This is a genomic window from Polaromonas sp. P1_G1 (assembly GCF_056405595.1).
Genome location: NZ_JBFUBU010000020.1, coordinates 1 through 56,482, shown reverse-complemented (window position 1 = coordinate 56,482; position 56,482 = coordinate 1). Strand labels below are relative to the sequence as shown.

At 65.1% G+C, this 56,482-nt stretch carries 51 protein-coding genes (1 of these 51 cut by a window edge); 17 read left to right on the top strand and 34 right to left on the bottom strand.

Features of this window, described 5'->3' with window-relative positions; genetic code table 11:
• Together AC1D1Y_RS12205 and AC1D1Y_RS12200 are read right to left on the bottom strand one after the other, a co-directional pair.
• On the bottom strand, positions 1-184 hold the 5' portion of the coding sequence (locus AC1D1Y_RS12205; protein WP_477682579.1) for a hypothetical protein. It extends 44 nt beyond the left edge of the window; 184 of the gene's 228 nt are visible here — the first part of the coding sequence; it begins with the start codon at positions 182-184; its stop codon lies beyond the left edge, outside the window.
• Between the two features lie 788 nt (positions 185-972).
• Positions 973-1,149, bottom strand: a complete 177-nt coding sequence (locus AC1D1Y_RS12200) for a hypothetical protein (RefSeq protein WP_477654808.1) — start codon at positions 1,147-1,149, stop codon at positions 973-975.
• 312 nt (positions 1,150-1,461) lie between these two features.
• On the opposite strand from AC1D1Y_RS12200, the gene AC1D1Y_RS12195 reads away from it, so the two are divergent.
• Together AC1D1Y_RS12195 and AC1D1Y_RS12190 are read left to right on the top strand one after the other, a co-directional pair.
• The gene (locus tag AC1D1Y_RS12195) at positions 1,462-1,797 is read left to right on the top strand and encodes an ElaB/YgaM/YqjD family protein (protein WP_477654809.1); all 336 of its coding nucleotides are present in this window, start codon (positions 1,462-1,464) and stop codon (positions 1,795-1,797) included.
• A 185-nt stretch (positions 1,798-1,982) separates the two neighbouring features.
• A complete protein-coding gene (locus tag AC1D1Y_RS12190; protein WP_477682578.1) occupies positions 1,983-2,918 on the top strand; it encodes a DUF808 domain-containing protein in 936 nt (311 codons plus the stop codon).
• Positions 2,919-3,261: 343 nt separating this feature from the next.
• On the opposite strand, the gene AC1D1Y_RS12185 is transcribed toward AC1D1Y_RS12190, so the two are convergent.
• The gene (locus AC1D1Y_RS12185; protein ID WP_477682577.1) at positions 3,262-4,233 is read right to left on the bottom strand and encodes a LysR family transcriptional regulator; all 972 of its coding nucleotides are present in this window, start codon (positions 4,231-4,233) and stop codon (positions 3,262-3,264) included.
• Between the two features lie 480 nt (positions 4,234-4,713).
• Between AC1D1Y_RS12185 and AC1D1Y_RS12180 the strand changes: the two genes are divergently transcribed.
• From AC1D1Y_RS12180 to AC1D1Y_RS12145, 8 genes are all read left to right on the top strand, one after another.
• A complete protein-coding gene (locus AC1D1Y_RS12180; RefSeq protein ID WP_477682576.1) occupies positions 4,714-5,586 on the top strand; it encodes an alpha/beta hydrolase in 873 nt (290 codons plus the stop codon).
• A 247-nt stretch (positions 5,587-5,833) separates the two neighbouring features.
• The gene (locus AC1D1Y_RS12175) at positions 5,834-7,063 is read left to right on the top strand and encodes an efflux RND transporter periplasmic adaptor subunit (protein WP_477682575.1); all 1,230 of its coding nucleotides are present in this window, start codon (positions 5,834-5,836) and stop codon (positions 7,061-7,063) included.
• A gap of 33 nt (positions 7,064-7,096) precedes the next feature.
• A complete protein-coding gene (locus AC1D1Y_RS12170) occupies positions 7,097-10,330 on the top strand; it encodes an efflux RND transporter permease subunit (protein WP_477682574.1) in 3,234 nt (1,077 codons plus the stop codon).
• Between the two features lie 28 nt (positions 10,331-10,358).
• Complete coding sequence (locus tag AC1D1Y_RS12165; protein ID WP_477682573.1) at positions 10,359-11,765, top strand: efflux transporter outer membrane subunit; 1,407 nt, start codon at positions 10,359-10,361, stop codon at positions 11,763-11,765.
• Between the two features lie 339 nt (positions 11,766-12,104).
• Complete coding sequence (locus tag AC1D1Y_RS12160) at positions 12,105-13,370, top strand: methyltransferase (RefSeq protein ID WP_477682572.1); 1,266 nt, start codon at positions 12,105-12,107, stop codon at positions 13,368-13,370.
• Positions 13,371-13,394: 24 nt separating this feature from the next.
• Entirely contained in the window at positions 13,395-14,411 is a 1,017-nt protein-coding gene (locus AC1D1Y_RS12155; RefSeq protein WP_477682571.1) for a tRNA dihydrouridine synthase, read from the top strand.
• A 113-nt stretch (positions 14,412-14,524) separates the two neighbouring features.
• Entirely contained in the window at positions 14,525-14,938 is a 414-nt protein-coding gene (locus tag AC1D1Y_RS12150) for an RcnB family protein (protein WP_477682570.1), read from the top strand.
• A 105-nt stretch (positions 14,939-15,043) separates the two neighbouring features.
• On the top strand, positions 15,044-15,898 hold the full coding sequence (locus AC1D1Y_RS12145) for a PA4780 family RIO1-like protein kinase (protein WP_477682569.1): 855 nt from the start codon (positions 15,044-15,046) through the stop codon (positions 15,896-15,898).
• Positions 15,899-15,906: 8 nt separating this feature from the next.
• Here AC1D1Y_RS12145 and AC1D1Y_RS12140 read toward each other — a convergent pair whose 3' ends face one another.
• Positions 15,907-17,109 carry a multidrug effflux MFS transporter gene (locus AC1D1Y_RS12140; protein WP_477682568.1) on the bottom strand — a complete coding sequence of 401 codons (1,203 nt, stop codon included), beginning with the start codon at positions 17,107-17,109 and terminating at the stop codon, positions 15,907-15,909.
• Between the two features lie 282 nt (positions 17,110-17,391).
• Between AC1D1Y_RS12140 and AC1D1Y_RS12135 the strand changes: the two genes are divergently transcribed.
• A complete protein-coding gene (locus tag AC1D1Y_RS12135; protein ID WP_477682567.1) occupies positions 17,392-19,815 on the top strand; it encodes a cellulase family glycosylhydrolase in 2,424 nt (807 codons plus the stop codon).
• A gap of 380 nt (positions 19,816-20,195) precedes the next feature.
• On the opposite strand, the gene AC1D1Y_RS12130 is transcribed toward AC1D1Y_RS12135, so the two are convergent.
• The 10 genes from AC1D1Y_RS12130 to AC1D1Y_RS12085 all read right to left on the bottom strand — a co-directional run bounded on the left by AC1D1Y_RS12130 (position 20,196) and on the right by AC1D1Y_RS12085 (position 31,416).
• Positions 20,196-21,803, bottom strand: coding sequence for a gamma-glutamyltransferase family protein (locus AC1D1Y_RS12130; protein ID WP_477682566.1), 1,608 nt, complete (start codon positions 21,801-21,803; stop codon positions 20,196-20,198).
• 42 nt (positions 21,804-21,845) lie between these two features.
• Positions 21,846-22,718, bottom strand: a complete 873-nt coding sequence (locus AC1D1Y_RS12125; RefSeq protein WP_477682565.1) for an ABC transporter permease — start codon at positions 22,716-22,718, stop codon at positions 21,846-21,848.
• A gap of 3 nt (positions 22,719-22,721) precedes the next feature.
• Positions 22,722-23,663, bottom strand: a complete 942-nt coding sequence (locus AC1D1Y_RS12120; protein ID WP_477682564.1) for an ABC transporter permease — start codon at positions 23,661-23,663, stop codon at positions 22,722-22,724.
• A gap of 21 nt (positions 23,664-23,684) precedes the next feature.
• On the bottom strand, positions 23,685-25,184 hold the full coding sequence (locus AC1D1Y_RS12115; protein ID WP_477682563.1) for an ABC transporter substrate-binding protein: 1,500 nt from the start codon (positions 25,182-25,184) through the stop codon (positions 23,685-23,687).
• Between the two features lie 97 nt (positions 25,185-25,281).
• Complete coding sequence (locus tag AC1D1Y_RS12110) at positions 25,282-26,337, bottom strand: ABC transporter ATP-binding protein (protein ID WP_477682562.1); 1,056 nt, start codon at positions 26,335-26,337, stop codon at positions 25,282-25,284.
• Complete coding sequence (locus AC1D1Y_RS12105; protein ID WP_477682561.1) at positions 26,334-27,362, bottom strand: ABC transporter ATP-binding protein; 1,029 nt, start codon at positions 27,360-27,362, stop codon at positions 26,334-26,336. The genes AC1D1Y_RS12110 and AC1D1Y_RS12105 overlap by 4 nt, the downstream gene beginning before the upstream one ends.
• Positions 27,359-28,078: a DUF1028 domain-containing protein gene (locus tag AC1D1Y_RS12100; RefSeq protein ID WP_477682560.1), complete on the bottom strand. Its 720-nt coding sequence runs from the start codon at positions 28,076-28,078 to the stop codon at positions 27,359-27,361. Before AC1D1Y_RS12100 ends, AC1D1Y_RS12105 begins: the two co-directional genes overlap by 4 nt.
• A 160-nt stretch (positions 28,079-28,238) precedes the next feature.
• Positions 28,239-29,198 (bottom strand): tripartite tricarboxylate transporter substrate binding protein, encoded by a 960-nt coding sequence (locus tag AC1D1Y_RS12095; protein WP_477682559.1) that lies wholly within the window; start codon positions 29,196-29,198, stop codon positions 28,239-28,241.
• Between the two features lie 47 nt (positions 29,199-29,245).
• Complete coding sequence (gene argE, locus AC1D1Y_RS12090) at positions 29,246-30,466, bottom strand: acetylornithine deacetylase (protein ID WP_477682558.1); 1,221 nt, start codon at positions 30,464-30,466, stop codon at positions 29,246-29,248.
• A 233-nt stretch (positions 30,467-30,699) separates the two neighbouring features.
• Entirely contained in the window at positions 30,700-31,416 is a 717-nt protein-coding gene (locus AC1D1Y_RS12085; protein WP_477682557.1) for a hypothetical protein, read from the bottom strand.
• Positions 31,417-31,655: 239 nt separating this feature from the next.
• Here AC1D1Y_RS12085 and AC1D1Y_RS12080 point away from each other — a divergent pair, with 239 nt between their 5' ends.
• Complete coding sequence (locus AC1D1Y_RS12080) at positions 31,656-32,165, top strand: DUF1993 domain-containing protein (RefSeq protein WP_477682556.1); 510 nt, start codon at positions 31,656-31,658, stop codon at positions 32,163-32,165.
• A gap of 63 nt (positions 32,166-32,228) precedes the next feature.
• On the opposite strand, the gene AC1D1Y_RS12075 is transcribed toward AC1D1Y_RS12080, so the two are convergent.
• The 7 genes from AC1D1Y_RS12075 to AC1D1Y_RS12045 form a co-directional block, all read right to left on the bottom strand.
• The gene (locus tag AC1D1Y_RS12075; RefSeq protein ID WP_477654834.1) at positions 32,229-32,627 is read right to left on the bottom strand and encodes a hypothetical protein; all 399 of its coding nucleotides are present in this window, start codon (positions 32,625-32,627) and stop codon (positions 32,229-32,231) included.
• 448 nt (positions 32,628-33,075) lie between these two features.
• Positions 33,076-34,122 (bottom strand): class I SAM-dependent methyltransferase, encoded by a 1,047-nt coding sequence (locus AC1D1Y_RS12070; protein ID WP_477682555.1) that lies wholly within the window; start codon positions 34,120-34,122, stop codon positions 33,076-33,078.
• 216 nt (positions 34,123-34,338) lie between these two features.
• Complete coding sequence (locus AC1D1Y_RS12065) at positions 34,339-34,803, bottom strand: DUF4864 domain-containing protein (RefSeq protein WP_477682554.1); 465 nt, start codon at positions 34,801-34,803, stop codon at positions 34,339-34,341.
• Positions 34,804-34,924: 121 nt separating this feature from the next.
• The gene (locus AC1D1Y_RS12060) at positions 34,925-35,797 is read right to left on the bottom strand and encodes a PhzF family phenazine biosynthesis protein (protein WP_477682553.1); all 873 of its coding nucleotides are present in this window, start codon (positions 35,795-35,797) and stop codon (positions 34,925-34,927) included.
• Between the two features lie 83 nt (positions 35,798-35,880).
• Positions 35,881-36,117, bottom strand: coding sequence for a hypothetical protein (locus AC1D1Y_RS12055; protein ID WP_436153857.1), 237 nt, complete (start codon positions 36,115-36,117; stop codon positions 35,881-35,883).
• An 89-nt stretch (positions 36,118-36,206) separates the two neighbouring features.
• On the bottom strand, positions 36,207-36,815 hold the full coding sequence (gene petA, locus AC1D1Y_RS12050) for a ubiquinol-cytochrome c reductase iron-sulfur subunit (protein WP_477682552.1): 609 nt from the start codon (positions 36,813-36,815) through the stop codon (positions 36,207-36,209).
• 34 nt (positions 36,816-36,849) lie between these two features.
• The gene (locus AC1D1Y_RS12045) at positions 36,850-37,311 is read right to left on the bottom strand and encodes a carboxypeptidase regulatory-like domain-containing protein (protein WP_477682551.1); all 462 of its coding nucleotides are present in this window, start codon (positions 37,309-37,311) and stop codon (positions 36,850-36,852) included.
• 225 nt (positions 37,312-37,536) lie between these two features.
• On the opposite strand from AC1D1Y_RS12045, the gene AC1D1Y_RS12040 reads away from it, so the two are divergent.
• Positions 37,537-38,199: an alpha/beta hydrolase gene (locus AC1D1Y_RS12040; RefSeq protein ID WP_477682550.1), complete on the top strand. Its 663-nt coding sequence runs from the start codon at positions 37,537-37,539 to the stop codon at positions 38,197-38,199.
• A 13-nt stretch (positions 38,200-38,212) separates the two neighbouring features.
• Here AC1D1Y_RS12040 and AC1D1Y_RS12035 read toward each other — a convergent pair whose 3' ends face one another.
• The 8 genes from AC1D1Y_RS12035 to AC1D1Y_RS12000 form a co-directional block, all read right to left on the bottom strand.
• A complete protein-coding gene (locus AC1D1Y_RS12035; protein WP_477682549.1) occupies positions 38,213-39,493 on the bottom strand; it encodes an MFS transporter in 1,281 nt (426 codons plus the stop codon).
• 90 nt (positions 39,494-39,583) lie between these two features.
• Positions 39,584-40,063: a type IV pilin protein gene (locus AC1D1Y_RS12030; protein WP_477682548.1), complete on the bottom strand. Its 480-nt coding sequence runs from the start codon at positions 40,061-40,063 to the stop codon at positions 39,584-39,586.
• A gap of 31 nt (positions 40,064-40,094) precedes the next feature.
• Positions 40,095-43,757, bottom strand: coding sequence for a pilus assembly protein (locus AC1D1Y_RS12025; protein ID WP_477682547.1), 3,663 nt, complete (start codon positions 43,755-43,757; stop codon positions 40,095-40,097).
• A 29-nt stretch (positions 43,758-43,786) separates the two neighbouring features.
• The gene (locus AC1D1Y_RS12020; RefSeq protein ID WP_477682546.1) at positions 43,787-44,326 is read right to left on the bottom strand and encodes a pilus assembly PilX family protein; all 540 of its coding nucleotides are present in this window, start codon (positions 44,324-44,326) and stop codon (positions 43,787-43,789) included.
• Positions 44,323-45,225, bottom strand: coding sequence for a PilW family protein (locus tag AC1D1Y_RS12015; RefSeq protein WP_477682545.1), 903 nt, complete (start codon positions 45,223-45,225; stop codon positions 44,323-44,325). The genes AC1D1Y_RS12020 and AC1D1Y_RS12015 overlap by 4 nt, the downstream gene beginning before the upstream one ends.
• Positions 45,222-45,812, bottom strand: a complete 591-nt coding sequence (pilV, locus tag AC1D1Y_RS12010; protein WP_477682544.1) for a type IV pilus modification protein PilV — start codon at positions 45,810-45,812, stop codon at positions 45,222-45,224. The genes AC1D1Y_RS12015 and pilV overlap by 4 nt, the downstream gene beginning before the upstream one ends.
• Entirely contained in the window at positions 45,800-46,498 is a 699-nt protein-coding gene (locus AC1D1Y_RS12005; protein WP_477682543.1) for a GspH/FimT family pseudopilin, read from the bottom strand. The genes pilV and AC1D1Y_RS12005 overlap by 13 nt, the downstream gene beginning before the upstream one ends.
• 307 nt (positions 46,499-46,805) lie before the next feature.
• A complete protein-coding gene (locus AC1D1Y_RS12000; RefSeq protein WP_477682542.1) occupies positions 46,806-47,570 on the bottom strand; it encodes a hypothetical protein in 765 nt (254 codons plus the stop codon).
• A 359-nt stretch (positions 47,571-47,929) separates the two neighbouring features.
• On the opposite strand from AC1D1Y_RS12000, the gene gshA reads away from it, so the two are divergent.
• Positions 47,930-49,501 (top strand): glutamate--cysteine ligase, encoded by a 1,572-nt coding sequence (gene gshA, locus AC1D1Y_RS11995; RefSeq protein WP_477682541.1) that lies wholly within the window; start codon positions 47,930-47,932, stop codon positions 49,499-49,501.
• Positions 49,502-49,517: 16 nt separating this feature from the next.
• Here gshA and AC1D1Y_RS11990 read toward each other — a convergent pair whose 3' ends face one another.
• From AC1D1Y_RS11990 to AC1D1Y_RS11980, 3 genes are all read right to left on the bottom strand, one after another.
• The gene (locus tag AC1D1Y_RS11990; RefSeq protein WP_477682540.1) at positions 49,518-50,420 is read right to left on the bottom strand and encodes an intradiol ring-cleavage dioxygenase; all 903 of its coding nucleotides are present in this window, start codon (positions 50,418-50,420) and stop codon (positions 49,518-49,520) included.
• A gap of 91 nt (positions 50,421-50,511) precedes the next feature.
• Positions 50,512-50,718 (bottom strand): oxidoreductase-like domain-containing protein, encoded by a 207-nt coding sequence (locus AC1D1Y_RS11985; protein WP_477682539.1) that lies wholly within the window; start codon positions 50,716-50,718, stop codon positions 50,512-50,514.
• 15 nt (positions 50,719-50,733) lie between these two features.
• Entirely contained in the window at positions 50,734-51,006 is a 273-nt protein-coding gene (locus AC1D1Y_RS11980; protein ID WP_477682538.1) for a hypothetical protein, read from the bottom strand.
• Positions 51,007-51,268: 262 nt separating this feature from the next.
• Between AC1D1Y_RS11980 and AC1D1Y_RS11975 the strand changes: the two genes are divergently transcribed.
• Positions 51,269-52,138 (top strand): MipA/OmpV family protein, encoded by an 870-nt coding sequence (locus AC1D1Y_RS11975; protein ID WP_477682537.1) that lies wholly within the window; start codon positions 51,269-51,271, stop codon positions 52,136-52,138.
• Between the two features lie 155 nt (positions 52,139-52,293).
• On the opposite strand, the gene AC1D1Y_RS11970 is transcribed toward AC1D1Y_RS11975, so the two are convergent.
• Both AC1D1Y_RS11970 and AC1D1Y_RS11965 read right to left on the bottom strand, forming a co-directional pair.
• Positions 52,294-53,724, bottom strand: a complete 1,431-nt coding sequence (locus AC1D1Y_RS11970; RefSeq protein ID WP_477682536.1) for an ATP-binding protein — start codon at positions 53,722-53,724, stop codon at positions 52,294-52,296.
• Positions 53,721-54,386: a response regulator transcription factor gene (locus tag AC1D1Y_RS11965; protein WP_477654856.1), complete on the bottom strand. Its 666-nt coding sequence runs from the start codon at positions 54,384-54,386 to the stop codon at positions 53,721-53,723. Before AC1D1Y_RS11965 ends, AC1D1Y_RS11970 begins: the two co-directional genes overlap by 4 nt.
• A 220-nt stretch (positions 54,387-54,606) precedes the next feature.
• Between AC1D1Y_RS11965 and ylqF the strand changes: the two genes are divergently transcribed.
• Complete coding sequence (ylqF, locus tag AC1D1Y_RS11960; RefSeq protein WP_477682535.1) at positions 54,607-55,575, top strand: ribosome biogenesis GTPase YlqF; 969 nt, start codon at positions 54,607-54,609, stop codon at positions 55,573-55,575.
• 116 nt (positions 55,576-55,691) lie between these two features.
• Positions 55,692-56,261, top strand: coding sequence for a hemerythrin domain-containing protein (locus AC1D1Y_RS11955; protein ID WP_477682534.1), 570 nt, complete (start codon positions 55,692-55,694; stop codon positions 56,259-56,261).
• Positions 56,262-56,482: the final 221 nt, after the last annotated feature.

The following is a 56,482-nucleotide window of genomic DNA, read 5'->3' as shown; positions in this document are numbered from 1 at the left end:
CGACCGTCACGATGCGCGGCGAGACCACCGAATGCGCGGATTGCAGCCCGGTCTGGAGCGTGAAGAAGCGGCCGCGCGAATGCGCGCACTGGTCCATGTGCGACGCCAGGTCGGCGGCGTCGGTGGAAACAAAATCGGTGTGAAGGGCCGACGGCCTGTCGGCCATGATCTCCAGGGTGGTCATGATTTTGCGCTCCGGGGTGGGGAGCACGGCGACGCGGGATGCCGCATCGCGCCGTGCTGTCTCCATCCTAGGGAGCGCGGCCCGGCGGCGCCATCGGAAGAGGCTGGAGTTGGTCTAGGACAAAGCCTACAGCAGGCGGTTTTTGAGCATTCTGCGGATGCGCCCTCTGCATGGGTTTGCTGGCCGGGGGTAGCCCGGCGGCTACTCACTTTTCTTTTGCTTCGCCAAAAGAAAAGTAAGCAAAAGAAAAGGCGACCCTGGTTGCTGCGTCCCTTCGCTGCGCTACGGGCAACCTGCGGTGCTCGGTTCAGGCGGGGTCTCGCTAAACTCGCCTTCGGCTCAAACAACGCGATCCCTGATCCGCCTGAACCTGCGCTCCTCGGCGCATCCACAAGGGGTGGGGAAGGAATACCAAWWCCAAATACYTGAAGAAACAAGGACTCGCCRWGGCGAGTCCTTGTTTGTCTTGGTTTGTTCTTTGGTATCTTTCTTCTGTTCCCGATTTCGAYTCCGCTCCCGCTTGCCCCGTCCTGGCTGGGCCGAGGAGCGCAGASRYARGCGGATCAGGGATCGCGCTTGTYTGAGCGAAGCGAGTTTGCGCGAGACCCCGCCGTAGTCGAGCACCGCAGGTTGCCCGTAGCGAAGCGTAGGGACCCAGACTGCGGGTCGCCTTTTCTTTGGTGACTTTCTTTTGGCGAAGCAAAAGAAAGTTACTGGCCGCCGGGCCACTCCCGGCCAGCAAGCCTTATCAAAGGGCAAGGGCGCGCAGGCCGGCGCAAGACCCGGCCTCAAGAAGGAACATTCACTACCCGCTCATCGTCCGGGATGAGGGGCGTCCCCTCATCAGGCTCCACCGGTAACTCCAGCGCATCGTCATCGTCCGGCGCCTCTTCGGGCGGGCCGTGCCGCGGCTGGCCGTTGTCGGCCGAGCCGGTTCTCAATGCGGGTCTGGCTATCCTGGGCATGATCTTCTCCTTGGCTCTGGTTGGGCGACGCCTCTAGACGCTTGGGGCGATGATGCGCGAACGGGCGGCGCGGCCCGCCAAGCCAAGCGGCTGTTTCTCTGTCAGTGCAAGCCGACAAGCCGTGCACTGCCGTAACACTCTGTTGTCCTACACCCGGCCTGTCTTCCGGCGCACAGCTTGTTGCCGTGCGCCTGCCTACAGTCGAAAGAGACGGCGACGGCCCGCGTGCATGGCCTGTCAATCAAGCAGTTCTCTCTTGGTTCTCTCTTGCGCCTTCTGCCTATTGTGTGGAATTTTTTTGAAAGAAGCATCATGGACAAAACCACAGCATCCTCCGCCAACGGCAATCCCATCCAGCGCGGCGTCGAGTCCGCCGGCGCGGCCCTCCACAGCGGCATCGACAAGGTGGCCGATCCGGCGCGCAGCGCGGTGGACCGTGCTTCCTCGGCGGCGCATCAAGGCGTCGACAAGCTGGCGGGCACCGCCAGCAATGTGGCCGACCGCTTTGCCGACCAGACGCGCCGCATCAGCGAAGCGCCGGCGCATGCGCTGGAAGTTTCGAAATCCTGGGTGCAGGAAAGGCCGCTGGAAGCCGTGGGTGCTGCCCTGGCGATTGGCTTTATCCTGGGGCGGCTGACCGCGCGCTGAGTCTCGCCTGCAACTGAAGCCAAGCCGCCTGCGGGCGGCTTTTCTTTTGCGTAGCGGAATTTGGGTAAGAACTTGGGTAAAGTGGGCGGCTCTTCCTCGGCGCGCCACAGCTACAACACCATGCGCCGGATGCCTCTGACACCCACTGCGGCTCATTGCCGCGGCCCTGACGAAAAAGAATACCTATGGCCAGCAGCCTGCTCGCACTGATTGACGACATCGCCACCGTGCTGGACGACGTGGCGCTGCTTTCCAAAGTCGCCGCCAAAAAGACCGCCGGTGTGCTGGGCGACGACCTGGCGCTCAATGCCCAGCAGGTTTCGGGCGTCAAGGCCGACCGCGAACTGCCGGTGGTCTGGGCCGTGGCCCGGGGCTCTTTCATCAACAAGGCCATCCTGGTGCCGGCGGCGCTAGCCATCAGCGCTTTCATACCCTGGGCGGTGACGCCGCTGCTGATGGTGGGCGGCGCCTTTCTCTGCTACGAGGGTTTTGAAAAACTCGCGCACAAATTCATGCACAGCGCGCACGAGCAGGCCGCCGAGCACGAGGCGCTCACGGCCGCGCTGTCCAATCCCGCGGTGGACCTGGTGGCGCTGGAAAAAGACAAGATCAAGGGCGCGGTGCGCACCGACTTCATCCTGTCGGCCGAGATCATCGCGATCACGCTGGGCACGGTGCAGGCCAGCCCTTTCATCACGCAGGTTGCGGTGCTTTGCGGTATCGCGCTGCTCATGACAGTGGGGGTGTACGGCCTGGTGGCCGGCATCGTCAAGCTCGACGACGGCGGGCTCTACTTGAACCAGCGCGCGGGCGAGGGCGCCTGGCCGCGCCTGCAGCGAAGCACGGGGCGGGCAATTTTGTGGGCCGCGCCCTGGCTCATGAAGGGGCTGTCGGTGGCTGGCACGGCCGCGATGTTCCTGGTGGGCGGGGGCATACTCACGCACGGTTTCGCGCCCCTGCACCACTTCATTGAATCGCTCACGCAGCAGGTGGCGGCCGGCGCGGGCGCTTTCCTGGCCGCGCTCACGCCGCTGTTGATGGACGCGGTGGTGGGCCTGGTGGCGGGCGCGCTGGCGCTGATGCTGGTCAGCCTGGCCAAGCGGCTGCGGCCGCGCGCTTAAGAAGCGTCCGACTTGCCCGGGCGGGCCGGTTTTTCCGGTGATTCGTTCTTGTGCTCCCGGGCTTCCCCGGTGGGCTGCTCGTCCGGCACGGGAAATGGCCAGCGCCCCTTTTGCTGGGGTGGCGAGGGCAGGGCGGCTTCCCGGGCCCGCTGCTCAAGTGCTCTGCGGCTTTCGGCATCGGGCGCAGGTGCTTTCAATCTTGGCATGGAGGCTCTTTCGCAAACAGGATGGCAGGATGAAGGACTGAAGGACGGCATCAGGCAGATGCCAACCTTAATCTTCTCGCACCGCACACCCTGTAGGCTGGCAGTGACGCCGCCTGTAGGAGATGCCGGGGACGCTGTTACTCGGCGAGCGCTTCGGCAGCGGGCTGGGCGCGCGTGATGCGTCCCGGCAGCGTGCTCTTGCGCTGGATCAGGTCGTGCTTGGCGAACAGCTCCGCGATCCAGTCGACAAAGACACGCACCTTGTTGCTCAGGTGGCGGTTCGGCGGGTAAACCACGTGGATGGGCTTGGCCTCGGAGCACCAGCCGTTGAACAGCGGCTCCAGCGCTCCGCTGCTGATGTGGTGCTGAACCAGGAAGGTCAAGGTCTGCAGCACGCCCAGGCCGGCCAGCGCCGCCGCCACGCCGGCATTCGAGTCATTGACCGAGAGCTGGTGGTGGCCCTCGACCTCTACCGCCTGCCCGTCCTTGTGCAGCGTGACGCTGTAGAGCTTGCCGTCGCGCGGTGAAACATAGCGGATCAGCCTGTGCCCGTGCGCCAGTTCCTGCGGGTGCTGGGGCACGCCGTGGCGTTTGAGGTAGGCCGGCGAGGCGCAGGACATCAAATAGAACTCGCCGATGCGGCGCGCCACCAGCGACTGGTCGGTGATCTCGCCGCCGCGGATCACGCAGTCCACGTTCTCGGCCAGGATGTCGATGGGCCGGTCGCTCACGCCGAGTTCCAGCTGGATGTCGGGGTAGCGCGCATAAAAATCCGGCAGGGCCGGGATCACCACCGCCATACCCAGGGAAGAAGGGATGTCGACCTTGAGCCGGCCGCGCGGGCTGGCCTTGGCGCGCGACATGCTCGATTCGAGTTCTTCCATCTCGCCCAGCAGGCGGCCGGCGCGTTCGTAATAAGCCGCCCCGTCGGCCGTGACCGTGACCTTGCGCGTGGTGCGGTTGAGCAGCTTGGTGTCCAGCGACTGCTCCAGCGTCTGGATCAGCCGCGTCACGGTCGGCTTGGGCATGCCCATCGAATCGGCGGCCTTGGTGAAAGTGCCGGCTTCCACGACCCGCACAAAAGCCTGCATTGCGGAAAACTTGTCCATGAGAAGTCCTGTCCTGTGTCCTGGTAAGGGGCTGTCAATGCACTTGAGGCGTCGCGGGCGGGTGGGCCTGCTGCCTCGTTCCCCGGCGGCGGGTGGCCGCTGGGGTCCTGGGGAAAGTCGGGGAGATCCGCGAACGGCGGCTTATGTGGGGGATGCGAGGGGCGATTGTGACCATCATGGCGGCTTCCTGCGGGCGGCCCCAAATAGCCCTTGGCGGTGTCCGGGTTTTCCCTTGCTTCTTTGACCTTGCCCCGGAGGCAAGGTCCACACTTCGCGCCCTGATGCACAAAAGCAGGCAATGAGGCAGGCAGGGGCTTGCGCGGCAATTTGCCCGGTAGCTGAGCATGTGCGGCCTGACCATCCCCCCGATTGTTGCATTGGTGAAATAAAGAATAAACAGAATGGCTATTTATTAAGTGATGCCCCGCGCGTATCTTCTGCTGCATTGCAACAAACCGGAGGCCCTACGCGGTCACGACGATGAAAAGCCAGCAGCCCGCCCTCACAGGCGCCGACAAAACCAGCCCCCCGTGGGTCGAGAAGCAGATCCAGCTAGCGCTGAAAAAGCCGCTGGATGTGCGTTTCTACGGCCGCCGCAGCGGCACGGACGTGTCGCCGCTGGTCGTGCACTTCCATGCTGGCGCCTTTGTGGGCGGCTCGCTGGAAGGCGGTTCCTGCGTTGCCGGGCTGCTGGCCGACGCCGGCGCGGTGGTGATGTCGCTGGACTATCCGCTGGCCCCGGAGCACCCGTTTCCGAGCGCCGTGGAAATGGGCTACGCCGCCCTGGAATGGGCTTTCAAGGCCCGCCACAAGCTGGCCGGCGCGGGTGCGCCGGTGTTTGTGGCCGGCGAGGAAGCCGGCGGCAATATCGCCGCGGCCGTGGCGCTGATGGCGCGCGACCTGCAGGAACCGGCCCTGGCCGGGCAAATCCTGCTGTCGCCCATGCTGGACCCTTGCCTGGCCACGGCTTCGCTGCGCGACGCCGAAGCCGGCCCGGTGGGCTGCACCTGGGCCGACGGCTGGCACAACTACCTGCCGCGCCTGGAAGACGCCAGCCATCCTTATGCCGCGCCCGGCTCGGCCTTTCGGCTGGCCGGCCTGCCGCCCACGCTGCTGATCACTGCGCAGGACGACCCGCTGCGCGACGAGACGCTGGCCTATGCCGCGCGCCTGCGCGCCGCCGGCCTGGTTGCGATCGACACGGTGCTGCCCGTTCCTACCGGCTGGCCTTGCAGCTACCTGGAACCGGCGAACCATAAGGAAGCCTGGGCGCCGCTGATCCATGAGCGCTTCGGCCGTTTCTTCGCCACCGCGCTGGATGCGCGGACCGCCGCGCACAGCGCGGTGTCCTGAGTTTTAGATGTTCAATTTTTTCTTTGAGGGAGTTCACCATGCCACTGATTCATCCAGGTACCGACAAGCGCCGCGCGGCAAAGCAGCGGCGGGTTGATAGCCCCTGCGGCGCACCGTGTTTGCGCGCCGCACGCTTGACCTCAACTTAGGTTGAGGTTCTACAGTCGTCGACTTACTTTCTTCACCTCATCCGTTTCCAGTTCATTAGTTCATCAGTTTCATAAATCCAATCATCGAGAGAATTGACATGCCATCCATACAACTGCATACCCCCAAACGCCGCCTGCTGGCCGTGGCCCTCGCCGTGCTCGCCGTGACCGGCATCGCCGCCGCCGTGTTCGGCGTCTCCAGCACCAGCGCCCAATCCGGTCCCGCCCAGCCTCAGGCCACACCCGTGTCGGTGGCCACCGTCGTGCAGAGCGACGTGTCCGCCTGGGACGAGTTCTCGGGCCGGCTGGAGGCGGTCGAACGCGTGGACATCCGCTCGCGCGTGGCCGGCACCATCCAGTCCGTGCACTTTCGTGAAGGCGCGCTCGTGAAGAAGGGCGACCTGCTGCTGACCATAGACCCGGCGCCGTACGCCGCCGACGTGGAACGTGCCGATGCGCAGGTCGCGGCCGCCCAGGCCCGGGTCACCCAGGCCAAAGGCGAGCAGGAGCGCTCGCAGCGCCTGTGGAGCGAGCAGGCCATCTCCAAGCGTGAGTTCGACGAGCGCACCAACGGCAAGGGCGAAGCCGACGCCAACCTGCGCGCAGCGCATGCGGCCCTGCAGACGGCCCAGTTGAGCCTGGGCTACACCCAGGTGCGCGCGCCGGTCTCCGGCCGCGTCGGCAAGCTCGAAGTGACGGTGGGCAACCTGGTTGCCGCCGGCCCCGGCGCGCCGGTGCTGACCACGCTGGTGTCGGTGAGCCCCATCTACGCGAGCTTCGATGCTGACGAGCAGGTCGTGGCCAAGGCCCTGAAAGACGTGGGCGGCAACGGCGGCCCCGCCAGCCGCAGCCTGGAGCGCATCCCCGTGCAGATGGGAACCGCCGCCAGCACCGACACGCCGTTTGAAGGCAAGCTGCAGCTTGTCGACAACCAGGTCGATGCCCGCAGCGGCACCGTGCGCGCCCGCGCCGTGTTCGACAACAAGGACGGCCAGCTGATGCCCGGCCAGTTCGCGCGCATACGCATGGGCCAGGCCACCAAGGGCACGGCTTTGCTGATCAACGAACGCGCGGTCGGCACCGACCAGAACAAGAAGTTCGTGCTGGTGGTGGGTGCCGACAACAAGGCCGTCTACCGCGAAGTCACGCTGGGCGCCGCCGTCAACGGCCTGCGCGTGGTCAAGGGCGGCCTGGCCGCCAACGAACGCATCGTCGTCAACGGCCTGCAGCGCATCCGCCCCGGCGCGCTGGTCGCGCCGCAAGCGGTGGAAATGTCCGCCAAGGCCGAACTCACCGAAAAAGCCGTGAAGGTCGCGGCCAAGTCCTGAGCCCGCCTTGACACCTGAACAAGAAGAATCGCCATGAATCTATCCAAGTTTTTTATTGACCGGCCCATCTTTGCCGGCGTGTTGTCGCTGCTGATGTTCATCGCCGGACTGATCGCGCTGCGCTCGCTGCCGATCGCCGAGTACCCCGACGTGGTGCCGCCTACCGTGGTGGTGCGCGCCAATTACCCGGGCGCCAACCCCAAGGTGATCGCCGAAACGGTGGCCACGCCGCTGGAGGAAGCCATCAACGGCGTCGACGGCATGCTCTACATGAGCAGCCAGGCCACCACCGACGGCCTGATGACGCTCAACGTGACCTTCAAGCTGGGCACCGACCCCGACAAGGCGCAGCAGCTGGTTCAGAACCGCGTCTCGCAAGCCGAGCCGCGCCTGCCCGAGGAGGTGCGCCGCCTGGGCATCACCACCATCAAGAGCTCGCCCGACCTCACCATGGTGGTGCATTTGCTCTCGCCCAACGATCGCTACGACATGACCTACCTGCGCAACTACGCGGTGCTCAATGTCAAGGACCGCCTGGCGCGCATCAACGGCGTGGGCCAGGTGCAGCTCTTCGGTTCGGGCGACTACTCGATGCGCGTCTGGCTGGATCCGCAGAAGGTGGCCGAGCGCGGCTTGTCCGCCGGCGACGTGGTGCGCGCCATCCGTGAGCAGAACATCCAGGCCGCCGCCGGCGTGGTGGGCGCTTCGCCCGGCCTGCCCGGCGTGGACATGCAGTTGTCCATCAACGCCCAGGGCCGCCTGCAGAGCGAGGAAGAGTTCGGCGACATCATCGTCAAGACCGACAGGGGCGGCGCCGTGACGCGCTTGCGCGACATCTCGCGCCTGGAACTGGGCGCATCGGACTACGCGCTGCGCTCGTTGCTAGACAACAAGCAGGCCGTGGCCGTGCCGGTGTTCGCCGCGCCGGGCTCCAACGCCATCCAGATTTCGGATGACGTGCAGGCCGTGATGAAAGAGCTCAAAAAGAGCATGCCCGAGGGCGTCGATTACGAGATCGTCTACGACACCACGCAGTTCGTGCGCTCGTCCATCGAGGCCGTGGTGCACACGCTGCTCGAGGCCGTGGCCCTGGTGGTGCTGGTCGTGATCATCTTCCTGCAGACCTGGCGCGCTTCGGTCATCCCGCTGCTGGCCGTGCCCATTTCCGTCATCGGCACTTTCGCGGTGATGCACCTCTTCGGCTTTTCGATCAATGCGCTCAGCCTGTTCGGGCTGGTGCTGGCCATCGGCATCGTGGTCGACGATGCCATCGTGGTGGTGGAAAACGTCGAACGCAACATCGAGGCGGGCCTGAGTCCGCGCGACGCCACCTACCGCGCCATGCGCGAGGTGTCCGGGCCCATCATCGCGATCGCCCTGGTGCTGATCGCCGTGTTCGTGCCGCTGGCCTTCATCACCGGGCTGTCGGGCCAGTTCTACAAGCAGTTCGCGCTGACCATCGCCATCTCGACCGTGATCTCGGCGATCAACTCGCTGACGCTGTCGCCCGCGCTGGCCGCCTTGCTGCTCAAGGGCCACGATGCGCCCAAGGACGCGCTGACCCGCGGCATGGACAAAATCTTCGGCCGCTTCTTCGGCGCCTTCAACAAGGCTTTCAGCCGCGGTTCCGAGAACTACAGCCGCGGTGTCAAGGGCGCGATCTCGCGCAAGGCCGTGATGCTGGGTGTCTACCTGGTGCTGGTGCTGGCCACCACCGGCCTGTTCAAGGCCGTGCCCAGCGGCTTCGTGCCCGGCCAGGACAAGCAGTATCTGATCGGTTTCGCGCAGCTGCCGGACGGCGCCACGCTGGACCGCACCGAGGACGTGATCCGCAAGATCAGCGACATCGCCATGAAGCAACCCGGCGTGGAACACGCGATTGCCTTCCCGGGCCTGTCGATCAATGGTTTCACCAACAGCTCCAACTCGGGCATCGTGTTTCTGTCGCTCAAGCCCTTCGATCAGCGCAAGAGCGCGGACCTGAGCGCGGGTGCCATCGCCGGCCAGCTGAACGGAAAATTCGGCGGCATCCAGGAAGCCTTCATCGCGATGTTCCCGCCGCCGCCCGTGCAGGGCCTGGGCACCACCGGCGGCTTCAAGCTGCAGCTGGAAGACCGCGGCTCGCTCGGTTATGCCGCGCTGGACAAGGCTACCAAGGACTTCATGGGCAAGGCTTACCAGACGCCTGAACTGGCGGGGATGTTCTCGAGCTTCCAGGTCAACGTGCCGCAGCTCTATGCCGACATCGACCGCACCAAGGCGCGCCAGCTCGGCGTGCCGGTGACCGACGTGTTCGACACCATGCAGATCTACCTGGGCAGCCTGTACGCCAACGACTTCAACAAGTTCGGCCGCACCTACTCCGTGCGGGTCCAGGCCGACGCGCCTTACCGCGCCCGCGCCGAGGATGTCGGCCTGCTCAAGGTACGCTCGGCTACCGGCGAGATGGTGCCGCTGTCGGCGCTGATGAAGGTCACGCCCAGCTTCGGCCCGGAACGCGCCATGCGCTACAACGGCTTCCTGTCGGCTGACATCAACGGCGGCGCCGCACCCGGCTATTCGTCGGGCCAGGCGCAGGACGCGGTCGCCCGCATCGCGGCAGAGACCTTGCCGCCCGGCATCAGCTACGAGTGGACCGACCTGACCTACCAGGAAATCATCGCCGGCAATTCGGCCATGTGGGTGTTCCCGCTGGCGCTGCTGCTGGTCTTCCTGGTACTGGCCGCACAGTATGAAAGCCTGACTTTGCCGATCGCCATCGTGCTGATCGTGCCCATGGGCCTCTTGGCCGCCATGCTGGGTGTGAAACTCACCGGCGGCGACAACAACATCTTCACGCAGATCGGATTGATCGTGCTGGTGGGGCTGTCGGCGAAGAACGCCATCCTGATCGTGGAGTTTGCGCGCGAACTCGAGTTTGCCGGACGCACCCCGCTGCAGGCCGCGATCGAAGCCAGCCGCCTGCGCTTGCGCCCCATCCTGATGACCTCGCTGGCCTTCATCATGGGCGTGCTGCCCCTGGTGCTGTCGACCGGCGCCGGCGCCGAAATGCGCCATGCCATGGGCGTCGCGGTGTTCTCGGGAATGATCGGCGTGACGGCTTTCGGCCTGTTCCTCACGCCGGTGTTCTATGTCACCCTGCGCCGCCTCACGGGCAACCGCCCGCTCAAGCTGCACGGCGAAGTGCCGCACATCGAGGCCTTCGCGGGCAGCGGCGGTGCGGGAGCGCATGCGCAGCCGGCGGCACCCGTCAAGCTTCACGAATAACAACAAGCATTACGTCAAGGAGTTCATCATGAACCACACATCGTCAAAATTGCGCACCGCGCTGCTGCCCCTGCTGGCTGCCCTGGTGCTGGCCGGCTGCGCCACCAGCGCGTCGGTTGACCCCGCCAGCATTCCCGCCGCACCCGCGGCCTATAAAGAGAATGCCGCCACGGCAAGCACCGCAAGCGCCACGGCCCCGCAATCGCAGGGCGCCTGGTGGAAGGTATTTTCCGACCCGGTGCTCGACCAGCTGGTCGAGCGGGCGGCCGCCAACAACAACAGCGTCAAGGTGGCCGCGGGCCGGCTGGCCCAGGCGCGCGCCATCCTGCGCAACACCGATGCCGACCGCCTGCCGCAGGTCGGCCTGAGCGGCGGCGCCGTGCGCCAGAGCAACACCACGACCAACCGCGTGGCGCAGACCACGGTCACGGCCGCCGCGAATTTTTCGTATGAAGTCGATTTGATCGGCAAGCTCTCGCTGAATTCGGACGCCGCATCGCTCGACGCCCAGTCGCGCGAAGCCCTGCTGCGCAGCACCCAGCTGCTGGTGCAGGCCGATGTGGCGCAGGCTTACCTCAACCTGCGCGCGCTGGACAGCGAGCGCACGCTGGTGCGCGACACCCTGAAGGCTTACGGCAATACGCTGCGCTTGACGGAAGTGCGCTTCCGTGAGGGCGACGTGGCCGAGCTCGACGTCGCCCGCGTGCGCGCCGAGGTCGCCTCGACCGAATCCGACGCACTGGCGCTGGACCAGCGCCGCGCCGCGCTGGAACATGCGCTGGCCGTGCTGGTTGGCGAAGTGGCTTCGAATTTTGCCGTCGCGCCTGCCGAGTGGTCGACCGCGCTGCCTGTCATTCCGGCCGGCGTGCCCAGCACGGTGCTGGAACGCCGCCCCGACGTCTCGGCCGCGCAAAGCAGCATGCAGGCCGCGCAGGCCCGCGTGGGTGTGGCAAAGGCCGCCTGGTTCCCGACCTTCTCGCTGACGGCCAACGGCGGTTATGCCGCGCCCGAGATCAAGGACCTGTTCAAGGTCTCGAGCCAGGCCTGGGGTGTGGGCGCGCTGCTGTCGCTGCCGATTTTTGACGGTGGCCGCCGCCAGGCCGGCGTGCAGAACGCGAATGCCGAGCTCGACATCGCGCTGGCCAACTATCGCGAGCAGATCCTCGTCGCCTTCAAGGACGTGGAAGACCAGCTCTCGGCCCTGCGCCTGCTGGCCGAGCAGTCTGAAGCGCAGTCGCGCTCGGTGGCCTCGGCCACCCGCGCCACGGTGCTGTCGGACTCACGCTACCGCAACGGCTTTGTCAGCCAGCTCGAACTGCTGGACGCCCAGCGCAGCGAACTGCGCAACCGCCGCCAGGCCTTGCAGGTGAAGACCGCGCAGTATTTGGCCACGGTGGGTTTGATACGGGCTTTGGGTGGCGGCTGGACAGGCTGAACACCCCTATCGGCACTCACTTCGTGTAGTGCCTTTTCCCCTTGCAGGGGACGGGGATAAGGTACACCCCTATTGGCGCTCACTTCGTGTAGCGCCCTTTCCCCTTGCAGGGGACGGTGCCTGTGGCCTGGCAAAGCCAGTTCCACGGCCCCTGCCGTTGAAAAACCTGGGCAGGTCGTGATGACCTTTCCGCGCGAGTGCCAATCTCTGGGCCTTGACCGGTGTTTCGCCGGAAAAGCGGCGATTTCCAGCTTTGGCAGGCCGTTTTAAGGGCATTCAGCCCAAACAGGAGGCCGCATCTGTTAAAACACTTGGCTCCCTTTGCTGTGTTTGCCCCCGATGCCTGTTTCACCTGCCTCACCTGCCGTTCCCGCCTCTTCATCTACCGCGCCCTCGCTCATTCACTGGACGGAAGGCGGCGAAGCCCGTTCCGCGCGCTGGCGTTCCGAGCGCGGCGCCGCGCCGCCCAAGCGTGTAGTCATCGCCGACGATAGCCTGAGCGCCGACGCGGCCTATCGCCTGGCCTGCGAAGGCACGGGCCTGCTGTGGCGCGGCGACTTCCAGAATGCCCGCATGCTGGTGCAGGCCCTGGCGCGGCGGGTCGACAAACCGGCCAAACCCAAGCGCGACAAGCGCGTCAAGGCCGAGAAAGCCGGTGAGGCCGCGCAGGCCAGTGCCCCGGTCGAAGCGCCGGCGCCGGTGTTTCCCGAAGCTTTCCACCTGCACCGCCAGGCCCAGGCGCAGCGTGCCCGTGTGCTGTCCATGGTGCTCATCCCGTTTGATGCGGACTACAGCATCCCTTTGCGCCGCGCGCCGGATGCGAAGAAGGCCTGCGCCGAAGCCTGGGGGCCGGCCAAAGAAGGCAACGGTCCTTCGGTGGCATCGCTGCGAGAACTGATGGGTTTCATCAGCGCCCACGAATGGCGCCGCAAGGGCGTGCCGATTCCCGCGCTGGGCGAAGACGGGCCGCACAACCGCATCCACCCGCATTACGGCGTGTTTTCACCGGTGCGCGGCGAGTACATCGACCTGGTGGCCCAGGCGCCGGTGCCTGAAGGCACGGCCGACCTGCTGGGCTTTGACATCGGCACCGGCACCGGCGTGCTGGCCGCCGTGCTGGCGCTGCGCAGCGGCGTGCAGCGCGTGGTTGCCACAGACCAGGACCCGCGCGCGCTGGCTTGTGCGCGCGACAATCTCAAACGGCTGGGTTTTCCGCAGATTGAGGTTCGCGAGGCCAACCTGTTTCCCGAAGGCCGCGCCCACATCATTGTCTGCAACCCGCCCTGGCTGCCCGCGCGCCCCGGCTCGCCGGTCGAGCACGCGGTGTATGACGAAGACAGCCGCATGCTGCTGGGTTTTCTCAACGGCCTGGCCGCGCACCTCGAGCCCAAGGGCGAGGGCTGGCTGATCCTGTCGGACTTTGCCGAGCACCTGGGCTTGCGCACGCGCGCCTGGCTGCTGGCCGCCATCGATGCCGCGGGGCTCAAGGTCATAGACCGCCTCGACGCGCAGCCGCAGCATCCCAAAGCCTCGGACGCCGGCGACGCGCTGTACGCGGCGCGCGCGGCCGAAGTGACCTCGCTGTGGCGATTGGGCGCCAAGTAGCCTTTGGATGCGATGGAGGGCGCGATGAAAGCTGAAGCACACGCCACCGTCCTGCTGGCCCCCATGGAAGGTCTGCTGGACTTTGTGCTGCGCGACATCCTCACGCGAGTCGGCGGCATAGACCGCTGTGTCTCCGAGTTCATCCGCATCACCGACCAGCTGCTGCCCGAGCGCGTGTTCTATCGCATCGTGCCCGAGCTGCACCACGGCGGCCGTACGCTGGCCGGCGTGCCGGTGCGCGCTCAGCTGCTGGGCTCCGACCCCCACTGCATGGCAGAGAATGCCGCGCGGCTCGCGGGCCTGGGGCCGGACGGCATAGACCTCAACTTCGGCTGTCCGGCGGCCGTCGTCAATCGCCACGGCGGCGGGGCCTCGCTGCTCAGGGAGCCTGAAACGCTGACGGCCGTGGTCGGCGCCGTGCGCCGTGCTGTGCCTGCCCATATGCCGGTATCAGCCAAGATGCGGCTGGGCTACGACGACGACGCGCGCGCCGTCGAATGCGCGCTCGCGATCGAGGCGGGCGGCGCCGGCGAACTGGTGGTGCATGGCCGCACCAAGGCCCAGGCCTACAGGCCGCCGGCTTACTGGGAGCGCATTGCCGACATACGCGCGGCGGTGAAGATACCGGTCGTCGCCAACGGCGAGATCTGGACGGTGGAGGACGCGCGGCGCTGCCGCGAACTCTCAGGCTGCGACACCTTGATGATTGGCCGCGGCGCGGTGCGCGACCCGGGACTGGGCTTGGCGATCAAAGCCGACAGGTGGGGCGCGCAGGCGGATGTCAGCTGGCCCGCCTTGCTGCCGCTGATTGAAGATTTCTGGCGCATCGTGTGTTCGCGGATTGACACGCGCGCGCGGGCCGGGCGGCTCAAGCAATGGCTGAATTTTTTGCGGCGGCGTTTCCCCGAGGCGGAAGCGGCCTACCAGGCGATCAAGACGGTGAACGACCCGGTGCTGGTTGAGGCTTGGCTGATGCAGGCGCTGCGCAGCGAAGGACTTGAACAGCCTGCCGTGCATCAGCCCTTGCTTGAAGCGGTCTGAGCTGCAAGCCCTGCACACATTGCAACCAGGCTTTACACAAACACTCCTTCGGCTTTGCAGCGCCTACACGGCATGGGAACACCATGAAGACTCAGCAACCCCAAGGAGTCGACATGAAATCAACCGCCATTGTGTGTGCCATCGCCGCAGCGTCGCTGGGCTTTGCCTCGCTATCGTTTGCGCAGGGCTATGACGGACGTGGCCCGCGGGGCGAGCCGCCGCGTGTCGAACATCGTGGCCCCGAAGGCCACGGTCCCGGCTACCGCCCCGTGGACCGCCGCGCCGTCGAGCATCGCTATATCCGCGACGACCGCAACGACCGTCACTTCAACGGGCACGGCCGGCAGTTTTACCGCGGCGGCCACATCCCGAACGAGTACCGTGGCCGGCAGTATGTGGTGAACGACTGGCGCGGCCGCCACCTGCATGCGCCGCCGCGCGGCCAGCAGTGGGTGCAGGTCGGGACGGATTACGCGCTGATCGCCATCGCCACCGGCGTGATCGCGCAGTTGGTGCTCAGCAACTGATCACCATGCGTCACAGAAGGGCCTGCCCGGTAAAACGGGCAGGCTTTTTTTCGGCATCCGCAGGCTGAAAAGGCCTGGCGGCCGGCGGGGCGCAAAATGGCCTCCATGAAAACACCCCAGAGATTGCAGTCCCTGCTCGAAGAAGGCCTGATCGACAGCGTCGTGCGGCAGCTCATGAGCGGCAAGGAAGCCATGGTCTACGTGGTGCGCTGCGGCGACGACACACGCTGCGCCAAGGTCTACAAGGACGCCACCGAGCGCAGCTTCCGCCAGGCGGTGGACTACACCGAAAACCGCAAAGTCAAGAACACGCGCCAGGCGCGCGCGATGGCCAAGGGCACACGTTTCGGCCGGCAGGCGACCGAGGCGGCCTGGCAAAGCGCCGAGGTCGATGCGCTCTACCGGCTGGCGGCAGCCGGGGTGCGCGTGCCCAAGCCCCACAACTTTTGCGACGGTGTGCTGCTGATGGAGCTGGTGACGGACGAGCACGGCGATGCCGCCCCGCGTTTGAACGACGTCGAATTCACGGCCGAGGACGCGCGCCTGCACCACGCGACCCTGCTCACGGAGGTGGTGCGCATGCTGTGCGCCGGCGTGGTGCACGGTGATCTGTCGGAATTCAACATCCTGCTAGGTGTGACCGACGGCCGGCCCGGCCCGGTGATCATCGACCTGCCGCAGGCGGTGGACGCCGCCGGCAACAACCACGCGGGCCGCATGCTGCTGCGCGACGTGGCCAACCTGCGCGGTTTTTTCGGCCGCTTTGCGCCCGAGCTGCTGCAGACGGACTACGGCAGCGAGATCTGGGATTTGTACCAGCGCGGCGTGCTGCAGCCCGAGACGGCGCTGACCGGCCGCTTCGCGCACAAGACCGGCCCGGTCAACCTGGGGGCGGTGATGGGTGAGATTGACGATGCGCGGGCCGAAGAAGCAGCCCGCCGCCTGCGCATGCAGGCCTAAAGCCGCTCTTAACGGACTGGTGCGATTGCGGTGCGCGCACCGCCCAGCGTGCCGCGCGACATGGCATACGCCAGCAGCGCGCAACCCGCGATGCCGGCCACCATGGGCAGGGCGGTTCCGTCGGCAAACACGCCAACCGTCGCCATCACCACCGCGCCGGTCACGAACTGCAGGGTGCCCATCAGGGCCGAGGCCGTGCCGGCGATCGCACCGTGCTCCTCGAGCGCGAGCACGGCGGTGGTCGGCACCACCAGGCCCAGGAAGCCGTAGCCCAGCAGCAGCAGGGCGATCATCACGTCCAGGCGTTCAATGCCGGCCAGGTTCACGACCAGCAGCAGCGCCATCACGGCCGCATAGCCGGTGACCGCCACCTTCACGATGGGCACCAGGCCGAAGCGCGCGGCCAGTTTGCCGGTGAACTGAGAGGCGCCGATAAAGGAGGCCGCATTGACCGCGAAGGCGATGCTGTACTGGCGCGGCGTGAGGCCGTAGTGGTCTATCAGCACAAAGGAGGAATTGGCCAGGTAGGCGAAGAAGCTCGATATGCCGAAGGCCCCTATGAAGACCAGTCCCATGAAGTGGCGGTCGCGCAGCAGCACGCCGTAGGCCTTGATCGCGCTACCGAAGCTGCTGTCCACGCGCTGCTCGGGCGGCCGTGTTTCGGGCAGGGTGAAGCCCACCAGCAGCAGCCCTGCGGCGGCGGCCACCGTGACGGCCCAGAACACGCTGCGCCATCCGAAGGTCTCAATCAAAATGCTGCCGGCCAGCGGTGCCAGGATGGGCGAAACGCTGAAGACCAGCATCAGCAGCGACATCAGCCGCGCCGCGTCATGGCCGGTGTGCAGGTCGCGCACGATGGCGCRCGGCACCACCATGCCGGCGCAGGCGCCCAGGCCCTGGATGAAACGCAGCACCACCAGCGTGTGGATGTCGGGCGCCAGCGCGCAGCCTATGCTGCCCGCGGCGAACAGTAGCAGGCCGAAGTAGAGCGGCGCCTTGCGGCCGACCATGTCGGACACCGGGCCGTAAACAATCTGGCCTATGCCCAGCGAGATGAAGAAGGCCATCAGGCTGGCCTGCACCGCGCCCATGGACGCGCCCAGGCTTTGCCCGATGGAGGGCAGGGCGGGCAGGTACATGTCGATGGCGAAAGGGCCGATGGCGGACAGCAAACCCAGCACCAGGGCTGCCCGGAAGAAACTTTTGGTCATGAATGGAAAAGGATCAGGCCGTTCGTGCTATTGACAACGGGCTTTTGGGCCAGCACGAAAACGGTGTTGTGAAAGCTGCCAGGGTAGGGTCATGGCGGCAAAAAATACCTGGCGCTATTGTCACCGACCTCGTGTTTTCGCGCTGGCCCTGCTCAAACCTGTCAGTCTTGACAGGGGCCAAATGTAAGCGAGGCATTGTGTTGCTTCAAACTGTAATGAAGCGGAAATACCGGGCTTAACCTGAGTCTTTCAAAGACATGCAGCAACAGGAGAAGCCTTCCGATGCAAAGACGTGAATTTTCCAAAACCGCTTTGGCGGCCGGCGCCCTGGCAGCCCTTCCCTTCGGCGTGAGCCGGCAGGCGCAAGCCGCCGTCGCGCGCGCCGCGGCCGGCATGCCCGCCATGGGCACCAATCTCTCGGGCATGGAATGGGCCAAGCCCGGCCTGCGTGCCAACACGAGTTCGGCGCCCAACCTGCATTTCACCGTGCCGCGCAAAGCCGACGTAGCCTACCTGGCGGCCTGCGGTTTCATGAAGAACCGGCTGCCCATCCAGTGGGAGCTGTTGCAGCCCATGCTGCATGACACGGTGGCCAATGCGGCCGCGAAAGCGGCCATCGGCAACCCGGGCGCCTTCCATGCGGGATACGAGGCTTTCATCACTGGCGTGCTCGATGCCCATGCGGCAGCGGGCACGCGCTGCATCATCGACAACCACAACTACGGCCGCTACCAGGATTTCCGTTTCCAGTCCGACGGCTCGGTGATAGGCCTGACCGTGCCGCCAGGCGGCGTGCTCAGGCCCTACACCACCGATGCGGTGCAAATCCAGTCGCGGATTTTTTCGCTGGCGCCGGGCGCGACGCTGAAGATCGCACATTTCACGGATTTCTGGACGCGCGCCGCGACCAAGTGGAAGAACCACCCGGGCTTCGGCGGTTACGGCCTCATGAACGAGCCGCACGACATGCCCAAGCCGGGCGGCGTCATCGCATCCAACGAGGAAGCCGTGAAGGGCGGCGAAGACCTGACGATCTGGCCCACGTTCGCGCAGGCGGCCATCCAGGCGATACGCGCGGTTGACACTGTCAACCCCATCTATGTGGCGGGGAACCAGTACGACTCAGCCATGGCCCTGGCGACCAAGAACCCCGGCTTTCCGCTGTCGGGGAGCAACCTGATTTATGAAGTGCACGTGTACCTGGACGCCTTCAGCAACGGAGCTTTTTTTGACTACGACACCGAGGTCGCCAAGAACTACAGCGCCGGTTTCGGTACCGGCCCCATCAAGGTTTCCACCGGCGCGGACAGGCTCAAGCTCGCGGTCGACTGGGCCGTGGCCAAGGGCGTGAAGCTGGCGCTCACCGAGGTCGGCATGCCGATTGACGACCCGCGCTGGGAGGCGATGTTCGCGCAGACGGCGGTCTATGCCGCGCAGTCGGGTTGCGAGGTCTACACCTGGATGGGCGGCAACCACTGGCCGATCCGCAACTACGCCATCAACCATGTGCCCGGCTGGCACCAGAACAAGACGCTGGAGTCGTCGGTTTCGAGCGTGCTCAAGGCCGCGGCCGGCATTGTGCAGGCAACCCTTTTCGACGACGGGCCCGGCTATGCACCGGCGGGAACACCGATCACGATCACCGTCTACGCGCGCGGCAACCTGGCCCAGCCGGTGGTGCTCACGGTGGCGTCCAACAAGGGCGGTACCCTGAGCAAGTCGCGCCTGACCATTCCGGCGGGTGCCAATGGGCAGGACAGCTTCACTTACACCCCCGCCGCCAACCAGATCGCGACCCTGAGCTACACCAGCGACGGGCAGCTGTCGGGCCAGGTGCCGCCGCCGCGCAAGGTGTTTTCGCTGACGGACCCTGCGGGCTATGCCGCAACAAGCCTGCCCGACGCAGCGCTGGCTATCGTCGCCAAGTACGGCGCTTGCAAATGGGAACTGGCCGACGGCTATACCGACTACCTGTTGGGCGCGCCGGCCGCCGCTGGCCAGGTCGTGCGCGCCGTGGCGGATTCAGGTTATGGATCCAGCCCGGGCAATGCCTTGGAGATGATCAACTGGATGAACAAGGACAGCGGCGCCTCGGGGCCGATGTCGGTGCCCGTCATGCGCGTAACCAACGGCAAAAAGAATTCCGACCATAGCGTGCCCGAGTCTTTCGGTTTCTGGTGCAAAAAATCCAGCCGCATGGCCGGCGTGCAGCCCAACCCGCGCAACCGCGTGCCCTACAACCTGGAGGATGCGCATTTCGCCATCGCGGCCCTCAGCGTTCCCGTAAGTACCAACACCGGTGTGGTGTTCCAGGCCTCCAAGACGGAAGACCCGCAGACCTCGGAGCTGGGTTTTCTGAACGGCCAGCCGCGCGCCCGGTGGATTGACTCGAAAGGCCAGACGGTGCAGTTGCTGGCGCCGGCCAAGCTCGCCGTCAACACACCGGCGGTGTTGGCGCTGGCGTCGGTAGCCGGAGCGCAAAAGCTGCGCCTTAATTCCGCCGAGATCGGCAGCAGCGCAGCGACCTTCGCGCCCAGCGCCTTCACCCAGATGCTGATGGGCTGCGGCTACATCAGCTATTACCCGCGTGAGGGTTTCCGGGGAAACCTCTACGCAGTCATCGCGGGCAAGGGTGCGCCCACCGCGGCCGAACTGGCGGTGCTGGAGCAGTACCTGGCCAGCACGGCAGGCCTGGCGCTCAGGTGAGCGCCGGTACTTATTCCATTTCTAATTCAGTGCGAGAGTAGGCGCACCGCCGCAGACAGTGCTTGGGGCCAGCCAATGCCATTTATGCAAGATGCGTTGCGAGTCAAAAAGGCCTTGAGCAAGGCGCAAAACGCGGGCGGGGTAATCCCCGCCAAGGCTTTGCAACGCCGCGCAGGGCCTTTTTGATCGCAACCCGGAGGGAATGGGGTGAAAACGGCGCCACTCCGCGTTGCGCTCCTCACCCAGACTCCCGGTCTGGGATTCGTCGCGCGCCTTGATTGGCGCCGTTTTCACCCCATTCGCATTTGCATAAATGGCATTGGCTGGCCCCGGCACGGCAAGGCGGTGCAACGACCTATCGCGCTGAAGTAGAAATGGAATTACCAGGCGGCGATGGAGCCGTCTGCGCGCGGCTCAGTCCCGCCGCAGAGCACGCCCTCAGCATTGCGCCAGATGATCTGCCCGCGGCCAAAGCCCATGCGGTTGCCGGACCAGGCTACCTGATGGCCAAGGCCCGCGAGGCCGTGGAAGAGGTGTTCGGGCGTGGAGTGCTCGATGCTCACGCGCTTGCCGCTTTCCCATTCCCAGCGCGGTGCGTCCAGCGAAGCCTGAGGGTTCAGGCCGAAGTCCACGGTGTTCATCACCATCTGCACATGGCCTTGCGGCTGCATGAAGCCGCCCATCACGCCGAAGGGGCCTATGGCCCGGCCGCCCTGGGTCAGGAAGCCCGGGATGATGGTGTGGTAGGGCCGCTTGCCGGGTGCCAGGCAATTGGGGTGCTGGGCGTCGAGTGAAAAATTGTTGCCGCGGTTGTGCAGCGCAATGCCGGTGCCCGGCACCACCATGCCCGAGCCGAAGCCCATGTAGTTGCTCTGGATCAGCGAAACCATATTGCCCTCGCCGTCGGCCGTGCTCAGGTAGACGGTGCCGCCGCGCGAAGGCTCGCCCGGCATGGGCTGCAGGGCGCGCTCGCCTATCAGCGCGCGGCGCTGGTCCGCGTAGGCGTCCGACAGCAGGTCGGCCACGGACACGCGCATGTGCGCCGGGTCGGCGATGTGCGCCAGGCCGTCGGCAAAAGCCAGTTTCATGGCCTCGATCTGCAGGTGGTGGGTGCGCAGGCTGTCGCGTTCGCTGAAGTCAAAGCCCTTGAGGATGTTGAGCGCCATCAGGGCCACCAGGCCGTGGCCATTGGGCGGGATTTCCCAGACGTCATAACCGCGGTAGTTGACGCTGATCGGGTCGCACCAGTCGACCTGGAAGGCGGCCAGGTCTTCCTGGGCCAGGTAGCCGCCGGCAGACTGCACAAAGGCCGCGATGCGCTCGGCCAGCGGGCCGCGGTAAAAACTTTCGGCGGCCGTGTCGGCAATCGACTGCAGGGTGTCGGCATGCGCGGCGGAGCGCCAGATCTCACCCGGCTGCGGCGCGCGTTCCGGCGCGAAGGTGTCGAACCACGACTTGAAATACGGTTCCTTGAACTTTTCACGGAACAGCGCGGTGGCCTGCTGCCAGGCCGACGCCACGGTGGGCGAGACCGGAAAGCCCTCACGCGCCAGTTCGACGGCGCGTGCCATCGAGGTCTTGAGTGGCAGTTTGCCGAAGCGCTGCGCCAATGCGGCCCAGGCGGCGGGCGTGCCCGGCACCGTGACCGGCAGCGGCCCGTACTTGGGCACTTCGGTCAGGCCCTGGCTGGTCAGTTTGTCGAGGGTGATGCTGCGCGGCGCCGGGCCGCTGGCGTTGAGGCCGTGCAGCTTGCCACCGTGCCAGACCAGCGCGAAGGCATCGCCACCTATGCCGTTGGCATTGGGCTCAACGACCGTGAGCGCGGCCGCCGTGGCAATCGCCGCGTCAATCGCGTTGCCACCGGCCTGCAGCACCTGCAGGCCCGCCTGCGCGGCCAGCGGCTGCGAGGTGGCGACCATGCCCTTGTTGGCATAGACCACGTTGCGGCGGGAGGCATAGGGGTAGTGGAGGGCGTCAAAGGTGGGCATGATGGATGAGGGAAAAGCGCGCCGTATTGGTGCAGGTCTATTTTATTTGTGCTTGGGGTCCAGCGCATCGCGCAGGCCGTCTCCCAGCAGGTTGAAGGACAGCACCAGCAAAAAGATGGAGAGGCCGGGCCAGATCGCCATCCAGGGTGCATTGTCGACGTAATTCTTGGCGGTGTTAAGCATGCTGCCCCAGCTGGGCGCCGGCGGCTGCTGGCCCAGGCCCAGGAAGGACAGGCTGGCCTCGGCGATGATGGCGGCGGCAATCGCCAGCGAGGCCTGCACGATCAGCGGCGGCAGCACATTGGGAAGGATGTGGCGCAGCGCGATGCGCCAGTGCGGGTTGCCGACGGCGCGCGCCGCCTCGACGAAATCTTCCACCTTCATGGCCAGCACCTGCGCGCGCGTGAGGCGTATGAAGATGGGTGTGGCCGACACGCCGATGGCGATCATCGCGTTGCTGAGGCTGGGGCCCAGGAAGGCGGCCAGCGCGATGGCCAGGATCAGGAAGGGAACGGCCAGCATGGCGTCGGTGAAGCGCGAGATCAGGCTGTCCGTCCAGCCGCCCACGTAGGCGGCCAGCAGGCCTACGGGCACACCCAGCGCCATCGATATGCAGACCGACACCAGGCCTGCCAGCAGCGAGGCGCGCGCCCCCCACACCACACGCGAGAGCACATCGCGGCCTATCTCGTCGGTGCCGAACAGGTATTGCATGCTGGGCGGCTTGCGCACCGCGCTCCAGCTGGTGGCAATCGGGTCGTAAGGCGCGATCCATGGCGCAAACAGCGCAAGTGTCACAAAAATCAGCACGATCGCCAGGCCCAGCATGGCGCCGCGGCGGCGCATCAGGCGGCGCAGCGCGCGGCGGGCCGGTGTGGCCTCACGCGGAATGGCAGCGGGAAGGACAGCGCTCATGCCTCAACCCCTCAGCCGTGGGTTGACGACAAAATACGCCAGGTCGGCCAGCAGGTTCAGCAGGATGTAGACGCTGGAGGTGAACAGCACCACGCCCTGCACGACAGCGTAGTCGCGGTTGAACACCGCATCCACGATCAGCTTGCCGAAACCGGGAATCGAAAACACCTGCTCGGTCAATACCGCACCCGACAGCAGCGTGCCGAACTCCAGCGCGCCCAGTGTGATGATGGGCGTGAGCGCATTGCGCAGCGCGTGTTTCAGCACCACGCGCCGCTCGGTCAGGCCCTTGGCGCGCGCGGTGCGCACGTAGTCGGCGTTGAGCACCTGCAGCATGGCGCTGCGCGTGTGGCGCATCAGCACTGCGGCAATCGCGTTGCCCAGCACAAAGGCCGGCATGATCATGGCGGCCAGGTTGGCCCGCAGGTCTTCAAAGGGGCTGACATAACCTGATGCCGGCAACCAGCCCAGCTGCACCGAGAACACCAGGATCATCAAAATGCCCAGCCAGAAATTGGGCGTGGACAGGCCCCACAGCGCGATCACGTTGGCCAGGTAGTCCCAGGCCGAGTCCTTGCCCACGGCCGAGACGATGCCGGCCGGGATGCCGATCAGCAGCGCGATGACCATGGCCATGGCCGCCAGCTGCAGCGTGACCGGCAGCTTTTCCTTGATCAGGCCCAGCACCGGCTGCTGGATGCGCATCGATTCGCCCAGGTCGCCGTGGAACACGCCGGAAATCCAGTAGGCGTAGCGCATGGGCAGCGGCTCGTCGAGGTGCATCTTCTTTTGCAGGTAGGCGATCACCTCGGGGTCCTGATTTTCCCCGGCCAGGACCGACGCGGCATCACCGGGCAGCAGTTGCTGCAGCCCGAAGATGATGACCGTGACAAAGAACACGGTCGGGATGATCGCGGCAAGCCGCTTGAGGAAGTACTGGAGCATGTGAGTTGGGCGCCGCCTGCTTTACATCTTCAAACCCTGGATGCGCACCAGCCCGTCAGGCACAGTGCGCATGCCGGTGATTTTCTTGTTGTAGGCCCACAGCCAGTTGCGGTGAAAAAGGTAAACAACCGGCTTGACCTTGTCGGCTTCAGCGGCCAGCGTGGCAAACACCTTGATGCGCCCGGCGGTGTCAAGCGTGTTGCGCGAGCGGTTCAGCAATTCGTCCCACTGCGGGCGGCATTCGCCGCTGTAGTTCAGCGGCTGCTTGCAGCCGTAGAAGCTGAAGAGATTGCCGTCCGGGTCGGCGCGGCCGCTCCAGGCCAGCACATAGGCGTCAAACTGGCCCTTGTCGGCCAGGTTCAGCGAGGTGGCGAATTCGGTGGACTGGATCTTCACGTCAAAGCCGGCCTCCTTGGCCATGGCCTGCACCACCTGTGCCACGCGCTGGGCATCAGAGGTGGTGGGCGTCATCAGCGTGAAAACGGGGTTGGGCACACCCGCTTCTTTCAGCAGCTGTTTGGCGCGTGCGATGTCGCGCTTGGGAATGGGGACGTTCTTGGCGTAGAAGCTGTTGGCGGGTGGCACCCACTGGTTGCCCGGCGTGGCTTCGCCGTCCATGGCGACCTGCACGATGCCGGCGCGGTCCAGCGAGAGCTCAAAGGCCTCGCGCACGCGCGAGTCGCGGCCCAGCGGATTCTTCTGCGACTGGTCACTCTTGCCGGTGTTGATGGTGATGCCCTGGTAGCCCAGCTCGGTGATGCGCGAGAAGGAGAGCTTTTTGTCGGCCTTGATGGAGGCGATGTCGGAGGGTGCCACGCGCTCGATGAAGTCGAGCTGGCCGGAGCGCAGGTTGGCCAGGCGCACGGTGGCGTCGACGATGGGCTGGAAGACGACTTTGTCGAAGTGGATGTTGGCCTTGTCCCAGTAGCCGGCATAGCGTTCCAGCACGATGCGGTCCTGCGCCACGCGCTCGGTGAACTTGAAGGGGCCCGAGCACACCGGCCTGGTGCCGAAGTTGGTGGGCGCGGCCTGCGCAGCCTTGGGCGACACCATCATGCCGGCGCGGTCGGCCAGCACGCTGAGCAGCGGCGAGAAGGGCGCGCTCAGGTTGATCTTGACCGTGAGGTCGTCGATGACGTCCACCGTGGTGACGGGCGCCAGCTCGCCGCGGCGATTCGAGCCTGCAAGGTTTTTGTGGCGGTCTATGTTGAACTTCACCGCGGCGGCGTCGAATTTTTCGCCGTCATGGAAGGTCACGCCGCTGCGCAGCTTCAGGGTCAGCGCCTTGTTGTCGGCCGACCAGGCGTAGGAGGTGGCCAGCTGCGGCACGATGTTGAGTTTTTCATCGATGTCGACCAGCTTGTCGCACAGTGAGGAGAACACGATGCGGCTCACGAAGCTGCGCGCCAGCGTCGGGTCCAGCACGTCCGGGTCTTCGGCCAGGCCTATGCGCAGGGTTTGGGCCTGGGTGGCGCAGGCGGTGGCGGCCAATGTCAGGGCCAGCAGGATTTTGGTGCTCATGGTTTGTCCTTTGCGGTTGTCGATTGCGATGATGGCTGGCTTGGATGGCTGTCTTGCGCCGGGGATCGGTGGGAGGGTATGAACATCGTGGTCTCCATCAGGCCGCTTGCGCGTGAAAGGCGGCCTGGAGCCGGAGCAGCCTCTCGTTCACGACGGCGCCGCCGATAATGCCGGCCGGCGCCGTGATCTCTTCCCAGAAATGGCAGGCCACCGCGTGGCCGCCTTGTCCATCTGAACGCAGCGCGGGCACTTCCTCGGCGCAACGGTCCCGGGCGTAAGGGCAGCGCGTCCTGAAACGGCAGCCCGAAGGCGGTGTGATGGGGTTGGGCACGTCGCCCTGCAGCAGCGTGCGCTCGCGCTTGAGGCCGGGTTCGGGCACCGGGATCGCCGACAGCAGGGCCTGGGTGTACGGGTGGCGCGGTTGCGCGAACAGGCTTTGTTTGTCGGCGTACTCGACGATCTGCCCGAGGTACATCACGGCTACATGCGAGGCGATGTGCTTGACCACCGCGAGGTCGTGTGCGATGAAGACATAGGCCAAGCCCAGGCGCCGCTGCAAATCCTGCAGCAGGTTGACGACCTGCGCCTGGATGGAAACGTCCAGCGCCGACACCGCCTCGTCGCAGACGATGAGCCGCGGCTCCACGGCGAGGGCGCGGGCGATGCCGATGCGCTGGCGCTGGCCGCCCGAAAATTCATGCGGGTAGCGCTGCAGGTATTGCGGCGCCAGGCCCACCAGGTCCAGCAGCTCGGCGGCGCGCTCGCGGTGCCGGCCGCGCGCCAGGCCGTGCAGGGCCAGCGGCTCGGTCAGCGCCTGCTCCACCGTCATGCGCGGGTTCAGCGAGGAATACGGGTCCTGGAAAATCATCTGCAGCTCGCGGCGTTTGGCGCGCAGGCGGCCGGCCGGCAAGGCCATCAGGTCCTCACCGTCAAACCAGACCTGGCCGGAGGTCGCGTCCAGCAGCCGCAGCACCAGCCGCCCCACGGTGGATTTGCCACAACCCGATTCACCGACCAGCGCCATGGTCTCGCCGGTGTTCAACTCAAAGTTCAGCCCGTCGACCGCATGCACGACCGCCTTGGAGCGGCTGAACAGGTGCGGGCGCACCGGGAAATGTTTGACCAGGTTTTCGACTTTCAGCAATGCGCTCACGGCGTCACCTCGCTGGGTATGGCGGTTGCGGCGCGAAGAGGCGCCATGCCGATGTCCAGCGGCGCGCGCCAGCAAGCCGCTTCGTGGCCGTCGCCCATGTCCATCAGCGGCGGCACTTCCTGCCGGCATTTGTCGACGGCGAAGGGGCAGCGCGGCGCGAAGCGGCAGCCGTCCATGCGTGTCATGGGTGTGGGCACCTGGCCCTCAATCGCGTTGAGCCGGTCCTGCGCCAGGTGCAGCTTGGGGATGGAGCCCAGTAATCCTATGGTGTAGGGATGCTGCGGCTCGGCAAACAGGCGCCCCACGGGCGCGCGCTCCACGATCCTGCCGGAATACATCACGGCGACCTCATCGGCCAGCTCGGCGATCACGCCCAGGTCGTGCGTGATCAGGATGATGGCGGTGCCGGTTTCCTCGCGCAGCATGCGCATCAGGTCCAGCACCTGGGCCTGGATGGTGACGTCCAGCGCGGTGGTGGGTTCGTCGGCGATCAGCAACTGCGGCTCGCAGGCCAGCGCCATGGCGATCATCACGCGCTGGCGCATGCCACCCGAGAGCTTGTGCGGATATTCGTCGATGCGCTGCTCGGGTGAGGGAATGCGCACACGGCGCAGCATGGCGATGGCATGCTCCCTTGCTTCGGCCGCGCTGATGTCGCGGTGGCAGCGTATGCCTTCAATCAGCTGGTCGCCTATGGTGAAAGCCGGGTTCAGCGAAGTCATGGGTTCCTGGAAGATCATGGCCATGCGGTTGCCGCGCAGCGCGCGCATGTCGTCCGGGCCCAGCGTGGCCAGGTCGGTGCCCTCAAAGCGGATGGAGCCTGCGGAAATACGCCCCTGGCCCTTGGGCAGCAGTCCCATGATGGACAGCGAGGTCACGCTTTTGCCGCAGCCTGATTCGCCGACGATGCCCAGGGTGCGGCCGGACTCCACTGAAAAACTGATGCCGTCCACCGCGGCGAATTCACCACCGCCTTCGAGCTTGAAGCTGGTGCGCAGGCCGCTCACCTCCAGCAATACCGTCATTCGGCGGCTCCGCCGCGCAGTGCGTGAAAGCGCGTGATCTCGGCTTCGATCACCGCGCGATCGGTGATGCCCGCCGGGCTGCGGCGCGAAGGCAGGCAGGTGCTGAAGGGCTGGTAGCGCTCCAGGCTTTTGTCGTAAAGGCGGCGCAGTTCCAGCAGGGGCTCGGCATGGTCGTCCACCCGGATGTCCAGTGCGCAGTAATCTTCTGTGGTGTAAATCAAAAGTGCGGCGGCCTGCTTGCCGCGCTTGTCGCCGCCCGCGGCTTCGCCGGCCGCCAGCGCGGTGATCAGGCGTTCGGCAAAAGGGAGTTGGGCATTGGCCTCATAGGCCAGCGCCGTGGCTTCAATCACCTGCGGGCCGGCCAGCATGTTGCCGGCGACGGAATAGCCAACGCCCGCCGTGTGGCCGCACCAGTCTATGCAGGCGTTGCCGGTGTAGCTGGCGGCTTGGCCGTTTGCGCCTATCAGGTGCAACTGGCGGTGGTCACGGCCTTCGTCCGCCGAGGTCAGGCGCTTGATGATGTAGTCGGGAGACTGGCCGAAGGCCAGGCCGTCCAGCGCCGGCGCGGCATACAACGGGTTGACCAGCGCCTGCGTGGCAAGCGCCCCCACGCCGCTGCGGGCGTGCGGGCACAGCGCGCCCACGGCAAAAAATTTGCTGGCAACCGCCACGCCAAACGCGCCCGATGAATCGCGCGCGATGAGGGACCAGGTCATGTATCAGACTTTCATCGCAACTGCGCCCTTGGTCGGGCGTCTCGTGCTCCCCGCAAACAAAAAGCCGCATGAAGCGACTTTCAAATAGCTAATGGATGACGCATTTATCATGCCACGCTTCGGCGGGCTGTGCCTGCCAGCCAGGGCGCCGCTTCGCCGCTTATTCGACCTTGGCGCCTGAGGCCCTGACGACTTCCGCCATGCGCTTGTAGTCGACCGCCAGCAACTTCGCGAAGTCGGCGTTGTTCATGGCCAGCGGCTCGATGCCCTGCTTGTCCAGGCGCTCCAGCACCACGGGATCCTTGAGGACCTTGGCCATGGCTGCGTTGACGCGATTGACCTCGGCCGCCGGTGTGGCGGCGGGGCCCAGCAGGCCGAACCATGAATCGAACTGGTAGCCGGGCAGGCCGCTTTCGGCGATGGTGGGGACGTCGGGCAAATATTTGGAGCGCTTGGGCGAGGTCACGCCGATCAGGCGTATGCGGCTGTCTTTGGCAAAGGCCAGCGCGCCTATGCTGGCGGCGATCACGGCATGGGCGCGGCCCGAGATCACTTCGTTGATCGCCTCGCCCGTGGCCTTGAGCGGCACGTGCACCACATCGATGCCGGCCAGGCCGTTGAAGTAGGCCATCGAAAGGTGCGTGGCGCTGCCGACGCCGGCGGTGGCGTAGTTGAGCTTGCCGGGATTGGCCTTGGCGTAGCGGATATATTCGGCGGCGGTTTTCGCCGGCACGTCGGGGTGGATCATCAGCACGTAGTCGGCGGTGCCGATGTGCGCCATGGGGGCGAAGTCTTTTTGCGGGTCGTAGCTGAGTTTGGTGTAGAGCGTGCCGGCGATGTTGTGGCTGGCCGCGCCCAGCACCATGGCGCCGCTGTCGGGCGCCGACTTGGCGACATAGGCCGTGCCCACGGTGCCGCCGGCGCCGGGACGGTTTTCAATGATGACGGTCTGGCCCAGCGCCTGGCCGAGCTCGGTGGACATGGCCCGCGCCAGCAGATCCTGCACGCCGCCCGGCGCGAAGGGCACCACGATGCGTGCGATCTTGGTATTGGACTGGGCCAGGGCGCCGCCTGCGGCAAGGGCCAGGCCGGTGCCCAGGAAATCTCGGCGTTGCATCATGGAATGTTTTCTTTCGGATAGTGGTGGTTGCGGTTCGGATCAGGTTTTCAGTTCACGCAGATTTCGTCGGCCAGGCGGCGCATGAAGCGCTCGCACCAGGCGAGTTGGTCGAGTGTGACCCATTCGTTGGGCTGGTGTGCCTGCGCGATGTGGCCGGGGCCGCACACGATGGTCGGCACACCGACCTGATGGAACAATGCAGCTTCCGTGCCAAAAGACACCTTGCCGGCGCCCGAGCTGGCGTCGACGCCGGCGCACTTGAAGCACAGTTGGGCGATCTCGCTGTCGGCTTCCGTCGCGAAGCCGGGCAACACCGAGTTGAGCTTGTGGCTGATGCCGGTATCGGCCGCAACGGCCTGCATGGCCGGGACCAGGCTGTCGGCGAAGGCCTTGGCCTCGTTGAACAGCGCGACCGGTGAATTCATGTGATGGTGGCGAATTTCCCAGGTCACGTCGCAGTCGCGCGGGATGATGTTGAGCGCGGTGCCGCCGGCGATCACGCCGGTATGAATGGTGGTGTGCGGCACGTCGTAAATCGGGTCGAAGGGTCCCTCGGCCACCAGGCGGCGATGCATGGATTTCAGGTGCGCGACAAATTCACAGGCGATCTCTACCGCGTTGACGCCCAGCGGCGTCAGCGAGGAGTGCGCCTCGAAGCCGCGCACCGAGGTCTTGTAGGCGTGTTTGCCCTTGTGCGCGATCACCACCTGCATGCCGGTGGGCTCGCCGACGATGCAGCCGGCGGGTTTGTAGCCCTGGTCCACCATGTCGGCGATCATGCGGCGCACGCCTATGCAGCCGACCTCCTCGTCGTAGCTGAAGGCCAGGTGCACCGGGCGCTTGAGTTTGCGCTTGAGCAGCTCGGGCACCATCATCAGCGCGGTGGCGCCGTAGCTCTTCATATCGGTCACGCCGCGGCCGTAGAGCTTGTCGCCGATGATTTGCGCCGCGAAGGGGTCGGTGTCCCAGGGCTGGCCGTCGACCGGCACCACGTCGGTGTGGCCCGACAGCACCAGGCCGCCCAGCTTGGTTTCGCCGTTTTCGGCGGGCAGTGTGGCCCAGAGGTTGGCCTTCTTGCCGCTGTCGTCATAGGTGCGGCGGCATTCAATGCCCAGGGCTTCAAGCTTCGCCTGCGTCCAGTCGAGCAGGGGCAGGTTGCTGTCGCGGGAGACGGAGGCAAAGGACACCCATTTTTCAATCAGCGGCAAGGCGGCAAGGTCGGCGGCCTGCACGGCGCTGCGGGTGGCGTTGGGAAGTGGGGCATTCATGGTGGGCCTTTGTGGTGCGGCGCGATGCCGTGGTTTGCGGGACGGCGGCGGCCGAAGGAATAGCGAGGGGCGAGCGCGTTGCCGGAAAATTGTATGACAGCATACTATTTTGCGCGCGGGCGTGATCCCGCCCGAGGCCCGGTGGCGGCCCGGGCAAAAAAAACCGCCGGATCGAATGATCTCGGCGGTGTTGTGCAGCCAGGAGTGGCTGGGGGGGGCGCTTGCCGGCGGTCTTATTTTTTCCCGCCGCCACCACCGCCACCACCACCGCCGTTGCCACCTCCGTTGCCTCCGCCATTGCCGCCGCCGTTACCGTTACCGCTACCCTTGCCGCCGCCATGGCCGGCGTCCTTGCCGGCGCCCAGGCCCTTGCCCGCGATGTCGGCTTTTGCAACGCTGTCTGCCTTGGCGGAATGGCTGGATGCCTTGCCGCTCTTGTCGGTGTGTGAAGCGCTGACGACCGAGCCCAGCGTCACGCCCATGCCTTTGGCGATCTGCCCCCAGCCCATGCCCTCGCTTCTTTGCCCGAGCACGCCGCCCAGTGCGGCCGAAAGCTGCCCCGGCGTCGGATTGCTGATGCCTTGCTGGGCCAGCGAGGTTTTAGCCAGCGAAATGGCGATGTTGACGTTGCCGTAGCCCATCTTGCCTGTGGACGGCGACAGGCTGGCGGCGGGCGCCGTGGCGTTGGGGCCGGACAGGCTGGGCCCGAGTGTGATGGCGGTGCCGGTGCGCAGCCCGTTGACCATGGAGCGCGCGTTTTCCGGTGAACCAGCGAAGGCGCTGTAGTTGGCGGCCAGCCGGGCGCCTTCGGGGTTGCTGGTGGTTTGCGCGAAGGCGGGGCCGCCGCACAGCAGGATGGCGCTGCTGGCCGCCAGGGCTACAAGGGTTTTGGAGATGGTGAACATGATGGGTACCTCACGCTGGTAGCGCCGGCTGCGGGGTGCAGCCATGGCTTACTGATATTGATATTAGGAGTTTCTGCGTACGCAGAGTGCGTGTCGCGATAGCGTCCTACGTCTTTATGAGCATAAAAGCGCTGTCCGGTACCCGGATGTAAAACCGCGCGCAAAACGTTGGCGGCATTTGCGGGTACCCGGCGTCCGGGAAGCGGTCGCGGCTGAACCCGGCGAGAATGCGTCTCGCGGCATGCGCCGCCCGGCCATTTACCCCTCACAGAAAGCATTTCCCCATGACCAGCAGCATCTACACCACCTCCATTCCCGTTTTCAAGCAGATGCTGGGCGGCCTCAAGGGCGTCCTGGCCAAGGCCGAGGCCCACGCGGCAGCGAAGAACATCGACCCCAACGCGCTGCTGCAGGCGCGCCTTTTCCCCGACATGTTTCCCCTGCTGCGCCAGGTGCAGGTGGCCAGCGACTTTGCCAAGAGCGTGTCGGCCCGGTTGGCCGGCGTGGAAGTGCCCAAAATCGAAGACAAGGAAACCACGTTCGCCGAACTGCAGGCGCGCATAGACACCATACTGGCCTTCATCGAGGGACTGGGCGCGGCGAAGTTTGACGAAGCCGCCACGCGCGAGATCATCACGCAGGCTGGCACGCCCAAGGAAAAGCGCTTCACGGGGCAGTCCTACCTGCTCAACTACGGCCTGCCGCATTTCTTCTTCCACACCACCACGGCGTACGCCATCCTGCGCCACAACGGCGTGGAAGTGGGCAAGAAGGACTACATCGGAAGCTATTGAGCGATTGAAGAGCTATTGAATCCATGCCGGCGCCCATTGCTGGGCGCTGGTTGCCCGCCTGGGCTAGTGCGTTGCCGGGCTTTGTGCCTGCGCAAGTGTCCCGGGTGTCGCCGGGGTGTGCGGCATCCCAGCGCCGGGCTGCCGCGCGGGGGCTTGCCACAGACTGGGGTCGGGCAGCTTCTGGTGGGGGCAATTGGGGCTTCCGTCGAGCTGCCATGAAATGCCATGCAGCCAGTCATCGGCATGCGGCTCAAAACGCTTGAGGTCGGCCATCAGGGCTTTCTCGAAAGCCACCGCGTAGGTCAGCAGGCGCTGGTCCCAGTGTTTCATGATGATGCGCACGTGCATGCCTTCACCGTGGCGGCTGGAGGTCAGCAACATCTGGCAGTCCAGCCACTGCGCCGGAATGCCCGCCCGCCGGGCGGTGTCCCGCAACAGCACCTGGATCAGTTGCCGTCGCAAGCCAAGGGCGGAATTCTCTTCGCCAGGGGGAAGAGATCCCTCCGATTCAGGAAGGCTCGCGCCCGAAGTCCTTGCAGGCTCGTTTTTCGTTCCAAAGAGCTGGTTAAGTTTCATGATGTGCGCGCATCGTGTTGTGGCGCCAGCCGTCTGACAGGGCGTGTTTAACGCAGGGCCAAAGAGTTGACGTCAATTGTTACAAGGTGTTAACAATGTCCGCGAACCCAGTCCTCAAGTCAAGCCGATGACCTTTTAAAACCGGAACTTTTTCATGAAAACATGAATTGAAAGTTGTCTTTCCGCGCGCGTAAAACGGGAAGCCTCAGAGGGAAGCTGCTCATCATCGCGCTTCAGTCTTAGCGTCATGTCCGGTCCGAAGGACTCGTACCGCGTTCGCGCTGCGCGGAACGCTTGTCTCGCTAGATGTTTCCATATGTAATAAAAATAAGACTTACGCACGCACGAAATAAACGAAAGTTGTCTGCGGAAAAACGTGCCGGTAGAGCGGGCGGGCAAGCACCCGCGCCAGGTTTTTGGGTTGCAGCATCCCGGAGGCGCTGTTGTAGAGCCGGTAAAAGCTGGGATGCAGCGGCTTGAGGCCGAACTCCTTGCCGAAGGCCACCAGCGAATCGTGGCTGAACGCGTTGATGTGCTCCAGCGGGGCGATCGGCATCTGGTCGCCGGCCGAAAGTGCGCCGAAATTTTTCCCCTGGCTGATTTTTTTCAGCGCGGCCGCCGCATCGGGAACGCTGATCTTGATGACCCCGTCGCCCGACAGCGCGTCGCGCAGCTTTTCGAGCACCAGCCGGGGTTCCGTCAGGTGTTCGAAGACCTGCTCGGTATTGATGAAACGGAACCTCCTGGCCGGCAGGTCGCCCAGGCCGACGACCCGCAGCCCCACAGACCGGCCATGGCGGGCGCGCTCCTCGGACAACTCAACACCCCACACATTGCAGCCGAAGCCCATGGCCATCTTCGACCAGTGCGCCCAGCCAAAGCCGAAGTCCAGCATGTCCAGCTCACCCGGCGGCAGCCCGAAGTGCTGGATGATGAACTGGACCTGCTCGGCGAGGTAACGGTATTCGTCAAGGCTGTAGTTGCGGTGTTCACGCTCCAGCTCGGTGCCCGGGACCCAGTCGTTGTAGATTTCACCGAGCAAGGGGTCGTTGGGCACCTGTTGCTGAAAGACGAGGCCGCAATGGTCGCAGCGGGCGAGGGCATAGACGCCCACGTCGGCCGCCCTGGACGCATGGCCTTCATAGTGTCTTGCCAGGTAGGCCTGGATGCCCGCGCCGGTATACGGCTCCTGGTAAACCAGGGACAGGGAGCCTGAAAGGCAGCYGGGGCAGCGGGTCCTGGTTTTCAGGGGTGATTCGCCCGGCTGCGTGACGCCCTGAAGCGGCGCCTGCCGCGACGTTGGCAGGCCTTCCCTGCGGGACGGTGAGGCCGGTTCAACCGGCAGGCGTGGGAGTTCAAGTGAGCTGGCAGGCATGTTCATGGTGGCTTCCGAAGTGCCGCAACGCAGCAGTACCGGCCACCTTAGCCGCTAGCGGGGTCCGCGCGGGTAACCCGCTGTAAACCGTGTATCGACTCCCTGTCGCGAGGAAGCCGTCCTGCGGCGGCAGTTTCGACGGCGCGGCGGTCCTGCCTGGACGCCGATCCATGCCAGCGCACCACCGACGGGGGCGCCGGCACTGAGCCGACGCCCCGTGCATCAGGCCATGCGGTTCCGGTTTTCGACCAGCGCGCAGCCGGTGATGCGCCACGCTTTGTTTCGTTGCCGCTCCAGGCTGTAGACCGCCAGCCACGAAGCGCCGCCGGCATCCGTCATCTGCACGCGCTGGATGGCCTGGTCGTCCTTGCCCTCGGCTTTCAGGAATGCCACCGAGCCCGGGCGGTACACCACCGGGTAGTCCTTGCGCACCATTGCCATGAAGCCGGCGGCGTTGCCGACGGCTTCTCGCACATTGGGTGCCGCGAACGAAAATGCCTTGGCCGCATCGTCTTTGGCAAATGCGGCCAGCTGGCTTTCGATCACGCCGCGCACGCTTTTTTCGTCGGCCGCCGTAAATGGTGCGGCCTGTGCCGGCGCGGCGCCGAGCAGCAGAGCCAGGGCCGCGGCTCCGGCGGCGAGCAGGCCGCGCAGCTGCGCCGAAGCAAGGTTTATGCGGATGTTCATGGTTTTTCCTCCTGGGATGGTCCAGTTGTCGGCCAGCAATGCCATCATGCCGCAACTGCAACTTGCCTGAAAGTACGCAGCCGGCAGCGCGGCGGATGCCGTCCCCGGCCGGGCACTGCGGCTACAGGAGTTGCCCGCGCGCCAGCACCACGACGCCGCCGCTGACCATGATCTCATCAGCCGCGTTGGCCTGCACCGTGATCTTGCTGGGGCGCCCGACGAAGCGGCCCTGCTTCAGCGTGATGAGCTCGCCCGGCGTTGCCGCGCCGTGCTGCAGCAGGTAGGCGCCCACGGGGCCGGCCGCGCTACCGGTGGCGATGTCTTCCACCAGCCCGGCGTTGTCCCAGGTGCGGCCTTCGCGCGCCGCCACGTCCAGCACATAGGCAAACTTGGCGCCCACGGTGGCCAGCAATGCCTCGAAGGCCGGGTGCACGATGCGCGCGCGGTCCAGGCCGCCCGCTGCGGGCACCAGCAGGTAGGGCAGGCCGGTCGACACGACCTGCAGCGGAAAGCGGATGTCCAACTGTGAGGCTTCGAGGTTAAGCGCGGCCAGAAAGGCCTGGCTTTCGGCGCGGCCCAGCGGGGCTTGCAACGTGGCCTTGCCCTGGTTCATGCGGGCGTCGTAAGTGGCAGCCGTGCCTTGCAGCCGCGTGGTGCTCAGCGCGACCGCGCGTGTGCCCAGCATCAGGGTCCATTCGGCAACCGGTTGCCCGGCGGCATGCAGGTGGTGCAGCAGGCCGGCCGCGCCCAGCAGCGGGTGGCCGGCGAAGTCGAGTTCTTCTTCCATCGTGAAGATGCGCGCTTCGAAGCGGCTGCCGGGACCGTCGGGCGTGATGAAAATGCTTTCGAACTGCCGCATCTCCACCGCCAGGCGCTGCATCGCGCGCGCCGGCAGCGGGCTTTCGGGCAGGAAGACCGACAGGCCGTTGCCGGCCAGCGCCTCATGGGTGAACACGTCGACCTGGTAGTAGCCCAGGCCCGGGAAAGATGTCATGCTGGTTTCTCCTGGGGACCGCCCGGCGATGGCGGTCGGCAGGGGAATTATCGGGGGCGCCGTAATGGGCCCCTATATGTGGCTTAGATCCCGAGAATCTTCTTGGCGCCGCCCAGCGCCTTCATCGAGTCGTCGTGCTTGCCTTCCTTGTGGAATTTTTCGCCATCGGCACGCAGTTCCTTGACCTTGCTCATGTCGGCTGGCGACAGTTTGGGGTTGGTCATCAGCTTGGCGTCTATAGCCTTCATCTCGTTGGGGCAGTTGTGGGCAAAAGCCAGTGAGGATGTGGCAAGCGCCACGGCGGCAATGATGAGCTTCATGCGAATCTCCAGGCTGCGTCAGAAGATGCTGACGCCAGATACTAGCAAGCCGTGGGACTGCTCACAAGGGCGGTTGCCCGCAGCGCTGCCTAGCCAATCTGCAGTTGGGAATCGCCAATGAAACGGTAGTCGGGGATTTCCAGGTTGGTCGGTGCCGGCACGTTCTTCACCACGCGGCCGGCCAGGTCGAACCGGGAGCCGTGGCAAGGGCAAAAAAATCCGCCGGGCGCATGCAACTCGGCGTTCAGCGCGCTGTCGTCCAGGCGCAGGGTCGGGGAGCAGCCCAGGTGGGTGCAAACTCCCACCGCCACCAGGATTTCCGGGCGTTCGGAGCGGGTCGGATTGGCGCACGATTTCGGTTGTTCGGAGCGCTTGGACCGCGGGTCCGCCAACGCCGGGTTGGGCTGCCGCAGCGCGCGCACCATGTCATCGCTGCGGCGCATCAGCCAGACGGGTTTGCCGCGCCAGGCGACAGTGCGCAGCTCGCCTGTCGCCAAGCTGGAAATATCCACCAGCACTGGGCCGCCTTCGGCACGCGCCGCTTCAGAGGGCGCCAGGCTGGCGGCGAAGGGGTAGGCCGCAGCCAGCAGGCCGGCGCCGGCGGCGATGCCGGTTGCCGCCGCCAGCAGATGACGCTTTTCAGCATCCTGCAAAGTGCCGTCGTCTATCGCGTGTACCAATTCGCTGAGGGTGCGCATGGTTTGCTTTTTCAGATCGGTCCGGTCTGGGTGTTTACGGCCTGGTTTTATCCGCGCCCGCGGCCCAGAGAAACACTTCCCTGGAGGATTGACCCGCCTTCACGTCCACTTTCCGGTGCAGGGTCTGGCCGGCCAGTGTGGCCTCCACGGCATAACTGCCCGGCGCCAGCCGCGCCAGCAGGAAGGGGCCTTCGGACGTGGCTTGAAGAACTTCCTGCCCCCGGGCGTCGCCTATCCGCACCTTCACGTCAGCGGCGAAGTCGGCGCGCTGCCTGTCCTGGATGGCGAATTCAAGCACCAGCGGCCATTGCCCGCTGGCCTTGCGGATCGCCTCGGTTTCCTCCACGCCTATGCCACCACTTAAATATTCAACCGGGCCGCTGGTGCGTATCGGCGGCAAGGGCGGGCCGGCCTGGGCCAGCACAGCGCCCGTTACGAGGGTCACCAGCGCGCCGAAGACGGCCGCAGAGGTGGCCTTGCGTGTCAAAGTTTTCATTTCAACAGGCTCCTTCCGCAAAGAGGGTCATCACACCGTATCAGGCTTTGCGCGCCGGGTGTTCAAGGCCGCTTAAAACCATTGTTCGCGGGTCAGCTTAGGCCGGCCTTAAGTGAAATAAAGGGCGCGGGAAGACGCGCCTAAAATCCCGACTGGCTTGTTTGCCGCCGCAAGCCCGCCGTGTTCAAACCCCATGCTCCTTTAAATCACCTGGACCCGCCACCCATGTCCCTCGAAGTCATTGAAGCCCAGACCGGCGACAAGCCCACCGCCACCATCCTGATCATGCACGGCCTGGGGGCGGACGGGCGCGACTTCCTGCCGATCGCCGAGCAGCTCAATCTCTCCAGCGTGGGTGATGTGCGTTTCCTGTTCCCGAGCGCGCCGTCCATTCCCGTGACCATCAATGGCGGCTACGTCATGCCGGCCTGGTACGACCTGCTGGGTGCCGACCTCGTGACCCGGCAGGACGAGGCCGGGTTGCGCAAGTCGCAGGCCGACATCGAGGCGCTGATCGCCCATGAAACATCGCGCGGCATTCCCGCCAGCCGCATCGTGATCGCGGGCTTCTCGCAAGGCTGCGCCATGGCCTTGATGACGGGCCTGCGCCACGGCGAACGGCTGGCCGGCATCGCGGGGCTTTCAGGTTACCTGCCGCTGGCCGACAAGACCGCCGCCGAGCGCAGCGCCGCCAACCAGGATGTACCGATTTTCCTGGCCCACGGCACGCGCGACGGCGTGATCGTGCTGCCGCGCGCCACCGCCACGCGCGATGCGCTCACGGACATGGGCTATCCCGTCGAATGGCATGAGTACGCCATGGAGCACTCGGTGTGCCCGCAGGAGATTGTCGACCTCGAGAAGTGGTTGCTGAAGGTCCTGGCTTAAGACGGACAGGCGCTCACGCTGGCTGCGCGCCTCGCGCATCCCGCGCCATGCGCCGCACGCGCCACAGCAGGAAAAATGCGATGCTGAAGTTCAGCAGGTTCCAGGCCACGCCGTTCATAAAAGCCGCGTGGTAGGAGCCGGTCAGGTCGAAGACCTTGCCAGACATCCAGCCGCCCAGCGCCATGCCCAGCAGGGACGCCATGATTACCGTGCCCACGCGCGCGCCGGCCTCGGCGGGCTCGAAGTATTCGCGCACGATGATGGCGTAGCCCGGCACGAGGCCGCCCTGGAACAGGCCGAACAGCGCGGCGATGACGTAAAGCGACACCAGCCCGTCAAAGGGCAAAAACAGCAGCAGCGCGATGCCTTGCAGCACCGAGCCCAGCATCAGCGTGCGCAGCCCGCCGATGCGGTCGCAGATCGCGCCAGACACCAGGCGGCTCACCACACCGCAGGCCAGCATCAGCGACAGCATCTCGGCGCCGCGTGCCGCGCCGTAGCCCAGGTCGGTGCAGTACGACACGATGTGCACCTGCGGCATGGCCATGGCCACGCAGCAGGCCACGCTGGCCACGCACAGCAGCATTTGCGCCGAGCCCGGCGTCAGGCCGAAAGGCATGCTGCTGGTCGTGGCCGCCAGGGCACTGTTGCCAACGCTGGAGGCCACGGCCACCGGCGGGCGCTTGCGCATCAGCAAGGCCAGTGAGGCCATGGCCACAAAGCTGAACAGGCCCAGGCCCAGGTAGGTCTGCCGCCAGCCCACGCTTTCCACGAAGTGCTGCACGATGGGCGGCCAGATCGCGCCGCCCAGGTAGTTGCCGCTGGCGCAGACCGCCACCGCGAAGCCGCGGCGGCGCACAAACCACAGGGAGGTGTCGGCCAGCAGCGGCGCGAAGGTGGCGGCCGAGCCGAGAAAGCCGATCAGCAGGCCGTGCGCCAGCGAGAACATCCAGATGTTGCCCGCCATCGCCGCCAGCGCAAAACCCAGGCCGAGCCCGCACGCGCCAATCAGCAGGGGCACCATCACGCCGAAGCGGTCGGCCAGGCGCCCCATCATCACGCCGCCCACGCCGAAACCGATCATCAGCAAGGTATAGGGAATGGACGCATCGGCGCGCGAGACGCCGAACTCGGCCTGCACCGCGGGCAACACCACGGCCACCACATACATGCCGCAAGCGCCCACTGTCATCAGGGCCAGCGTGACCATGAGGCGCATCACGGCGTAGCGGGAGTCGACGAGGGAAGAGGGGGCCTGGGAGGTATCGGTTGTGGGGGCGGGGAGGGGACTCATCGGCGCTAGGGTACACCAGCCACCGATGCGCTGCAGGGAGGGTAGCCTGGGCTTTCCCTTATACCCCGGTGGAAGCCGGAAGCCGTAGTTTCAGCGCCAGCATTCCGCGATCAATGCGGCGCTGGGTGAAACAGCGGTCAGGCCTTTCGCGCCCGCCTGCATGATCGTGAAGCCGCCGCATTTGTCATTGGCCATGGCCCGGCCTGCCAGGGGCGTCATGACCAGCGCGAAGGTGCTTGTTGTGGCGGCGCTGGGGTTGGTACCGGTGGTCACCAATTCGTATAGCTGCGTCCCCTCGGCAGGCGAGCGCAGAAATCCGGGCGGCATGATGGACCAGACCGAGGCGCCGTTGCGATCCTGGTCATAGCGGTCGTTGGCGGAGTAGAAGCGCTGCATGTACTGGGCGGCCTGCAGCAGTTGCGCGCGAGCGGCGGCCCGGTGCCCGCGCGCGACATAAGTGGAGTGGGTCGGCATGGCGACTGCGGCGAGTATGCCGACGATGGCGACCACGATCATCAGCTCGATGAGTGTGAATCCGGTGCAGGTGAGCAATTTGATTGAGGAGGACATGGTGAAATTTCCGTATCAACCGGGTGTGCGGTCAGTTGGCACGGGGGAAGATCTGGCGCCAGGACCGGGTGACGACAGGTCGTGAACCGACCCGTGCGTCCTGGGAGCCCGACGAACTCTGTATCTGGATTCGGTCAGGAATGACCACCGGTACGCTTGTTTGATTGTTGCCACTGCTGCTGTTGCCGCCACCAATGCTGCCGCTGGTGCTGGTGCTGAAAGCAAGCGTAAGAAGAACAACATCCGAACCATCGGCAAGCGATGTATAGGCACAGACGTTCGCGTCGTTCACGTCGATATTTCCGTCGGCATTGGTATCAAAGGTTCCGCCGCGGCGGCAGGTGCCTGTCAGGGGATTGATAAGGAAGCTCAAAGCCTTGCTGGATGACGCCTGGCAGCTCAAGGCCGCTGGCGCCGGCACTATGGTGTCAATTTTGACAACTTCGCCGTACATCTGGATCGGGTAGATCCCCCTTTGACCGCTAAACACGTTGAGACTTAACTTCCAGCCGCGCCGCATGGACCAGTCAATGCGGGTGACCGACGGATCGGCGTAAGCCACCGAGTAAAAACTGACGGGGCCGGCGTTGAGAGTGCTACCGGCGCTCGGGACAATGCCTGTCTTGACCTCAACGGCCTGCATTTGTTCAAGGTCGCCGTCTTCAATGTTTTTGATGTTTTTGTATTTTTCTCCGGCCAGGGGGCCAAAAGGTTTTTTGTCCCACAGGCCATAGGCGGCCTGTACAGGTGTGGTGCTTGCGGGATCGCTTGCTTCAAACAGCTTGCCGGTCACCACAGTCACCAGATAGCTCGACAGGTAGTCGGATTGATCGCGTCGCTCCAACACCGCCGGCTGCGCCGTGATCGGCAAGGCTTTGCCTCTGTTCTGCGCGGTGAACAAGGTGCTACCGTCATTGCCCAGCTTCCATTCGTCGGGTGTTGCGCCGCTGAGGTCGAACTTCCACACCCGGCCCTGAAGGTCGCCCGCATAGGCGCCTATGATTTGCTGCCCGCCGTTGAGCACCAGGCGCACGCCGCCCAGGCCGTTGCCGGAGACGCTGTCGGTTTTGATTTCTTTCAGGAGTTTTCCGGAACCCGTCTCGACAATGAACAGGCTGGCCTGGCCGGACTTGCTGTCATAACCGTTGCCGAAGATGCTGACCCAGTGGCCGTTTTTGGTGAAGCCGCTTTGCACGGCGCTCAAAACATGGCCCAGTTCCTGGAACGAGTTCGCCGCGTTTCCGGGTAGTACTGGGAATGCCGGGTCTGGGTTGATTTCCCACAATACCGACTTGCCATCCATTGTCAGTGGCTTTGTAACGTCCAGGGCAAAGACGGCTTTAGCGCCCGCGCCGGTCGTACCTACCAACAGGTTTTTCCATCCGGGGGCCGCGCCCGCAGTCACGTAGGCATCAACCTCATTCAAAGGGCCATCCACCAGGTAGGTGTGGACGTAGGTGACGCTGGCCAGTGACTCCATCTTTCCCAGCACCGAGCGAGGCACATAGGCAAACAGTTCAAGGCCGTTGCTTTCGGCGAACGCGTGCAGCATACCGTCGTTGGCGCCTACGAAGAGCACGCCCTCCTTGCGCGCGGCCTTGGTGTCCAGGTAATTCTTGTAGCTCTCCAGTCCTGGCGTGCCTGCCGGAAGTTTTTCATACTTCGGGTTGGTATTGTTTTTGATGAACACAGGGGACGAATTGACGATGTCGCCCAGCACTGCCGCGCGCCGTCTGAATGCTTTGCCTGCCTGGGCCTGGTCGCCACGCAGGAAGTTCACGAAATCGGCATTCACCGCGGAGCTCAGCTGCAGTTTGCTGCTACCGCCTTTGAGCCTGTTGCCGGCCAGATCGATGTTGGCGTAAGTGAACTCAATCGCCTGCCTGTCCGCATCGGCCCACACAAAAATCTTTCGGTCCGCAAACGAGGGCAAGGTGGTCTTGCCGGTGGGTTGACCGCCGTTGGCAGTTTCAATCACCTGCCATTCGACAGTTCCGTCCGGCTTGACCTTTTGCAGGTTGCCCCACCAAGTACCGTTGTTGTAGAGCGGGACAAACTTCCGGGTACCTGTGTCGAGCACCGTACCCGATGCGGCTATCCCGGATTCGGAAAGGTTCTGCCCCGCGATCAGGCTGATGATTTTGCTGATGCCTTGCTTGAACTGCTCCGCATCGGTGACCGTCAGAAAATCGCCTCCGCCGTTGTGTGCCGCATGGCGAAGGTCGTCAATGGTGGAAAACTGGTTGGGTGTGGGCGCTGGCCAATCCCGTTCTCCGGCCTTGGCTTTTGCCACCTCCTCATCCGACATGGCGCCATAAGCGCCGAAGCTGACGGTGTAAGTGGTCATGTTTTGCCAGAACGGTGGATTGCTGGCGCCGCCGGGACCGGCGTTGTTCTCAAGGCCCGGCTGAAGGTCGGTGGCCCAGTATTTCAGTGCTACGTCGGCCAGGGTGCCGCTGGTGCTGGCGTCATTGACGTTTGCACCCCGGATGCCGGGGGTGCCGTCCGTCCTGTCGGATTTTCCCTTGTTGCGTGGGTCTGTTTTGTCCCCAGGCTTGTATTGGTATGTTTTCCCCGTGGTGGTATGGGTCAGCTTGGGGAAGTCCGTTTTTCCGTCGGCATCGTCAATGCCCGGCGGAAGGTCGGAGGCGGGGTTTGGATTCTCCGGGGTGGGCGACGGATTGTTCCAGTAGCCATCCGTGATCAACAGCGCGTAGGAACGCCGGCACGCCAGATGAGCGGTCGTGTCAGGCGGAGTCACCCATGGCCTGGCCCCCCAGGGACCGTTGTCGTCCGCGTTCTGGTAATACTTTCCGGCACGGTCCAGCGCGGACCGCAGCGGCGTTTCCCTTCCCCAGGTGCGACTGTCCAGCCAGTCAAAAAACTGGCTTTTAACCACGCCAAAGTCGGTCATGGTGGTGAGGGGTGGCGGTGTGTAAAGATCGGCATAAGCGAGGCGGAAATTGTCGAGCTGGCTTGCGAAGGCCGCCGACAGGCCGGTTTTTGCCGCGAAGAGGCGTCTCCTGTGGAACGCACGCCAATTGGCGATGTTCTGGCGTTCTTCGACCAGTGTGCAGGGATCGCCGGCGCAGTCGGTGCGGCTGCCGTTGTGTTTTCCAAAGGGGTTGCTCGATGTGCCCGCACCCAGATCCACACCATTTGATTTGAAGCCGCTTTTGGTGACCTCCTGGCTGTTGTAGTTGGCTTCTGTCCGTAGTTCGCTGAGTGTGGGGCTGGCTTTGTCTTTGAGCCTTTTCTTCGGCTGGTAAATCTTCACAACCTCCGCATCACCCACGGTCGCGTTCTTCACGCGCTCTCCTTTCTCGTAGCCAGGGCCGTAGGTGGTCAGGGGGTTGTAATACAAGCGGTTGTTAAACGGGGAATACAGGAATTCCCACTCAAAAAACGAAGAAGAACCCAAGGGGACCCCGTAGAGCTTGTAGTACCAGAGATCGTCGTCCCAGAGACAGGCGAGATCCTTGACTTGTTCCTTGTTCATCGCTTGCGCCACATGCCATGCGAAGATACAGTTCCGGCTCATGGAGCCGGAGGTGTCCATGACTAGGGCAATATTGGGCTTGACGCTGGTGGTCCTGTTCAGCAGTGGTTCTTGCGCCACTTCGGCCAGCGTGTAATTAGTTGCGAGAAGCGCCGCTGTGCAGCCAGCAAGTGCGCGCCAGAGGAAAGACTGCATGTGCGGTTTCTTTCCGCATGGGTGGCGCTTCATTGGATGGTGACGACGGATTGAAGCCATATTTCGGTACCTTTTGGTGGGTTTGCGTTTGTTTTGACATCGGGCCCGAAGCCGCGCGCCGTGGTCATGAACACGTTGTCGTCGGCGGGGCTCATGTATTGCGACATGCATTCAGGTGCACGAAAAAAATACACGGCGCTGCCCGTGTCGCCCGCAGCTGCGATGGGGACCCCGCGGAGGCTGGGAGATATGCGGGGGCCGTCCCAGTTGCCCATGCTCTCCCAGGTGTAGGGAACGCCTACGGGTGCCGTCTCGGGGGCGAATCCGGCAGCAGGGTTGGCCGCGTTGGCCTGCACCTGCTGTTCGCAAAATCGCAGCGCGGCTTCGGCCGCCTGCTGGGCCAGCTCTTTCAGGCGGCTCTGGTTGGCGACCTGCTCGGTGGACGAGGCGCCGCGTATCGATATGGTGGACAGGATGGACAGCAGCGCCAGCATGATGAGTGCAATGACCAGCACAATGCCCTGTTGCGCCTGGCGCTTTCCGAGGAGGATGGGACCCGGGCCTGTCATGAATAGCCCACGCCGTGGTTGCGCAACAGCACGGTGCTGCGGTAGGCGCGTCGTAACTTGCCGTCGGTAATGGTGATCTTGGTACCGCCGCAGTCCTGGTAGCTGGGTTTTGCGCTTGAGCTGCCCAGATCCGACAGCACGATGTTCTCGCTGGCAACCACGATGCAGATCTGCGCCGCGACCACCTTGTTCCAGCGATCCTGCAGGGAAAGCGCGGCCAAGCCGGGATACCCCGTGGGGTTGTTGATTTCGCCGGCCGACAAGTAGCCTTTGACGTCGAGGTTGTCGTCGGCGGCTGGGTCGGCCACTGCGAAGTTCGCTGTCAAGCTTTCGATGTTTTCGGCGATGGTCTGCGATGCGCCGAGGTCGCTGCTGCCGCGGCATCTCAGTGCGCGGCCTTCAACATAGAGGCGTGCCTGCATGACGTAAAAGCCGGAACCCGGCGAGACGGTCACACCGCTGCCTATGCAGTCCATGGGCTCGCCCGTAGTGGTATTTTTGCCGCTGCTGAGGTCGCCCTCGTAGACGACGGCCACCGCAAAGCTGCCCCCAGCATTGCATGTCAGGTCATCGACCAGGACATTTGTCGGGTTCGAAAACCCCGTGTCGCAGGCACGCAAGCCCCAGTTGCCTTGCCCGAGGTCATTTCTCGAGCCGGTGGCGTCGCGCCGGGGGTTGTAGCCTGCCAGGCGCATTTCGTGGGTGATGACGGCCAATGCGATCTGGGCGTCTTCATTCATCTGGCCTTGTGCCTGGGCATTGCGCAGGGCTTGGTCGCCGCCCAGGTACATGATCACCAGCGCGCAGATGATGACCAGCCCCAGCATCATGGAGATCAGCAATTCGATCAGGCCGACACCGGCCTGCCGTTTCGGGCCACCACTGGCCGGCGGCCTCATAGCTGCACCTTCATGTAAAAACAGCGGGGCAGGGGGGTCAGGGCCTTTGCGTCGGCGGGGCAGTTGTCGGAGTGAAGTTCCGCGGACTGGGCGGTGCCGCCTGCCGTTCGGGTGTTGTCAAAAACTGCGGCCTCCTCCCAGAGAATCCAGAGGTCTGCCTGTGTTGTGCTGCCTGCGGGGCGGACTAGTTCGACGCCGCCCCCGGGCAGCGCTTCGCGTACACGGCTGCGGAAGGTCGCGATGTCCCTGGCAACCAGGGAATCCGTTGTGCAATTGGGGAACGTGCACAGTGCGCTCGTGGCGACGGGCAGGACGGCATTGGGAAGCATGTTGATTCCGTCATACTTTTTTGTTGCGAGGCCGTTCGGGTTGAGCCTGATGCGTTCAGCGAGCTCGCCGGCGAGGGCGCTGGCGATAGCGCGGTTCGCCGCGTTTTTTTGCGCCGCAAGCGAATAGACCTGCATGCCAGCCAGCGCCAGCATTCCGAAGGACAACAGCAGCATGGCTACCAGGACTTCGAGGAGGGAGGCGCCGCGTTGCGCGCGAGGCAGACAAGGCCGCAGCGGGGTTGAGTTCAAGTCGGGCATTGGACGCCTCCCGTGTAGGCTTTGACGCGACCCACGATGTTCAGGCACAGGGTGCGGGTCTGGCGTGTGTTGGCGACGCTCGAATCGCCCTGCGCCTGCACTAGCCATCGCCCCATGAGGCCGACTGCGCGGCCGGTGGCGTTGTAAGTGAGGTAGTTGCGGTCATTGCGGGGGACTCCGGCGTTGTTCAGTGCCAGAAAGCTGCTAAGGCCCGTGAACGGCTCTTGGACCCGGACGACGGTGTCGGTTCCCCCGTCAAATGCGCCGTCGCCGTCCTCGTCGACAAAAACCACCCAGCCTTCCATCCAGCCCCCGACGGCGGCCCCGTCGCCGTTGGAGCAGGTGGGGGTGGCGGCCATCGGGTTGGCGCTTCTGCAGATCGTGACGCTCTTTCCGCGCCGCATGGCTTCGCCGCGCGCATAACGTGTGTCGGCGATAAAGGCATTGACGGCGCTGGAGACGGAGGTGCCGGCGATCAGGCCGCGGAAAGAGGGAATCGCGAAGCTCGCAAAAATCGCGATGATGGCCATGACCACCAGCAGCTCGGTGAGCGTGAATCCCTGCAGTTGCGGTGGCGTCGCATGGCCGGGCAGCCGGCTTTTGACTGGCCTGGGGGGGCCGTTGCGGGGATTTTGTGGTCCCTGCGCTGCATGGAACACGGTGGCGTCCCGGCGTTGAAAATTCATGGCGGCTTCTCGAACGGTTTTTTGAACCCCTAAACCGTACTTGAGGCCACCGCGTTGATGCGGCGCAATTGTCCGCAGCCGAACTTTGATTGTCGGATTAGTGCAGCGATACCATGAAAAATGGACCTCTGTGTTTATGCGCACTGCACTTTTCGTGCACGCGCGGCGGCTTCGGGCGCCCGCGCCGAGTTCGCAAGCGGCTTTACGCTAAAACCGTTTATTGCAAGGGAGCGCCACGCCAGCGCTTGCCGCGTGCCTCAATGCGGCCGGGGCACCTGCTTTTAGCTGGAGGTCTTGAAGCAGTCGCCTACAGCGGCGAAGGCTGCGTGGCTTCGTAGCCGACTGGCGCGGGGTTGCCGTCGGCCCGCATGCCGAGTTCCTGGTCACGGATACGGAAGAGGCGTTCGAGGTCTTTCATGGCGTCGCCATCAGGCGCTGCGGATGCACGCTGGGCCGCCGCTTCGGCGGATGCGGCCGCCGTGGTGTGCTCAGCCTGTGGCGCCTGGGCCTGGCCCAGGGACGCGAGGATGGGGGCTGCGGCGGCTGCCGCAGTGGCCGCACTCATGGGTTCGAACAATGGAGCGATGGGCTGGACAAGGGGCTGGGCGGGGCGGACCGGCCGGACTGGGGGAACGACCGGGTCCGCCCAAAAGGATTTGTCGGGCATGCTGCGGTGCGGGCAGGTTTGCGCCACGTCCAGCTGCCATGAAATGCCGTGCAGCCACTGGCTGGCCTGCGGCTCAAAGCGGGTGATTTCGACCATGAGGGCATTCTGGAATGCGAAGGCGTAGTTCATCAGGCGGTCGTCCCATTCGCGCACGACCAGTCGCACATACATGCCCGGCCCCCTGCTGCGGCTGTTCACCAGCAGCATCTGGCAGTCGATCCAGCGCGGTGGAATGCCGTATTTGCGCAGCGCGTCGCGCAGCAGTACCTGTACCAGCTGGCGGCGCGTGGCGTTGTCCGAACCGTCTTCAATGGTCAGCGGGTTGTCCCGGCTGGAAGCGGGCGGGCGTTTGGCCGAGGTCCCATGAGGTGACCCGCCAAACAGTTTGGTTATCAATTTTTTCATTTTTGGTGCGGCTCCTCGCAGTTTGACCCCAACGCTTCCCTCGAAAAACCGGTGGGTCTGGAAGCGTATGAAGCGAAAACAGAGGTGTTACTGAATGTTTTTTTATCGTCGTCCAGCTTGACTGACAAGTCAAGGAAGTTTCAACAACTTGGCGGGAAGGCGTCGCTCGCTTTCCACATCCAAATGGCTAAAGTGTGTATTTGTGCCCGAAACGGAGATGCATGGCCGAAATCCGGCCGGCCTGCCGGCCGGGTCGCCAGACCCCACCCGGCCTGTGCTGGCAAGCCCGCCCGTGCCAGCGTAAAGCGGCGGGCTGTGATAACTTCCACGCCAATTCAAGAACCTGGGGGAATGACGATATGACCAAGTTGCAGGCGCCTGCGGGCGCGCTACAGGGCCGCCTGAAAGCGCTCACCCCCGCCCGGCTCAAGGGCATGCGCCGCGGCATCGAAAAGGAAAGCCTGCGCGCCCAGCCCGGCGGCGGCCTGGCCCTTACGCCGCATCCCGCCGCCCTGGGTTCGGCCCTCACGCACCCGACCATCACCACCGACTTCAGCGAGTCGCAGGTGGAACTGGTCACCGGCGCGCACAAAAGCCCCGAAGCCACACTGCAGGAACTCACGCAACTGCACCAGTTCACCTACAGCACCATGAAGGCGCTGGGCGACGAAATGCTGTGGGTCTCCAGCATGCCCTGCGGCCTGCCGACCGACGAAACCATCCCGATCGCGCGTTTCGGCTCGTCCAACGTCGGGCGCGCCAAAAGCGTCTACCGCATGGGCCTGTCGCACCGCTACGGGCGGCGCATGCAGACGATTTCGGGCATCCACTACAACTGGTCGTTGCCCGACGTGAGCAGCGAACAGTATTTCGCGCTGATCCGCAACTTCCGCCGCCAGGCTTTTTTGCTGCTCTACCTGTTCGGCGCCTCGCCCGCCGTGTGTTCGAGCTTTGTCGCCGGCCGCCAGCACGAGCTGCAGACCCTGAGCGACAGCACCATGTACATGCCGCACGGCACCTCGCTGCGCATGGGGCGGCTGGGCTACCAGAGCGATGCGCAGGCCTCGCTGGCCGTTAGCTACAACAGCCTGGACGGCTACGGCGCCTCGCTGCAGGACGCGCTGACCCGGCCTTACCCGGCCTACGAGGCCGTCGGCATCCGCAACCCGGGCGGCGACTACAACCAGCTGGCCACCACGCTGCTGCAGATCGAAAACGAGTTCTACGGCACCATACGCCCCAAGCGCGTCATCCATCCCGGCGAGCGCCCGCTGCATGCGCTGCGTGAGCGAGGCGTCGAATACATCGAAGTGCGCCTGATGGACCTGGACCCGTTCGAGCCGGTCGGCATCAACGCGCAGACCATGCGTTTCCTCGATGTGTTCCTGCTGCACTGCCTGCTCAGCGACAGCCCGAAGGACACGCCGCAGGAAATCGCCGAACTCAAGCACAACCAGCACCAGACGGCGGCGCGCGGCCGCGAACCCGGGCTCAAGCTCAAGCGCGGCGGGCAGGAAGTCACGCTGACCGGCTGGGGCGCCGAGTTGCTGGCCCAGTGCGCGCCGATCGCCGCTGCCCTGGACGCCGCGCACGGCGGCGCGCAATACAGCGACACATTGACCGCCGCCAGCGCCGCCTTGCTGGATCCGTCCACCTTGCCCTCGGCCCGCGTGCTGGCGGCCATGGCCGGCAAGCACGACAACTCCTTCGTCAAGTTCGCGCGCGCGCAGTCCCTGCAAACGCAAGCCCTTCTGCAGGCCCAGCCCCTGGGCGCGGATGAGCTTGCCCACTTTGCCGTGGTGACTGAGGAGTCCATCCAGGCGCAAAAGAAGATCGAAGCTTCGGACACCATGCCCTTCGAGATTTACCGGCAGCAGTATGTCTCGGCCGAGCGCCTGGGTATGCCGGGCCGCGAAGCCGTGGCGATCTGAGCCGGGGCGCCGGAGCTCAGGACCTGGACTTGCCCGGCACCAGCGCCGACAGGCGCGCGGCCGGGTCCAGGGCTTTGCCGCTCCCGGGCGAGCCTCCCGGGAAGGCGCCCGGCGGCGGCCCGCGCCGCTCGCCCATGGGCGGCGCCGAAGGCCTGCCGGCCGCGCCGCCCTTGCCCAGTGGATCCACCACCAGGTTCAGCGTCGCCACATAGCGGTCCGCCTCTTCGCGCACGGCGCCCAACACCGTGTTGCCCGCCATCAGCGCGATGCCGTCGTTGCGGTTCAGCGTTTGCCGCAGCTGCGCGCGTTTGTAGTCGGGCAGGCTGGTGTAGATGAACTCGCTGAGCGCGTCGGGCAAAAAGAACTGTGAGGTCAGCACTGCGCGCGTGCCGCTGATCACCTTGAAATGGATGTGCGTGGTGCGGCCTTCGTACCAACCGGGGTAGACGCTGCGAAAAGCCGCCACACCGCCGGCGTCGGCCGCCAGGCTGCCGCGCAGGAACGTCGCGCCCACGGTGCTGGTGCGGCGGTCCTCGCCCTGGCCCGCGTAACCCGAGTACAGGCCCGCGGCATTGCAGTGCCAGATGTCCACACGCAAGCCCGGCAGCGGCGCGCCGCCACTGTCCATCACCACGAAGCGCACCTCCAGCGGAACACCGGGCAGGCCTTCGGTGATGTCGGCGCGTACTTTGGCGGCGTCGAAGTAATAGGGGCCTTCGGTGGCCTGGGCGGTCAACGGCAGGGAGGCCGTGTTACCGGCGGCATTGGTGCCCGTGGTCAGCAGCCCGGCCGCGCCTGCGCCGGCGATGCCCGCGGCCAGCCAGTTGCGTCGGCTGATGCTGCGGCGGGGCTGGGCTTCAGCGGCTTTCGCCGGCTGGGTGCTGGTGGGGGATGGGGTAGGGGTGTTGCTGCTGTTCATAAGAAGCTCCTCAAAGTCATGGAGACAGTTTGGCAGTCTTGTGTGAACGGGTTGTAACGCGCCCTGGGTGTTTACGTAAGCACCGAGGGCATCAGGCGGTCAGCTTTAACAGCGCCTCTTCGCGCCAGTAGTCCACGGCCTCATACCAGCCCTCCCACACGCAGCCGTTGCAGCCGCGGCCGCAGCAGCTGTCGGGCTCGGAAGGTGGTTGGCGCAGCGTGATGCCGGCGGCGGCTGCGCGCTGCTGTAAAGCGGCAAACATCGCCAGCGCGGCGTCGCGGTCGGTGTTGTCCGGCATTGGCCCGGGGAGATGTCAGGCCTTGGCGGGTGCCATGCGCCGGCGCGCGTAGAGGCCGATGAAGGCGCAACCCAGCACCAGCGCGAACCAGCCCACCAGCGAGGATTTGGCGACGATGCCCTGCATGCCCGGTGAGCTGATGAAGTAGGGCGAGACCAGCACGCCCAGGCCTATCAGCACGCAGAGGATGCCTTTGATCATCAGTTCGTTGTTGGCCTTGAGGGCGGAAGCGGCCAGGCGGCGGGCGGGAATCACGGGTTTTTGCTCGGGGGCTGAGGGCAGGGGCATGAGGGGCTCGATAAGTGAGTGGGTTGCAGGGGCGCTCGATGGCCCTGCTGTGCGTTCCGGCGGATCTGCCAGATTTGGCGCCGCGATACCCCGATTGTCCTTCATCACGCTGCGCGTGGATGTAACAGGCCCATGACCTGCGGCGAGGCCGGCTTGCCGCGCCAAAGCGGCCGTGCTTAACGATTTCTTAATACCGCTAAGAAGTCCTTAAATTCGCGTCGGCATGATCCGCTTCAGCTTAACCACTCTGGAGAAACTGAAGATGACCTCTCGCCTATCGCGTCCCGCCACCAAATCCGCATTGACCCGCGCCAAGCCCGCCGTGAAGCCAACCGCCGCCAAGCCAGGCGGTGCAGCGGCCAAAGCCTCGCTGCCGCTGTTTTCGCTTTTCCTGCTGGCGGCCTTCGCGCAGCCGGCCGGCGCCCAGCAGCAAGCCGTACAGGGCCAGACGACCGACGAGGCCTCTTCCTGGGGCCTGGGTGTGGGCGTCGGCGTGGAACGCAAGCCCTACCGCGACTTCGACAACAAGACCAAACTGCTTCCGCTGCTCACCTATGAAAGCAAATGGATCAGCCTCTCCGGCCTCTCCGCCGACCTGAAGCTGCCTTCGGCCGGACCGGTGTCCTTCCGCCTGCGCGCGCGGTATTCGATGGAAGGCTATGAGGCTTCCGATTCCCCCTTCCTGGTCGGCATGGACGAGCGCAAGGACGGTATCTGGCTGGGCGGCGCGGCCATCTGGCGCAACGAGGTCGCCAACCTCTCGGCCGAGCTGCTGGGCGACGCCTCGGGCAACAGCAAGGGCACGAAGCTCAAGCTAACCGTGGACCGCCGCTTCCAGGCCGGCAGCTTCGACATCACGCCGCGCCTGTCCGCGACCCGGCTCGACGACAAATATGTGTCTTACTACTACGGCGTCAACGCCGCCGAGGTGCGCGCTGGCCGGCCCTTCTACCAGGGCAGCTCGGCCGTCAACCTGGAGGCCGGGCTGCGTGTGGTTTATGCGATCGCGCCGCGGCAGAGTGTCTTTCTGGACCTGAGCACCACCAAACTCGGTTCGAGCATCAAGGACAGCCCTCTTGTCGACAAATCCAGCCAGAGCGGCGTGCGCGTGGGTTACCTGTACCGTTTCTGAGAGCAGCTCTAAATTCTGCAGGGCCTTTATCGGGCCGAGGCCTTGCACTTCAGTTTGGCGGTCCGCAACATGAAGGAGTCACGAGCATGCAAACCGAACCCGGCGATCTGGCCTACCTGGCCAAAAAGATCATCTGGCGCAGCTGGATACATTCTTTAAGCTGGTTGCGCAGGCACCGCGTCCTGTCCACCTGAGGCCGGCCCCGCGCCCGTCTCCGCAGGCAGCGGAAACAGAATCCGCACGCTGAAGCCCTTGCCGTCCAGCCCGGTCCCGGTCTCGATGGCGGCCTCGTGCAGCTGCGCGATGCCGGCCACCAGCGACAGGCCTATGCCGCTGCCGCGGCCGCCGTTGCCCGCGACGCGGTGGAAGCGCCGGAAGATCGCCTGGTGCTCGGCTTCGGGCACGCCCGGGCCGTCGTCGGCCACCTCCAGGCAGATCCGGCGTTTGCCGGCTTCTTCCCGGTAGCCGCAGCTGATTCTTACGCGACCGCCCTCGGGTGTGTAGCGCAGCGCGTTGTCCAGCAGGTTGCGCAGCAGGATGCCGATCTCGTCGACGTCGCATTCAATCGGGCAGGGCGTGAGCGCCAGGATGATGGCGCGGCGCTGCTGCTGCGCCTGCATGTCGAACTCCTGGCTCACGTACAGGATGAGTTCGCTGAGGTCGGCCAGGCTTTTCTGCGGCGCGTTCACGCCCGCGTCCATGCGCGCCAGGTCCAGCAACTGGTCTGACAGGCGCGTGCTGCGTTCAACCACTGCCAGCAGCTTGACGAGGGCGGCATCCTTGTCGGCCAGCGTGGTGGCGCGCAGGGCCACCTGGGCCTGCGCCTGCAGCGCCGACAGCGGTGTGCGCAGTTCATGGGCCGCGTCGCCGATAAAGCGGCGCTCGCCCTGCATGGCCTGGTCCAGCTGGTCCAGCAGGTGGTTGAAGGACTTGACCAGCGGCCGGATCTCGGTGGGCAACTGCGCCACCGGCAGCGGTGTGAGGTCGAACTTGCGGCGGCTGCGCACCGCCGCTTCCAGCGCCGTCAGGGGGCGCAGCGACTTGCCCACCGCGAACCACATCAGCAGGCCCGCCACGGTCAGCAGCAGTGTCGTCAGGCCCATCATCGCAAAGATCTTGTGGCGTATTTCCTGGTCGATCACGCTGTGCCGCACGGCCACCTGCACGCTGACCTCCCCGGTGCTGTCGGACACCGAGAAGATGCGCCAGCGCTCGCCGTTGACGGCGGCGCTGGTAAAACCGTCCTTGAAGGACGGCAGCAGCGGGACGCGCGGCGAATCCGGCGCCCGCACGATCAGTTCCTTGCGGTTCGTCCAGACCTGGAAGGTCAGGTTGACGTCGCGCGGTATGTTCTCGTCACGCAATTGCAGGCCGTGGCTGAAGGAGGGTTTGAGCTTCGCGCCGCTGGGAATGGCCATCAGTATCTTGGTGCCTATGGCTTGCAGCTTGCTGTCCCAATGGCTTCCCTGGCCGCGCAGGGTGTACACCAGCAGCACGCTGAGCGCGACGGCCCAGCACAGCGTGATGGCCAGGCCCAGCACCGCCAGGACGCGGCCCTTGAGCGACGCGGCGAAGCGGCACTTCACGGCTTGGCCTCGCCGATCATGTAACCCTGGCCGTGCACGGTGGTGATCAGGTGCTCGCCCAGCTTGCGGCGCAGCTGGTGGATGAACACGGCGATCGTGTTGCTCTCAATCGCCGAGGTGCTGCCGTAGACCACGTCTTCCAGGTGGTCGCGCGTGACCACATGGCCGGGGCGTTCCAGCAGCGCCAGCAGCGTTCGGTATTCGTGCGCGCTCAGGGCCACGCGCGCGCCGGCGCGCGTCACCGCGCGCTTGCTGCGGTCCAGGCTGATGTCGCCGTAGGTGTGCACCGGCACCACCTTGCCCTGGCTGCGGCGTATCACGGCCCGCACCCGCGCCCAGAGTTCGTCGACCTGGAAGGGCTTGACGAGGTAGTCGTCGGCGCCCGCGTCCAGCCCCAGGATGCGCTCGCTGAGCTGGCCGCGCGCCGTCAGGATCAATACCGGCGTCACGTCGTAGCGGCCGCGCAGGGCGCGCAGCACCGTCAGGCCCGAATCGCCGGGCAGTCCCAGGTCCAGCAGCACGGCTTCATAGACATGGTCGACCAGCGCCAGGCGGGCGGCCATGGCGTCGCCGACGTGGTCCACCGTCCAGGCGATCTGGCGCGCGGCGTCACATACGGCTTCGGCCAGCATCGCGTCGTCTTCTACCAGCAGCAGGTGCACGGAAAATCCTCTATCGGGGTTCGCTTGGGAGTGGGGGCGGGGCCGTGGGCGGCCAGCCGTGATCGTGCCGGGGGCGGATTAATCATTTATTAACCCAGTCAGGCGCGGGACGCAGCGTATTTTGCGGCATGGCGGCACCGGGGCCGCAGCGGCGACAATAGGGGCATCGCCGCGGCGTTCATGCCCGCCAACCCCCGAACCCAAGAAAGAAACGATCCAGATGGCCATCCAGTGGTTTCCCGGTCACATGCACCTGACCAAAAAAGCCATCAGCGAGCGCATCAAGGAAATTGATGTGGTCATCGAGCTGCTGGACGCGCGCCTGCCAGGCTCCAGCGCCAATCCCATGCTGGCCGAACTCACCAGCGGCAAGCCCGCGCTCAAGGTGCTCAACAAACGCGACCTGGCCGACCCTGCGCGCACGCCGCTGTGGCTGGACCACTACAACAGCCTGCCCAACACCCGCGCCATCGAACTCGACGCCAGCGAGACCACGCCCGCGCGCCGCCTCATCGACGCCTGCCACGCGCTGGCGCCCACGCGCGGCACCATGGTCAAGCCCATGCGTGTGCTGATCTGCGGYATTCCYAACGTSGGCAAGTCCACCCTCATCAACACSCTGAMCGGCAAGCGCGCCACCAAGACCGGTGACGAGGCCGGCATCACCAAGGTCGAGCAGCGCCTGGTGCTGGCCGACGGTTTTTATTTGTGGGACACGCCCGGCATGCTGTGGCCGCGCATCATCGTCGCCAAGAGCGGCTACAACCTGGCCGCCAGCGGCGCGATCGGCCGCAATGCTTTCGATGAGGAAGAGGTGGCGCTCGAGCTGCTCGACTACCTCATCAAGCACTACCCCGGCCTGCTGGAGGCGCGCTACAAGGTGGAGGTGACGCCCGGCATCACCGATGAGCAACTGCTCGAAGAGATAGGCCGCAAGCGCGGTGCGGTGCTGTCCAAGGGCCGGGTCAACCTGCAAAAAGCCGCCGAGATCGTGATCTATGAGTTCCGCGGTGCCACTTTGGGCCGCATCACGCTGGAAACCCCCGCCGAATATGCCGAATGGCTGGCCGCCGGCCGCTTGCTGGACGCCGAGCGGCAGGTGAAAAAAGACAAGATTGAGACCAATCGGCTGATCAAGTTCAAGAAGATTCCGCGGCCGGACCGATCCGGAGATTCCGGCGAATCCTGAAATTTGCGGAGCGGATGCGCGGCGCTTGATCTTCGTCAAGGCCGGCGGCGGTGTTTACAGGCATTCTTGGCGGCGTACCCCACCCGCCGGAGACCGCCATTCACAAACATGCCAGCGTGCAGATCATCCTCGATGAGCACGCATCCCTTTCCGCCATGCTGCGCTCCATGCTCATGATGGTGGCGCGCGGCCCGGGCGACCATGCGCAGAGATTCTTCGACGTGCTGCGGGCCATGCTGTTCTACATCGATGAATTTCCCGAGCGCCTGCACCACCCCAAAGAATCGAACCTGCTGTTCCCGCGCGTGGTGCGCCTGGCGCCGGCGGTCATGCCCATCGTGGAACGGCTGGAGCGCGACCACATGAACGGCGAGAAGGCCGTGCGCGAACTGCAGCACCTGCTGCTGGCCTGGGAACTGCTGGGCGAGCCGCGCAAGCCCGATTTTGAGCTGCACTGCAAACGCTATGTGGAGTTCTACCTGGAGCACATGCGGCTGGAAGAATCGGTCATCTTGCCGGAGGCGGAAAAGGTGTTGGGCGAGGCCGACTGGAAAGAACTGGACACGGCCTTCCTGCAGAATCGCGATCCGCTGGCCAGCCGGCATGCGGCTGACCCGGTGTACGACCGGCTCTTTTCGCGCATTGTGAGGGAGGCGCCGGCGCCTATCGGGCTAGGGGACGTCTAGCCGGGTCTTGCGCCGGCTTGCGCGCTCTCTGTTCTCTCTGCTCTTTGCTGAGGGTTGCTGGCCGGGGGTAGCCCGGCAGCTACTCACTTTTCTTTTGCTTCGCCAAAAGAAAAGTAAGCAAAAGAAAAGGCGACCCTGGTTGCTGCGTCCCTCCGCTGCGCTACGGGCAACCTGCGGTGCTCGGTCCAGACGGGGTCTCGCTAAACTCGCTTCGCTCAAAC

Bases quoted from the DNA above. Each gene is read 5' to 3' on its own strand.
- AC1D1Y_RS12065 (WP_477682554.1), bottom strand. From the start codon at position 34,803: ATGAACATCCGCATAAACCTTGCTTCGGCGCAGCTGCGCGGCCTGCTC.
- AC1D1Y_RS12025 (WP_477682547.1), bottom strand. From the start codon at position 43,757: ATGCAGTCTTTCCTCTGGCGCGCACTTGCTGGCTGCACAGCGGCGCTT.
- AC1D1Y_RS12165 (WP_477682573.1), top strand. From the start codon at position 10,359: ATGAACCACACATCGTCAAAATTGCGCACCGCGCTGCTGCCCCTGCTG.
- AC1D1Y_RS12175 (WP_477682575.1), top strand. From the start codon at position 5,834: ATGCCATCCATACAACTGCATACCCCCAAACGCCGCCTGCTGGCCGTG.
- petA (WP_477682552.1), bottom strand. From the start codon at position 36,815: ATGCGCACCCTCAGCGAATTGGTACACGCGATAGACGACGGCACTTTG.
- AC1D1Y_RS12135 (WP_477682567.1), top strand. From the start codon at position 17,392: ATGCAAAGACGTGAATTTTCCAAAACCGCTTTGGCGGCCGGCGCCCTG.
- AC1D1Y_RS12080 (WP_477682556.1), top strand. From the start codon at position 31,656: ATGACCAGCAGCATCTACACCACCTCCATTCCCGTTTTCAAGCAGATG.
- AC1D1Y_RS12035 (WP_477682549.1), bottom strand. From the start codon at position 39,493: ATGAGTCCCCTCCCCGCCCCCACAACCGATACCTCCCAGGCCCCCTCT.
- AC1D1Y_RS12045 (WP_477682551.1), bottom strand. From the start codon at position 37,311: ATGAAAACTTTGACACGCAAGGCCACCTCTGCGGCCGTCTTCGGCGCG.
- AC1D1Y_RS12105 (WP_477682561.1), bottom strand. From the start codon at position 27,362: ATGACGGTATTGCTGGAGGTGAGCGGCCTGCGCACCAGCTTCAAGCTC.
- AC1D1Y_RS12200 (WP_477654808.1), bottom strand. From the start codon at position 1,149: ATGCCCAGGATAGCCAGACCCGCATTGAGAACCGGCTCGGCCGACAAC.
- AC1D1Y_RS12150 (WP_477682570.1), top strand. From the start codon at position 14,525: ATGAAATCAACCGCCATTGTGTGTGCCATCGCCGCAGCGTCGCTGGGC.
- AC1D1Y_RS12095 (WP_477682559.1), bottom strand. From the start codon at position 29,198: ATGATGCAACGCCGAGATTTCCTGGGCACCGGCCTGGCCCTTGCCGCA.
- AC1D1Y_RS12125 (WP_477682565.1), bottom strand. From the start codon at position 22,718: ATGAGCGCTGTCCTTCCCGCTGCCATTCCGCGTGAGGCCACACCGGCC.
- AC1D1Y_RS12030 (WP_477682548.1), bottom strand. From the start codon at position 40,063: ATGTCCTCCTCAATCAAATTGCTCACCTGCACCGGATTCACACTCATC.
- AC1D1Y_RS12195 (WP_477654809.1), top strand. From the start codon at position 1,462: ATGGACAAAACCACAGCATCCTCCGCCAACGGCAATCCCATCCAGCGC.
- argE (WP_477682558.1), bottom strand. From the start codon at position 30,466: ATGAATGCCCCACTTCCCAACGCCACCCGCAGCGCCGTGCAGGCCGCC.
- AC1D1Y_RS12190 (WP_477682578.1), top strand. From the start codon at position 1,983: ATGGCCAGCAGCCTGCTCGCACTGATTGACGACATCGCCACCGTGCTG.
- AC1D1Y_RS12015 (WP_477682545.1), bottom strand. From the start codon at position 45,225: ATGAGGCCGCCGGCCAGTGGTGGCCCGAAACGGCAGGCCGGTGTCGGC.
- AC1D1Y_RS12185 (WP_477682577.1), bottom strand. From the start codon at position 4,233: ATGGACAAGTTTTCCGCAATGCAGGCTTTTGTGCGGGTCGTGGAAGCC.
- gshA (WP_477682541.1), top strand. From the start codon at position 47,930: ATGACCAAGTTGCAGGCGCCTGCGGGCGCGCTACAGGGCCGCCTGAAA.
- AC1D1Y_RS12120 (WP_477682564.1), bottom strand. From the start codon at position 23,663: ATGCTCCAGTACTTCCTCAAGCGGCTTGCCGCGATCATCCCGACCGTG.
- AC1D1Y_RS12130 (WP_477682566.1), bottom strand. From the start codon at position 21,803: ATGCCCACCTTTGACGCCCTCCACTACCCCTATGCCTCCCGCCGCAAC.
- AC1D1Y_RS12005 (WP_477682543.1), bottom strand. From the start codon at position 46,498: ATGAATTTTCAACGCCGGGACGCCACCGTGTTCCATGCAGCGCAGGGA.
- AC1D1Y_RS11980 (WP_477682538.1), bottom strand. From the start codon at position 51,006: ATGCCCCTGCCCTCAGCCCCCGAGCAAAAACCCGTGATTCCCGCCCGC.
- AC1D1Y_RS12170 (WP_477682574.1), top strand. From the start codon at position 7,097: ATGAATCTATCCAAGTTTTTTATTGACCGGCCCATCTTTGCCGGCGTG.
- AC1D1Y_RS11985 (WP_477682539.1), bottom strand. From the start codon at position 50,718: ATGCCGGACAACACCGACCGCGACGCCGCGCTGGCGATGTTTGCCGCT.
- AC1D1Y_RS12055 (WP_436153857.1), bottom strand. From the start codon at position 36,117: ATGAAGCTCATCATTGCCGCCGTGGCGCTTGCCACATCCTCACTGGCT.
- AC1D1Y_RS11975 (WP_477682537.1), top strand. From the start codon at position 51,269: ATGACCTCTCGCCTATCGCGTCCCGCCACCAAATCCGCATTGACCCGC.
- AC1D1Y_RS12155 (WP_477682571.1), top strand. From the start codon at position 13,395: ATGAAAGCTGAAGCACACGCCACCGTCCTGCTGGCCCCCATGGAAGGT.
- AC1D1Y_RS12020 (WP_477682546.1), bottom strand. From the start codon at position 44,326: ATGACAGGCCCGGGTCCCATCCTCCTCGGAAAGCGCCAGGCGCAACAG.
- pilV (WP_477682544.1), bottom strand. From the start codon at position 45,812: ATGCCCGACTTGAACTCAACCCCGCTGCGGCCTTGTCTGCCTCGCGCG.
- AC1D1Y_RS12040 (WP_477682550.1), top strand. From the start codon at position 37,537: ATGTCCCTCGAAGTCATTGAAGCCCAGACCGGCGACAAGCCCACCGCC.
- AC1D1Y_RS12160 (WP_477682572.1), top strand. From the start codon at position 12,105: ATGCCTGTTTCACCTGCCTCACCTGCCGTTCCCGCCTCTTCATCTACC.
- AC1D1Y_RS12085 (WP_477682557.1), bottom strand. From the start codon at position 31,416: ATGGCTGCACCCCGCAGCCGGCGCTACCAGCGTGAGGTACCCATCATG.
- AC1D1Y_RS12000 (WP_477682542.1), bottom strand. From the start codon at position 47,570: ATGAAAAAATTGATAACCAAACTGTTTGGCGGGTCACCTCATGGGACC.
- AC1D1Y_RS12115 (WP_477682563.1), bottom strand. From the start codon at position 25,184: ATGAGCACCAAAATCCTGCTGGCCCTGACATTGGCCGCCACCGCCTGC.
- AC1D1Y_RS12060 (WP_477682553.1), bottom strand. From the start codon at position 35,797: ATGACATCTTTCCCGGGCCTGGGCTACTACCAGGTCGACGTGTTCACC.
- AC1D1Y_RS12180 (WP_477682576.1), top strand. From the start codon at position 4,714: ATGAAAAGCCAGCAGCCCGCCCTCACAGGCGCCGACAAAACCAGCCCC.
- AC1D1Y_RS12145 (WP_477682569.1), top strand. From the start codon at position 15,044: ATGAAAACACCCCAGAGATTGCAGTCCCTGCTCGAAGAAGGCCTGATC.
- AC1D1Y_RS11990 (WP_477682540.1), bottom strand. From the start codon at position 50,420: ATGAACAGCAGCAACACCCCTACCCCATCCCCCACCAGCACCCAGCCG.
- AC1D1Y_RS12100 (WP_477682560.1), bottom strand. From the start codon at position 28,078: ATGACCTGGTCCCTCATCGCGCGCGATTCATCGGGCGCGTTTGGCGTG.